Genomic DNA, 56317 nt, shown 5'->3' with positions numbered 1-56317 from the left:
GAGCGTTTTGACAGTGACCTCTTAAAAAGAATTCCAGCCTATGCTTATTTCCCGTTTGGTGGCGGGCCGCGTGTTTGTATCGGGAATAACTTTGCTTTGATGGAGGCAGCTTTGCTACTGGCGACGATTGCACAGCGATATCGACTAAGACTGGCTGAACCGAACCAGGTAGTGGAGCCCGAGCCGTTGGTCACCTTGCGTCCCAAGAACGGACTGCCGATGCGTTTGGAAAAGAGATAGAAAAAAATGGAAGTTAAGGGGCAAAAAAAGAGGCATCTTATCACTACGGTTTCGCCGATTGTGTCAGATACCGAACTGGGGGTTATTTATCACTGAAAGCAACATGCTTACAAAAATTATTTTACTAGTAAAATATAAAGAAATAATTAACTGAGAATAAATCTATATAAAATAAGGGTAGCTTGTGAAAGCTACCCGTGGAAGAAGGGGATGGTGAAGGAGAAACTGCTTCCCATTCCCAATTCACTGTTTACCATCAGATCTCCGCCGTGAAGCCGGACGATGCTCTTGCAAATCGTCAAGCCTAAGCCTGTACCGCCACTGTTGCGATTTCGTGATTTTTCCGCCCGATAAAACTTGGTGAAAATTTTCGGCAAGTCTTCAGCGGCGATTCCTTCTCCTTTGTCGATCACAGTAAAAAGGACATGCCCTTCTCGCTGATCACACGTAAGGTAAATGGAGCCATCCGGTTTGTTGTAGTGGATAGCGTTGTTTAACAAATTTTCCATGACACGCCGCAGCTTGGTCTCATCTGCTTCGATGTGTAGTTCATTGGAGATGCGCAGCTTCCATTGAAAGGTGAGACCTGCCTCTTTGATTCTTGGCAAATAGTCCTCAATGATTCCTCTCAAGAAGCTTTTGACATGAATGCGGTTAATACTGAGTCGAACTTCGGAGCTTTGAGTGGTGAAGTCCTGGAGCTCATCCAGCAGCTTTTCCAAGTCCGTCGTTTTTAGCTCGATTTTGCCCATCTGTTTCTGTATTTTGGTCATATCCGTCACACGACCAGAGCCGATATATGACGCATACCCTTTGATCGTGGTGAGAGGTGTGCGGAAGTCGTGGGCGATCGAAGCGATCATTTCTGCCTGTCTTTCTTCCGCTAAGCGAAGCTCATCCACCATTTCCCCGAAATATCGAAAGAGTTGCCCAAATTCATCATGCGATCGATACGTAAATGTGACCAGGCGCTTCCCTTCCTGGATTTCTTGGGTGACGCGCGATAATTCGTTAACCGGCCTTAGTATCCAGCGAACGAACAAAGCGAGCAGAACCAATCCCACCAGACTAATGCTTCCGTAAATAAACCAGAGCATCATGGAAACCCCAGTTGTAGCCATCATGTCGTAATCATCTGTGTAGAAATAAACAACGATCTCCCCTGTACGCGGTGGCTCCTGCTGAAAATGGTACTCAGCGACCACTTTGAGGTCACTTTGTTTGGCAGAATCACCACGACTTGATGAGGAGGGGGAAGGCATTTTCAAATTATAGGCGCGTGATGTTTTGCTGTAGATGGTGTTTCCATTGGCATCCTTTACGAGCATGCGGTACATCACGTCGTCTGGCAACTGCTTTTCAAGCTCCAAACGTTCGATTGGGTCCTTGAAATTACTGACGAGAAGCAGTTGATTGAGCATGACCTTCTCTGCGGCTTCTTTCTCAGCCTGGTACTGATTATGCCGATCATTTTTGAGTTGAGCGACAATAATGTCTTGAAAAACAAATTTAAACAACAAGATGTTGAGTGTGATCAAGGCAATGAAGGAGAGCAAAACTTTATTGCGTAAGCTCATTTAAAGCTTCTCCCCGATAAATACGTAGCCTGTCCCCCATTGTGTTTTAATGAACTGACGTTCTGTTTCCAGCTTTTCACGGAGGTTTTTAATATGGACGGTCACTGTATTGAGCGAGCCATATCCATATCCCCAGACACGGTCATAAATTTGCTCTCTTGTAAAGACGATGCCCGCATTTTCTGCGAGGAAGGTGAGTAGTTGGAATTCTTTGGTAGATAGCTCAATCTTTTGATTGCATACATAAACGGAATACGTTTCTTTATGAATTTCCAGGTCCTTGAATTTCAAAACCGTAATCGGAGAGGAGGCCGTTTCCTTCTCAGGCTGCTCTTCGGTATGCTTGCGAATGCGCTCATAGCGACGAAGGTGGGCACGAATGCGAGCGAGCAGCTCTTCTGTATCAAAAGGCTTCGTGATGTAATCATCTGCGCCGATTTCGAAGCCGACTACTTTATCTACCGCTTTTCCTTTTGCACTGAGAAACAGTATAGGCAAATCCCACTCACGGCGAATTTGAGAGCAGAGCTCGTAGCCACTCATGTTGGGCATCATAATATCCAAAAGGATCAGGTTGGGACGCTCTCCTTGGCTGAGCAGCGAGAGTGCATCCTCTCCGCTCTCTGCGGAGGAAACGGTGAAGCCCTCGTTCTCCAAAATGTCTTCTAGCAGTTCAATAATCTCCAGATTGTCATCGACAATTAAAATGTGATCTTTCACCGGAACAACCCCCAGTTACTTCTATTAATAAGGAATACCATTCAAAGAATGGGTCTTGTCTATCATAACATGCTTTGACCTGATCAGGGGAAGAAACCCCGTAAGTTATTAAGTTGTTCTAATATGTGAGGGTACCTCTTTAGACCAGGTACTAAATTTCGTCAGAAAAAGCCAGAGACGTAGTGTCCCTGGCTTTTATTATTTTGCCGAATGACTATTTTTTAGCTGGTTTTTCCGGCAACGATGCAGCTTGCACCGCTTTTTCCTTATTCGGAATTTCTGCTTTCGCTAGAACAGGAACGCTGAGACGCTTGGCGCCTACATAACGCTTGCTCCAGTAGTATGGATCGCTCAACTTGGTGTTGACGACTCCACGACCAGATTCCGAGTGCACGAATGTGCCGTCTCCGATGTAGATACCCACGTGAGAAATGCTGCGACCGTTCGTGTTGAAGAATACGAGATCGCCTGGCTGCAAATCTTTTCTGGCTACCTCAGTACCTAATTCGTACTGGGAAGCAGAATTGTGAGGCAGGTCTACACCTAACGCATCAAATACGTAGCGCGTGAAACCGGAGCAGTCAAAGCCCTTTTTGGACGAGCCGGAAGATTTGTAAGGGGTACCGTACAAGTCGCTGACTACTTCATTGAGAGTATTCTCCTCAGCAGCCTGTACAGCGCTTGCCCCCATAGCAAGCAATCCAGCCATAAATAAAGATAAAACCATCTTGCGCAAAAGAAACTGCTCCCTTCGTGAGCCTACGAGGTTAGCTGAAGGGTTCGGTCGAAAGGACGCCCTAGGCTGCTAGGAGTAGCAACCATTCACCCCAAAAACGTGGTTCCCCCGTTTCCGCCAAGCGGAATTCGGCTATTTTTCGATGTTTTTTTACACGCACTCTTACGAAGATTCTACGCCAGTCCTTTTTTTCCTTCTTTTTATCTGTTCGTTCACACATTCGTCACAAAGATACCGTCAAATGCTGTAACGTTTTCGTTCGACAGTGCAAGCCGCCTTTCGACGCGTGCATATTCTGTCTTGCGGGACAGCTCGTCCGATTAGGGCAGGAAATTGTCTCCGTCCAAGGACGGAGGGAAAAACCAACCGCACGCCCGTTATGGGAAGCCTATACCGAGGGCTACAATAAGGGCATAACGTTCCACAAGCACCACATGCAAAACGAATGGAGGTAAGCGAGTAATGAGCGAACGGTCTGGCAAAGTTCTACTCGGGCTGGTTCTGCTGCTAGTCGGTGGGTTGGTTCTTCTGGATCTGGTGGGTATCGATATCGGAGACTTGCTCGGGTTTATCATTCCCGGCGTGATCATGATATACGGTGCCAAAAAGATCATGGGACAAACCGGTTCACGTTTTTGGGGAATCCTGGTCTTCCTGTTCGGATTCCTGATGTTGATTGGCAAGCTTGACCTACTGTTTCACGCGCTTCTGGCCATTGGGGTGATTTATCTGGGATATCGCTTACTGCGTCCCAGCCAAGAGCCAAAACAAGCGCCTCCTTCTTGGGAGCGTGAATGGGCCCAAAAAGTATTAAAGGAAGATACGCTGGACACTTGGGAGAGAAACGTAAGAAGACGCCCGCAGTAACGCCTATGTCGCAAGAGTCTTTTGGATGAACAATATGATGTGATATGATGAGGAGGAAAAAATAATGAGTATCTTTAAACGTTTGCGTGATCTGACAGTAGCTTCGGTAAATGATGCATTGGATTCCATGGAAGATCCGGTAGTAATGCTGAATCAATATATGCGTGACATGGAAGTAGAAATCGGACAAGTTGAAGTCGCGGTTGCCCGTCAGGTTGCACTGGAAAAGAAATTCCGTCAGCAATTGGATGAAGCCAATGCCCTGATCGAAAAACGCGATCGTCAAGTCAAGCTCGCCTTGACTGAGGGAGAAGACGAGTTGGCACGTCGAGCACTCGCTGACAAGAAGCAGTACGAAGGCCGGGCAGCGGAATATGAAACTCTCTACCTGTCAGCATCCGAGGCGGCTACACAAATGCGCGAGAAGCTGGCTGAGCTGAAGGAAGAGTTCTATAAAATGCGTGCGAAAAAGTTCACACTGATGGCACGTGCACAAGTAGCTCGTACACAAAAGCAAGTCAATCAAGCAGTTGTTGGTATCGGCAATCAGTCCGCAGGCCGTGGCTTCGCCCGCATGGAGGAAAAAGTCATGCGCATGGAAGCAGAAGCACAAATGAGTGGGCAATGGCGCCAAACGAACCGCGCTTGGGAGAACGCTTTGTCTGACCTGGAAAAGGATGATCTCGATGCAGAACTTGCTAGCATCAAAGCATCCATTAATGAAGCAAAAACACCGGTAGCCAAACCAGTGCAATCCTAATTCAACAGGAACTGGGGGACAAGGTGTAGAATAGATTGGGTCAATTCGGCAGCCTGTGTACATCAGGCTGCTTTTCCCCTAGGAGGTACGATTCTTGCAGGACTTCTTGGTCTTTTTGCGGCGGTTTATCGCTGAGCCTGGACGCGTCGGTAGTATAATCCCCAGCTCTCGTTTTTTATGTGAGCAAATGTTGAAAAGCGTCGATTGGGCTTCAACCGATGTGATCCTGGAGCTGGGACCTGGTACAGGGGCATTTACCCAAACGATCTATCAGCGCTTGCGTCCCGGCACACAGTACGTGCTTGTGGAACGAGATTCCCAATTTCGCTCTATGCTTCAATCACGTTTTCCCGATCTTCCTATCAGGGAGGAAGCGACTAAACTTAGGTCTTACTTGGAGGAGCAGGACCTTGTAGGTGCAGATGTCATTATCTCAGGTCTGCCATTCGCCAATTTTCCACAAGAGCTGCGGGCAGCAATTCTGGACGAAGTTCAATCTGTACTGAAGCCAGGGGGCCTATTTATTACATTCCAATATTCGCTACAACTCCAGGCTGAGTTGCAGGATCGTTTTCCCCGGGTTGAGATCGACTTTACCCTGTTGAACATTCCGCCTGCATTCATCTATACATGTCGTAATGGTCAAAGTGAAAACGATCAGCATGGGGCGTGAGAGAGGAGACTTTTGTGAAACTGTCCCGTTTGCACAAAATGTTGGCTGGTGTCCTGATTATTTTTACGGGAATCGGTCTTTTGTTAGACAGTTTGGGTATCATTTCGTTCGGTCTGTTTGATTTGTGGCCGATGGTGCTTATTTATTTCGGCCTTCGTTTGTGGGGGAATAAAAATCGGATTGGCGGAGGAATTTTATTCTCGCTGGGGACCATCATCGCGATGGATATGTGGTTTAGTGTCGGGATTGATGATTTGTTCCAGATTGCAGTGCCAATCGTGTTTATTTATTTCGGGTTTCAGTTGATTCGGGGCAAGAACAGCAGACGAGATCACCGTGTGAATCAGCCATTAGGCGAGAGTGGGAACCCATCTGCTGCGGAGACGATTTTGACTAGTGATGCGAGTATCCCGAATGACGTGAACGTTTCAACAGCGGAGCGCCCTTGGCTAGACAGCTGGAACAAATGGAAGCATGTTGGTGGAAAAATTCCTCATCACGAAAGCATGTCTTCATCCCCTGACGACATGCTGCCAAAAGATTCCCGCAGTTCTCTGATTGGGGATTATCACCTGACTTCCGGGCGTTTTGAACTGAATCACTTGCATGTCTGGCATGGAATCGGGGATGTTGTGATTGATCTTTCCCGGGCAGTGTTGATGCGGGATGAAGCGGTTCTTGTCGTAGAGGGCTGGGTAGGCGATGTGACGATTTATGTACCGGTCGATCTTCCTGTATCGGTAACGGCAGGGTTGAGTATTGGTGACCTGGAGGTGCTAAGCCACCGTCAGGGGGGGATCAACCGCAGTGTTAAGATTCGTTCTGATCAGTATGATGAAGCATTGCAAAAAGTAAACTTGCATATCTCGCTGCTTGTCGGCGATATAAAAGTCAAGTACATCTAGGAGGTACTGGCGGATGCGTCGACAGCGATTGGCAAGTATTCAGTGGCAATACGTGCGCTATGGCATGTTACTGGCCGTCAGTGCAGTTACTGCCGCGTTTATTTGTTTCTTTTGGCTATACTTTTTATGGAAAGATCACCCGGGGATTCATCGGTGGTACAACGAAGTAATCAGCGACCGCAACTTCGTGTGGTGGCTTGAAGAATATATAGGAATCAATCTCCCTGCCGATCCAGAGGGTTTGATTCAGCTTGCTGCTTTTGTTGTTTCTTTGCCTGCAGGTGTCTTAGTGGCATTGATCATTTCCTATATCGTCGGCAATTTGTTGAAAAAGAGACTCAGTGTACTGTGGGAAGCTGCCATGAAGCTTGGGCGCGGAATGCTGTCGTATCGGGTTCCCGAATTGGGCGTCGATGAAGTAGGCGAATTGGGATGGCAGATCAATCGCCTGGCTTCGCAATGGGAAGAGCAAGTAGCATCTTTGCAGCGGCTGTCGAACCACAATGCGGCTCTCGCAGAACAATTGAAGCATGCAGCGGTAACAGAGGAGCGACAGAGATTGGCGAGAGAACTGCATGACGCAGTCAGCCAGCAACTGTTCGCTATCGCCATGACGACTGCGGCGATGAAACGGCTTGTCGAAAAAAATCCTCAACGTGCAGCCCAACAGATTGAATTGGTCGAAGAGATGGCAGCAGCTGCACAAGCGGAGATGAGGGCGTTGCTCTTGCATCTTCGCCCGGCTACGTTACAAAACAAGTCATTGAAGGAAGCCATTCTGGAACTTTTAGATGAGCTGACGCGTAAAAATACCATGCAGCTGACGTGGGAGATCGAAGACGTCGAAGGCTTGCCGAGTGGAATTGAGGATCATTTGTTCCGCATTTTGCAGGAGTCCTTATCCAACACATTGCGGCATGCCAGAGCTACCCAGATTACAGTGAAGCTATTTACATTGCAAGAGCAGGTTCGCCTGCGAGTAACGGATGATGGTGTTGGTTTTGATCCAGATGGGGAGAAAATGACGTCCTACGGTCTGCGCAGCATGCAGGAGCGCGTAGCAGAGGTCGGAGGCTCCATGGAGATTTACTCGGCGATTGGGAAAGGGACGCAAATTGAGGTGCGTATTCCTCTAATGTCACAGACGGAACGGGAAGGGTGAAGGCTCAGTGATTCGGGTACTTCTGGTAGATGATCACGAAATGGTTCGGATGGGTTTGGCTGCTTATTTGTCTACGGAGGACGATATTGAAGTCGTAGCAGAGGCAGGCAGTGGGGAAGAAGGGGTGCGAATGACGCAAGAGCTACGCCCAGATGTAGTTCTGATGGATTTAGTCATGGAAGGCATCGGCGGTGTGGAAGCGACTCGGCGTATTCGTGAAAGCTGTCCATCCAGTAAGGTTATTGTCTTGACTAGCTTTATTGATGACGAAAAGGTATACCCGGTCATTGAAGCCGGGGCATTCAGCTACTTGCTGAAGACTTCGCGTGCAGCCGAGATTGCAAAGGCAATTCGCTCTGCTGCGGCGGGTGAGCCAGTTTTGGAATCGAGGGTAGCAGGAAAAATCATGGCCCGTTTCCGTCACGGTCAAGAGTCCCATCCCCATGAGCAGCTAACGCCGCGCGAGTTGGAGGTTTTGAAGCTAATCGGTCAGGGCAAGTCCAACCAGGAGATTGCTGATGAACTCATTATCGGGATCAAAACGGTCAAGACTCATGTCAGCAACATTCTTGCCAAGCTGAACGTGGAGGATCGCACGCAAGCGGCCATTTACGTGCATACGCATAGCTTAGGTTAATCACATCGCATCATGTATAGGTAAACGCGCCAAATAGCTCCTCAGTAAACAGGGGCTCTTTCGCGCGTTTACTTGTTTAAACAGTTTTCTTGTACGCAAACCGTGAGTTTTTTTCGTAGATGTGGTAAAGATAGTAAGTAACGAATGAGAGATAACGGAAAGGAGGGCCGGGCTATGAGGCACAAACCTCAAACACGCTCCAAGGTGCTTTCGGCTGACAATGGTGTGGATATCGTTGGCGATGTTCACGGCTGTTACGACGAATTTATAGAATTGCTCAAACGCTTGGGATATGAACAAACCCCAGACGGTACATATCGCCATCCCCATGGCCGAAAGCTCCTTTCCCTCGGTGATATCACGAGTCGTGGACCTTACTCAATCAAAATGCTGCAATTTTTTCACCAACATGTCACGGCAGGCCTGGCTGAGATGGTAGATAGTAACCACGGGTGGAAAGTAGCTCGTTGGCTGGATGGTAGACCGGTAACATTGGCTCACGGAGATGAAAAAGTAGAAGAGGAAATTCGGCTGTATCAGCTAGAATACGGACCGAAGAAGGCCTCCTTGCTGCGTGAACAGAGCCGTAGATTGCTATTTTCTTCTCCTTCGCACATGATCATCAAACAAAATGAAAAAATAGTGGCGGTCGCCGTTCATGCGGGGATTCGCGACGATTACATAGGGATGGATTCGCCTGCGGTCTACACATTTTGCCGATATGGCGATGTGGCAGATACGGGACCGGATGGGCGCCCGATCCGCAGAGAATGGGCAAAAGAACGAAAGGTGACTTCGCCCATAATCGTATGGGGACATGATCCGCATCCAGAGCCAAAACGAAAAAATGGCACCATCAACATCGACCAAGGATGTGTGTTCGGCGGAATGCTAACCGCCTACCGTTACCCAGAGGACGAATTGGTGAGTGTGCCAGCAAAAAGAAATTATTCGGGCTTAACGGATACGCCGCTGACCCGTTTTAAGGCAGACGATTAAACAGAGACGTTCTGTTACGTTTTGAGCTTTTCGAATAGTCGCTTCAGGATGACAGCCTGTGCCCAGAGTGGCAGAGGTTGGTCAGGCTTCTGACGCCATTGTTCATCAGTTAATAATCCTTGATCGTACAGCCAGTTGACGGCTTCCTGCTTCCAATCAGCTCCGTTCCCAGGAGAAGTGGTGGGAGCAAGGGTTGGTGCTACAGTCGGTTTCGGTGTAGAAGTAGGAGTCGCAGGGGGCTGGTAGGGAAGTTTAGCGTACGTACAAAATGCCCGAACTACGCCTTCCGCGAGATCTCGCCAATCCTGCTGTAGCTTATTTGCGTCCAATGCATTGTCGGCAAAGCCATACTCGACAATTACCGTCTCCACGCTGCCAGTCTCTCGGTGCATGAAGTAGTAATCAAGCCGCGGATTATCTGGCAGTGTCCGCGTAAAAATGCGTCGATTCGGCATCCCTTCCGCTGCCAGGGCATCCTGGATCAATTGGGGAAAGGTTGGGGAGCCGTAAATCGAGTAAAGGACCTCGGAGCCTCGGCCGCCACCTGAGTTAATATGGTTGGATATACAGTAGCGAGCACCGCTGTTTCGAACCAGAGCAGTCCGAGCCTCACTTGTTAGAGTCACATCGGTTGTCCGTGTGATCGCAGCAGGAATATTTAGAGCCAAAAAGCGATTATATTGGTAGAGCGTTATTTGCAAATTCATATCTTTCTCGGTAAATTGCGTGTTGTTGCCACCGCCTGGGTCACTTCCACCGTGTCCAGCGTCCAGAATCACAATTGGAGCCATGTTGTTTCACCTCTTGCTATTAGAATATGCTTGAGACAACAATATTGTTGAAGGCAGTGTTCTCATTTTCCAAGTTTTCTAATCACAATTTACAGAAGATAGCCCAACTATGGTACAATAAAAGAGTTCATAATTACGTATAGAGGATGGTAATGTATTGATGGCTTGGTACAACTGGGTAATTCCAATTGTTACATTGTTAATCGGTCTCGCTGGTGGATTTTATGGAGGGACTTATTTATTGAAAAAACAAATGTCCAATATGCAAATGGACGAAAAGCAGCTTCAAGCCATGGCTCGTTCAATGGGGATGAATCTTAATCAAAAGCAGCTCAAGCAAATGAGCCGTACGATGAAAAACATGAAAATGCCAAATAAATTCGGGAAGTAGCGTGAAAGGGAGTGTCGTTTGATGGGGGCGACCCGGCTGCGCTACACGATGATCGGTTTTATTGTCGGTGTGTTTATCGTGTATTTGAAAGACCTGCCGCTTGCTGAAGGAACTCGGTTTGCGGCCCCTTTTTACGGAGCGGGGATTGGACTGCTCATTGACGGCATTATTTTACGTTTGAAAAAAAGAAAACAAGAATAGAGGAGGAGCCTGGCGAATGATGCCAGGCTTTTTCTGTTGGAAAGGGGCTTATTTTTCAAGAGACTCTGCAAAATACTGGACGATAAAATCACAGAACTTGCGTGCAGCCAGGGAGAGATATCTTTTTTCGTGCCGAATCATTTGAAAATGTCGCTGGCAGATCGGGTGTTTGATCGGAAGCATGACAAGGTGTGGGTCTTCCTCTCGACTGATACAGCCGTAGAGGGCGATGCCAAGGCCTGCGCGGACGAGCTTTTGGATAGAGCCGGGATCATCTACCCGACAAGCGAATTTAGGGGTAATCCCTGCTTTTTGAAAGAACTGATCGTACAGCATTTGGATGGGAAAGTCCTCCTTGTAGCCGATAAAGGACTCCTCAGCCAAATCGCTTAGGCGAACACTGGTATGTTTGGCTAAGTGATGTGTGCGCGGGACAGCTACGTGAATATCTTCTTTCAATACGGGTGTAGTCAAAATATCCGGCAGCTTGATCGGCAAATGGGTGAAGCAAATATCCACTTCGCCTGACTCCAAAAGGAGTGCCATTTCTTCAATGGTGGCTTGCGTGATTTGGAAATGCACATCGGGATGGAGGGCGAGAAATTTGCCCAACGGTTCTGATAACAAATCCAAGGTCGACGTTGCCAGATGTATACGACCATGCTCCATTCCGGCCAGATCCGATACGACTTTTTGACCTTCCTCCAACAAGTTCAATGCTTTATCTACACGTTCCAAATATGCCTTTCCAAATGTATTCAGCCGAATACGTCCTCGCTCGCGGTCAAATAACGGAACCCCGACATCCTCTTCCAACCGAGCAATGGTCTTGCTGAGAGCAGGCTGAGCAATCCGCAGCTCTTGGGCGGCTTTCGTCATATGCTGCCACTTGGCCACTGTTCGGAAATAGTGCAATTGCAACAATTCCATTCGATTCAACTCCATATACTCAGGTATATCAACTGCATGTCAAAAGATATATTTTCGTTTATTTTAAAATCATTATAAACTACAACAAGCAAGGCAAACAATCACCTTCCCGGGAAGAAATCGGTGATAACGAGAGGTGTCTTTCCAATATGCAAACCGAACCACAACAACAATCTGCTGAAAAAGTTCTTCGCGTACTCGTGTTTACGCTCATGATGACAGTGATGAGTGCTACGATGTTCAATATCGTGTTACCGCAAATCAGGACAGAATTTCATTTATCTTTTAGCCAGGTTAGCTGGGTGACGTCTGCCTTTTTGTTAATCTATGCGGTTGGAACCGTGATGTACGGCAAGCTAGCCGATTCCTATAAGCTCAAACATTTGCTTACATTCGGACTGATTCTGTTTGCCATCGGCTCTCTTGTCGGATTTTTCGCCCATAATTATGGCATGGTGCTTTTTGGGAGAATTGTGCAGGCAGCAGGGGCTGCAGTTGTTCCGGCGACGTCTTCGATTATTCCGGTGCGTTATTTTCCCCCAGAGAGTAGGGGGCGAGCTTTAGGGATCTCTATGACCGGGATGGCAATCGGTAGCGCATTAGGTCCCGTTCTTTCGTCTTTGCTGGTCAGTCTGCTCGATTGGAGATGGCTGTTCTGTATGCCGTTGTTCACGCTCTTTGCCGTGCCTTTTTTCCGTAAGTATTTGGAGGAGGAGGAGCGGGAAGCTGTCAAAATGGACTGGATCGGCGGAGGGCTTCTCGCCATAACGATTGCATTGCTTCTACTGGCTATTACGAATCAGAGCTTGCTGCTCGCACTCGGGTGCATCCTCTCATTCCTTCTGTTCTTGGTAAGGATTCGGACGACCGCAGAACCCTTTATTCGCCCTGGCTTATTCCGGAGCAAACGCTACTCGCTCGGGCTGGTCATTGCCTTTTTGATGATAGGGAGTGGCTATTCGTTCGCTTTTCTTAGTCCGCAGTTGTTGGCCGATGTGAATCATCTGGCACCGGGGCTCATTGGCTTTGTCATGGTACCTGGGGCGATTGTGACCGCGTTCTTGGGGAAAAAGGCCGGGATTCTTGCAGATAAGAAAGGGAATTCGTATTTATTTTACACAGCGTCTGCGCTACTTTTGAGCAGCTTTGTCCTCTTCTCTTCCTTTGCGGGAGTGTCCCCGTTCCTCATTGCTGTTTTTCTGATTTTTGGCAATGTCGGACTATCGTTTATGATGATTTCGATGTCAAACGCAATCTCGCAGTCGCTACCAAAGGAACAGATCGGCGTCGGTATGGGACTGATGGCAATGCTGAACTTTATTGCAGGTGCTCTTGCAGCTACTTTGTACGGCAAGTCGATTGATGGAGGAGCTGCTGCGAGCTGGAATCTGCTCAATAGCTATCCAGGAGCGTCGGTCTATAGCAATATTTACTCCGCTTTAGTGCTCGTGATACTGGGTCTCGCTTGCCTTTATTACAGACAGTTCGGCCGCAGCTCGGTGAGAGGGCTCAATTAATTGGATTAGTAAAATTAATTTTATTGCTAGCTTCCATTGACAACCAGATATAAACCGAATAAAATTTCAAACAATAATAACAATAACGCGAAGAACGGGAACAGTAAGTGGTCTGATCTGTTTAGAGAGCTGCGGGACGGTGCAACGCAGTCAGAGAAACCATTGAAGCTCGCCCGGGAGCGGCAGGACTGAACAAGATGTAGCGCTGCATCGAGCAGTAAGTTCTGACGGTTAACCTCCGTGATCGGGTTGTGCTGGTCGACCAGGATCAGTACATGAGGTGGACTTCTGGCGAGCAGCTGGGGTCAACGAGAGTGGTACCGCGATAGACAAGGTCTGTCGTCTCTTCGATAGAGACGGCAGGCCTTTTTGATTTTCTGATTTTCACAACGACATAGAACAAACGCGAAGAACGGGAGCTAGTAAAGCGAATTTCTTGTCCAGAGAGCTGCGGGTAGGTGCGACGCAGTCAGGAAATGCTCGAATCTCACCCGGGAGCGGCTAGGTTGAAAACGTTCAGTAGACCTTGACGGATCGTCCCACGTCATCGGGACAGCGAGGTGGATTCTCTTTTGACAAAAGAGGGGATCAACGAGAGTGGTACCGCGGCAGCCAAAAGCCTGTCGTCTCTTGTATATGGAGACGCCGGGCTTTTTTTATTACGGTTAAAACGACTAAAAATTGAGGAGGCATTACCCATGACAAAACGAATCCATATTTTTGATACGACACTGCGTGACGGAGAGCAAGCGCCAGGAGCGTCTCTTTCGCCTGAGCAAAAAATCGTGATAGCAAAGAATTTGGCAGACCTCGGCGTGGATGTCATTGAACCGGGCTTCCCCATCTCCAGCCCCGGTGACTTCATGGCGGTGCAACGTATTTCGCAAGAGGTGCACGGCGTAGAAATCTGTGGCTTTGCTCGTGCGGTGAAGGAGGACATCGATGCTGCTGTCCGGGCTACACAGGCGGCAGAGCGACGCAGACTCCACATGTTCCTGTCATCCTCTAGTATTCATCTGGACTTCCAACTCCGCAAGTCGAGAGAGCAGGTGATAAAGATCGCCCGCGAAATGATTGCGTACGGCAAACAGTTTGTAGACCGGATCGAATTTTCGCCGATGGATGCGACTCGCACAGGCGATGAATTCCTGTTTGAGATGATCGAGGCAGCGATTGAAGAAGGGGCAACCATTATCAACATCCCAGATACGGTAGGGTACGCACTTCCAGAAGAGTATGGGGCTATGTTCACTCGTGTTATGAAAAACGTCCGTGGCAGCGACAAGGTAGAGTTCAGTGCACACTGCCACAATGACTTGGGACTCGCAGTTGCAAACAGTTTGGCTGCGATTCGCGCTGGGGTCACCCAAGTCGAGGTAACGGTCAACGGGGTCGGTGAACGAGCAGGGAACTGCTCCTTGGAAGAGCTGGTAATGGCAATTGAGACGCGCAAAGAAGCACTGGATGCCGAAACTGGCATCAGACCGGAGCACATTTATACCACTTCCCAAAAGGTGAGCCGTGCCATGAGCTTCCCGATAGCTTTCAACAAACCAATTGTCGGTCGCAATGCTTTTCAGCACGAAGCGGGAATTCATCAGGACGGTCTCTTAAAAGAGCGCAGCACGTACGAAATCATGGACCCGGAGAGCTTGGGCGTTCCTCGCAACATGATCATTCTCGGAAAGCACTCCGGCCGTCATGCCATCAAGCACCGCGTAAACGAATTCGGGATACAGTTGACTGACGAACAGATGGAGGCCCTGTACGTCCAATTTAAAGAGCTGGCTGACAAGCAAAAAGTTGTCCAGGATCATCAATTGCTTGAACTCGTGGGACATACCGTGAACGCCGTACTGGAGCCATTCACACTCGTAAATGCGCAAGTGCTCACCGGCACATCCGGACATCGCATGGCTTCCTGCACGATTACGAACAATGTAACGGGAGAAGAACAAGCATACTCTGGCACCGGAGAAGGTCCTGTTGAGGCATTGGTGGCAGGCATCAAGCAGGCACTGCCGTTCGACGTGGAGTTTACGGACATGGAGCTGTATTCATTGTCGTCGGGAGAGCATGCGACAGGTGAAGCGATCGTGACGGTCAGCGCCAACGGAAGTCATTTTAAAGGAGTTTCCGAGCATCGAGATGTACTGATGGCGGTCGCGCAGGCGTTTATGGCGGCGAGCAATCAGGCGGTGCGTGATCATCAAGCAAAAATGGTAACAGCCGGAGCTAATTAAGAGCCGAACATAAAAAGTCAGCCTGTGGATGTTTGCAGGCTGACTCTTCATGTGCTTATGGCTGTAGTGGGGAGAAGAATATTTCCAGTCTAGGCTCCAGGCTCCGTCCTGCTGAGGGCTAAGACTGTCCGCTTCGAAGGGATTCGCGGGGAAACGCAAAAGTGGTAGCCGCTTCGTAGCGCGAGCACGTTGCGTTTCTTTTGCCCGCGAATCCCTTCTCCGCTCGGTAGGACTCCACAAGTCGCTACGTCTGGAAATATTCTTCTCTGTCGTAACTGATGATATTTCTTCATTCATATAAATCTTTAAAAGCTCGTTTAAACATGGAAAGCGCGTAGAGGAAACAGGAGAAATAAGCGAAGATCTTAGGGACACCGACAGAGACGGAATGCAAAAAGCGAAACACGGTCTTAAGCGTCCACCTCTGAAAAACTTCCTGAATGGACTACTTTGGACGCGGTTTCGCTTTTTGCATGGAGTCGTGCAGTCAATCCCCCAGGGGGTGGCCCTAGAAGCTGAGCGTTTTCTCCTGCTTCCTCCCCACCACTTCAGCAGCGTACAAGTAGGGCTTTTTAATTCAAGCAGTAAAAATCAACTCATACACCATCTTCACGATCAAGGTAATGGATACAACCAAGAACAACGGACGGACATAACGGACTCCCGTCTTAATAGCCATTTTGGCTCCAAGGTTCGCACCCAACAGCATCGCGATCCCCATGATGAGACCAGTCATGAAGACGACCTTGCCCTCCATTGTGAAGACAAAAAGCGCAGAAATGTTACTGGCCAGATTCAGAATTCGGCCATTGCCGGCTGCAATCACAAAATCGTAACCAAACAAAAGCACCATCAGAAAAACAAAGAATGAACCAGTTCCCGGCCCGAAAAATCCATCGTAAAATCCGATTAAAAAGGTAAAAGGAATCCCGATACCGAGCGTGAATTTGGTCAGCCCTTTGTAGTTGGAATCTTGACCGAAACGTTTGTTAAAAAGGGTGTAGACGAAAATGAGTGCCATCATAATAACCACGAGGATCTTCAAAAACTCCTGAGGAACGAACAGAACTGTTTTCGCCCCGAAATAAGCACCGATCAGCGAGACGGGAAACAAGATCAGCATGAGCTTCTTGTCAAATTTACCGCTCTTGATAAAGGTGTAGGAGCTGGTGGCAGATGAAATGGTGCCAGCCAATTTGTTCGTGCCAAGAGCAAGGTACGGGGGCATTCCTAGACCGAGCAGGGCGGGGAGGGAGATGAGTCCGCCTCCACCAACAGTACTGTCGATGAATGCTGCAACGAATCCAAAGACGGCGAGAAGTACGATCGTTGATAAGTCCATTTCCACTAGTAATCACCTGATTCTCTTTGTTTGTAATAATCCAAGTCTAGCATGCTCCTTTTCGTTTGCAAGATAGAAATCTTTGAAATAATAAATAGATTAATATACTTTGCATACCGATTTGTTGAAAAACTTTTTACCTTGCAGTATAATGAACTCGTAAGCTTGACCTACATAATTTGAGGAGGAATGTTACAATGGCACATCAACTTCCTGCATTGCCTTATGCACACAACGCTTTGGAACCACATATCGACGCGCAAACCATGGAAATCCACCACGGACGCCACCATGCTACTTATGTTAACAACCTGAACGCAGCTCTGGAAGCACACGCAGACCTGCAAGGTAAAACTGTAGAAGAGCTCATCAGCAATCTGGATGCTCTGCCTGAGTCCATCCGCACTGCTGTTCGCAACAACGGTGGAGGCCATGCTAACCACACACTGTTCTGGGAAATCATGAGCCCGAATGGCGGCGGCGCACCAACTGGTGAACTGGCTGACGCAATCAACGCGGCTTTCGGAAGCTTTGACAACTTCAAAGCAGAATTCGCAAAAGCAGCTACTACTCGTTTCGGTTCCGGATGGGCTTGGTTGACTGCAGAAGGCGGAAAAGTAGCAATCAGCTCTACTCCTAACCAAGACAGCCCAATCATGGAAGGTAAAACACCTATCCTTGGTCTGGACGTTTGGGAGCATGCTTACTACCTGAACTACCAAAACAAACGCCCTGACTACATCGGTGCGTTCTGGAATGTTGTAAACTGGGATGAAGTTAGCAAGCGTTTCGCAGCAGCGAAGTAATTGTAACTTTACCAGCCAAAAGGCTTGTCGTTCTTTAGGAGCGGCAAGCTTTTTTTGTTCAGAGCAAAGAAACGGCATCGATTCTGGATACACTTGTAACCGAGATGATTATGCGATATAATACTTACAAAAAGTAACTAAGTTTAAAAAGTATAGAGGAGAGTGTACGCATATGATGCCGTCTTTTTTCATTGCACATGGTGCCCCGTTACTTGCCATAGAAAACAATGCCTATACAGAAGCACTGAACCAATTGCCCCGTCTGCTCCCGCGCAAGCCGCGTGCTATCGTCATATTTTCCGCTCACTGGGAAGCACATGATCAAATGGTGGGAACGATGGACACCTTCCCGACTATTCACGATTTTGGCGGTTTCCCGCAAGCGTTATACGAAATCGAGTACCCGGCAAAAGGAGAGCGTGAAGTAGCGGATGAGACCATCCGACTTCTTCAGGAAGCTGGTATTCCTGTCGCTTTGAACACGACAAGAGGCTTGGACCATGGACACTGGGTTGTTTTGCGCCATATTTATCCGGATGCAGACATTCCTGTTGTTGCTTTATCAGTTAATCCGAACTTGACTGTAAAGGAGCAATACCAGATCGGCAAAGCACTCAGTCCCCTCCGCGAAAAAGACGTTCTGATTCTCGGCAGTGGCGGAACTGTCCATAATTTTTCCTATATGAACCTGAGAGAGTCCGATGGTGCTACTTTTGAGTGGGCGGAGCAATTCGAAGACTGGCTGCAAACAACCTTGACAGACTGGAATGTCGAGGATCTCGCCAACTATCGCGAGCTTGCTCCACATGCCGAAAAAGCTGTTCCCGCCTATGGAACCGAGCATTTTGTTCCGCTTGTGTACGTCATGGGAGCTGCTGACGATGAACGTACAGCGAAGCGCCTGCATATGAGCATCCGCTATGGAAGTCTCAGTCACACCCTTTGGCAATTTGGTGATTCGAAATAATGACCGTGCACATGGAGGATGTTTATCGGGAGTATAAATCATTACTGTTTTCCCTTGCTTACCGGATGACGGGCTCAGTAACGGAAGCGGAGGACATTGTTCAGGATACATTTCTTGCATTGGCAGGTACCGACATCCAAGACATTCACCATGTGAAAAGCTATCTGTGCAAAGCTGTGACCAATCGCTGTCTGGACTTATTAAAATCTGCCCGTTGGAAGCGGGAGCAATATGTAGGGGAATGGCTGCCAGAGCCGATGCTGGACGCTTCAGAAACCAATGATCCCTTGCATACGGTGATTGCCGAAGAAGCAGTCTCATATGGCTTGCTTGTTCTCTTGGAGAATTTACCGTCGACACTACGGGCTGTTTTTGTGCTCCGAACAGCACTCGGCTACGAATACAGTGAAATTGCCACGATGCTCGAAATGACCGAAGTAAATTGCCGGAAGAAGTTTAGCCTCGCGGGAAAAAAGCTGGCTGAAGCAGGACATCAGGCGATCATCCCTCAGTCGAATCGGATTTCGAGCCTGGTAGCGCAGCTAATGCAGGCCATCTCCAAGTCAGATGCGAAGGCATTGGTCGGCCTTTTGACAAAAGATGCTGTGTTTGTCAGCGATGGTGGCGGGAAAGTCCGTGCGGCTATTCATCCCGTCTTCTCAGACGAGCGGATCACGGCCTTCTGGATGGGGGTATGGCCAAGGTGGGCTTCTCATGCTACCATGCAAATTCGCTCGATCAATGGTCAGGATGGAATCGCTGTCTACTCCGAAGGTCAGCTGAAAGCGATCATGCAGATCACAATGAATGAAGAAGAAGATCACATTGAACGTTTGTACATGATAGTCAATCCAGATAAGCTTGCCCATTTGCAAAAATAAAATGGATGATTCGTCACAAGAACGATACTTCACTCGTCTTTGAGGTTGAAAGCAAATTCGAGTGGAGAGGAAAGATGAATCATGCAAGCTAGAATCAATCATCGTACAGTGAATCCCGAAGCGTATCAAACCATGCTCAAGCTGGAAAAATTCGTGAATGAAAGCGGCTTGGACAAAAAATTGATTGAGATGATCAAAATTCGTGCTTCCCAAATCAATGGCTGCGCCTTTTGCATGGATATGCATACGCAAGATGCGCGCAAGCTCGGTGAGACAGAGCAACGAATTTATTTGCTCAGTGTATGGAGAGAATCAGCGGTTTACACAGAGGCAGAGCGGGCCGTCCTTGCTTTGACAGAAGCTGTCACGGTCATTACAGCTAACGGTGTTTCAGAAGAGCTCTACCAGCAGGTTCGCGAGCATTTTGACGAGAACCAGTACGTTGCCTTGATTATGGCGATCAATACGATCAACAGCTGGAACCGAATCGCGATTTCGACAGGAATGAGTGCTCCATATAATAAGTAAAGATCAGTCAAGCAAAAGACACGCCTCTTATAAAAGGAGCGTGTCTTTTTTCGGGCTATACATCCATTCCGACTTTTCTGCCCGGATAGAACTGTTTCTCTTCGGAAAGGGGATTACCTTTGGCGGTTAGCGCGGTAGGCGTAATCCGGAAGATGGCGGTTGTACTGCCCATCGAAGAACGATACTTGATGACATGCTGCAAAGGCAACGGTTCTGAATAATAGCCGGGTACGTACTTGTCGATCATGGATTGCATCGCATCGCGCATCTCTTCAGGTTCGGAAACACGCTCAATGGTCCCAGCGATAAACACACTCATGTAAGCCGTATCGATATGGGCAGGCACAGGCGAGGCGATTGTGCCGTACTCCTCGCAAACACTGAAACATACGCGGTTGTTGCCATTGATCATTTCGATCTTTCTGCCAGAATCCGCGCCGTGAAAATAAATACAGCCATTCCACCAAGCAAAATTCAAAGGCAGGATGTACGGCTCGATTTCATTGGACAAGCCGAGATGGCCGACCTTTGCCACTTGCAAAAACTGGTCAATTTGCTCCTGATCAGTGATGGTACGCTTGGAATAACGAATTGGTATCATGTCGAGTCCCCCAGTCTGTCGTTGTTATTTTGATCCTAATGGGTATTTGACTAGGAGAACAGGTGCAATTTTGGTGAAAATGAGCGGGTCAGATGACAAAAAAATAACCGCCCTCTACTGACAGGGGCGGCAGTCTCGTCGATTACGAGCGTTTTGAATCCAATTTTTTGGTAAGCTGTTCTTCTCCGCGGTGGATCCAACCGACGAAGGAATCACGAATGGTCAGGTCAAAGTTGAGGTAGACCACGGCGACGAACATGTAGTGACTTTTCCCTTGAAAACGCGAGCGGTAGCGCAGATCAATCCATTTGACCTCGTAGCCAAAGGAGCGCTCCTTTGTTTCTACGTGCACATGATGGGTAAAAGCAAGAAAGGACTGGACTTTGTAACTTTTCTTGGCTGCCGCAATCCGCTCATTTTCCGGTTTGATGGAGAAGGTGTCCAAGATGACGACGTCTCCCGAAATGACTTCACCTACATACCAATGCTGGTCTGTCTTGGCGACGAAGGTCCAATACGTCCAGGAAAGAGTAGGGATGATGGTGAAAGTACCAGCTTTGCCGATTCGCTGACGAACCAGCTCGGTCGTTCGTCTTTGCACCTGACAACGCCAGTAGTAGTACCCGGCAATGATCACGTATATCCATAAAAAGACGTGTCCAGGATGCGCACCTGCTGCCCATAGCATAAAGCCGACGAGATGAGCAGCGAAAATGAACGGATCGAAAATGAAAATGGCGTTGAGCGCCACCCATTTGTCGCGAAACGGGTACAGGCCCTTTGTGCCATAGGAATTGAACAAATCAACGAATACGTGCAAACAGACGGCCAGGAATATCCAGCCGAGCAAATGCAGCCAATGGGGCTGTGGCATTATGGCCTGGATGAGAACGAAAATGGCTCCAGTCCAGAGAAATAAAGCGGGAACCGAGTGAGAAACGCCTCGGTGGTTGCGAATGTAGGCAGCGGTACCACGAAGGCGGACTAAGCCATCCAAATCAGGTGCCTGCGAGCCAATGACCGTTCCAATCATGACGGCCATTGCAAGTGACGGAGTAGAAGCTACGACAGGATCAAGATAGGCGAGCCCGGCCAATCCAAAGCCCATGGCAAAATGTGTGGCTGTATCCATGGAATCGTTGTCTTCCTCCCTTCCTTCCACTTTTATTGTTTATTATAGCGTTTGCCTAAGGTTAATTCCCGCCCGTTCTGAAAATATTTGTGTGCTTGTTCGCACGGGGTGGGAAGGGTATGATGAAAGCGTTGAATCGGTAAAGGAGGAACATGTCGCATGCTAACGGTTTTCATTGAATATAAGCTGGATACTGAAAAACGAAGTCACGCTCTGAGATTGCTCACCTCGATGGCTGAGCGAATGGAAGCGATGGGTGCACGTCAGTATCGCTCAATGGAGGGCTTGGATCAGCCCGGTCTGTTTGTCGAAACGTTTGAGGTCGAGACTGTTCACGTATACGAAGAAATCAAGGCAAACCGATTGGCAGATCAAGACTTTTGCGACTGTATTTCCGGTGGAGCTGCGAAACTGCATGTGTGGGCGTTTCGTCCCATGGAACTGGGTTGAAAAGGAGTAGAAGAAAAGGAAATGGCAAGAAAAAAAGAAAGCTTGAAATATACACTTCCTGAACAATTTCATGTGTTTGGCTTTGCCCAGGATTTGCTGGCCTGGTACGACTCACAAAAGCGGGATTTGCCTTGGCGGATCAACAAAGACCCCTATCGCATCTGGGTATCGGAGATCATGCTTCAGCAAACACGCGTAGAGACCGTTAAACCTTATTATGCGAATTTCATGGAGAAATTTCCGACGGTGAGTGATTTAGCGAAAGCGCCCGAGGATGATGTCTTAAAAGCGTGGGAAGGACTCGGTTATTACTCCCGCGCGCGCAATCTTCAAGCCGCAGCCCGCGAGGTAACGGTTCGCTATGGAGGAGTTGTGCCGGATACACCAGAAGAGATCGCTACACTAAAAGGTGTCGGGCCGTATACAGCAGGTGCCATTCTTAGCATTGCCTATGAAAAGGCGGAGCCGGCTGTGGATGGAAATGTTATGCGTGTTTTTTCACGCCTGCTATATTTAACCGATGACATTGCCAAGCCTGCCACAAGAATCAAAATCGAGCATCTCGTACGCCAGGTCATTCCAGAGGGAAGAGCGGGAGATTTTAATCAGGCTTTAATGGAGCTGGGAGCGATGGTTTGTGTGCCGCGCACTCCGCAATGCTTGACCTGTCCGGTGTTTGACTACTGCATGGCGCGTCAGGAGGGAGTGGCAGAAGAGCTCCCGGTCAAAGGCAAAGCCAAACCTCCACGTCCTGTTGATCTGCAAGTAGGCATTATCATTCGCGACGGCAAAGTCTTGATGAACAAGCGTCCCGATCAGGGGCTTCTCGCTGGCATGTGGGAATTCCCTACTGTTGAAACTGAACAGGAAAGTGATGCTGCCAAGCAGGAGGCACTTGCAGTTGGTTTGCGTGAACGATTCGGAATCGATGTAGAAGTCATGCAGCCGCTGGGCACGGTTCAGCACATCTTCTCCCATTTGCAGTGGAACATGCAAGTATGGTCCTGTGACTGGATCGAAGGGGAAGAGCTCCCCGCTCATGCAAGATACGTAGCTTGGGAGGAATTAGATGCTTACACCATCCCGATGGCGCATCAAAAAATTCGCGAACTGTTGGGACAAAAATAACAAGTAGGCAAAGCTGTCGGGCATTTCTCGGCAGCCTTTTTTATTTCATCAGACCGATATAACGCAAGCCGTGAGATATCCCGCCATCATCGACGTGTCGCGTTACGTAATTGGCATACGGCAACAAAGCTTTATGCGCATTGCCCATCGCGATCCCCATCCCGACATAAGAGAGCATTTCTTTGTCATTCAGACCGTCTCCAAAAGCAACTGCCTTGCTTGGCGCAAGCCCGATATGCGAGAGGAGCGCTTCAATACCAAGCGCTTTGGAACCGCCTTTCGCAAAAACATCCATACAATACTCATGCCAGCGTATAAACGAGAGAGCGGGAATCTCTTCTCTGTACCGCTGTTCATGCGCATCTGGCGTAAACAACAGCGCCTGATAAATATTTTCAGAATAGGCGAAGTCCGCATTGTGATCGGGGGAATCAAGCTTCAATTGCTGAAAGGTCCAATCCAAATAAGGATGCTGCTGATGGGTAGAAAAGCCCGCCGTACTGCCTTGAAACACGATGGGATGGTCGTGCTGGGCCGCGATCTGTTGCAATTGATCGAGTGTTTTTGTCGGGATGGGGCGATCATAAATGGTTTTTCCTTGATAGACGACATATGCGCCATTGCAACTGACATACGAGTCGATGCCGCACTGCTGGGCAAGCTCATCAAAATAATAATGAGCTCTGCCTGTTGCTAAGACGACCTCGATCTTGTTTCTTTGCAGCTCTTGAATGGCCTCGAGTGTATCCGGTGTTATGATTTTCTCTTCGTTGACGAGTGTTCCATCAATGTCTAAAAAGACGATTTGATACGCCATGCGTTCACTCCCCACTTTTCCCTTTTGAATCCATTATAAAGCTTCGAGAGAGGGGGAGAGGAGTGGAAAATAAAAAGATCATGCCCCCGCAGACATGATCTTGGTAAAACCGTTTTTTATCGAATCAAAAACTCTGGAAATTGTGTCACGATCTGATGCTTTTGTTCTTCCATGCGTTTCAGCGCTTGCTGTTGCATGTATTTTGCTTCAATTTGCTTCGGTGTCAATTTTCGTTTCTCAATAATGATCGTGAAGAAAATCATTGGAATGTACATGAGTGTATCCCTCCCATCCCGTTAGTTTGGTGCAGTCAGCTACCATCTATCGCTTTGACTCCTGTAAACCTCATCATCTGACGCCGTTGTTTATTTTTCATACCAAAATCCCTCCTGTGGTCAAGTAGTGGTGTCCATTAAATGCGGCTTACAAATTGTGCAGCTTCAAAAGCATGTTCTTCGGCGCGTTCTTCGAGATAGCGACAGCGAGCAGATTCCGCGAAAAGTTTCTCTGCTTGTTCCTTGTTGCGTTCAATCTTGACTGTGAAAAGCAAAAAGTTCAGTACCATTACCAATCACCCCCTTTCAAGGTGGAAAATGTTAATTGTCGAGAAAGAAAAAGACCACGGGCGAAAGCCTGCGGTCTTCTGGCAACAAAAACGGACATGCCGTTTTGAAGGACATAGAAAGACCACAAGCAACAACGCCTGTGGTCGGTAATAGACGAAATGGAAACGTTGAAGAGTACGAATACTACTGGAATTCGTCGACCCAGGAGGCGCTGCTATATTTAGTTGGAACATCCACAAGACGATCAAAAAGAGCTGAATTTAGATTCATTGCTATCATCATCATGGTGCTGCCTCCTTTCTTTCCGTAGTAGTAGTGTGTGGAACTTACTCTTAGAATATGGCATTTTTTTCTTGTTGTAAAGCGATTTTTCACCTATTTATAGAAGAAAGTATATTCTGAATATAATAAAAAATAATAAATAATAAACAAATGTGTAGTCCGGTGAGCAAAGGAAGGTTTACAATGAGACATATAACGGGTAACAATATAGGACAATCAACACGCAGAAAGGTGATGCTAGCGAATGAAAACACCCGGACTCACTGTAAGATCCAAGCTAATCGCTACATTTTCCACAATATTAGTAATCCCCATGCTTTTGCTCGGGTTGCTTTCATATCAGAGTGCCAAGGCAGAGTTGTCAGATGAATTGCTTACGACTGCCTCTGAAAATGTTCGATTGATAGATGCGCTTTTGAATCACACATTGCTGGAGCAATCGAGAAATGTAGAATGGATTGCCTCTGATATTGTACGCCAAGACATCTTAGAAGAGAACAAAATGAAAACGAAAAAACAATTGCAACGTTTTCTCGCGATGAACCCAGAAGTGAGTGAAGCGTATATCGGGGACGAAAATGGTGGCATGTTGACCGCGAGTGATTCGAAGCTTCCAGAGGGATTCGACCCGCGAAAAAGGGATTGGTACATAGCAGCCATGAAGCAACCCGGCAAGAGCATCATTGTGGACCCATACGTTGATGCCATAACGGGGAAAGTCGTGTTGGGAATGGCGATGTCCTTGCCAGATAAATCCGGTGTTCTGGGAATTGATATTCAACTGACAGCGCTGGACGCGACGGTCAAGCAAGCGAAAATCGGTACCCAAGGTTTTATGGCGATTTTGGATAAAAACCGAAAAATGCTAGTCAATCCAAATGGAGAGTCTGGCGTTGAGGTTACAGAGTCTTGGGCGGATACTGTATATGCAAAAGAGTCAGGTCGCTTACAATTTCAGCATGAAGGAAACCCCGTCCAAGCCGTGTTTACTACGAATGAAAATACGGGCTGGAAGCTGGTAGGCGTGATGTATGAAAGTGAAGCAGTAGAAGCAGCAAATCCGATTTTTTACACGATGCTCGTGATTATAATTGCTGCGCTGGTGGTAGCTGGCGGAGTCATTTACCTGATTTTGCGCTCCTTACTCCGTCCTCTGCGCATGTTGACAGAAGCGGCGGAAAAAATGAGCCAAGGCGATGTGACACAACAAGTAGATATTCGAAATGACGATGAGTTGGGTACGTTGGGCAAAGCCTTCAATCATATGGCGGAATCTCTTCGGTCCTTGCTTCATTCTGTGAATGATTCTGTTCAGCAGCTAGCTTCTTCGGCGGAGCAGCTCGCAGCAAGTGCGGATCAGACGAGCAAAGCGACAGAACAGATTGCAGAAACCATGCAAGAAATGGCGGAGGGAACCGAGCAGCAAGTCTCTCATTCGCAGGAGGGTAACGCAGCAGTCGAACAAATGTCGGCAAGAATCGGTCAGATCGCAGAGTATACACAAAATGTATTCACTGCAGCCAAGGAATCGTCACACTTGGCAGTGACCGGAAACAAATCCATTCAATCGGCTGTGCTTCAAATGAACGCATCCAGCGAATCGATTCACAGTCTGGCAGAAGTCGTGGATAATCTGGGGACGCGTTCCCAAGAAATCGGAAACATCGTGGATGTGATCACTGCCATCGCAAACCAAACCAATCTGCTCGCATTAAATGCGGCAATCGAAGCGGCTCGAGCTGGGGAGTCTGGACGAGGCTTTGCTGTAGTGGCTGATGAGGTACGCAAGCTGGCAGAGCAATCTGCAAGCTCGGCAAAACAAATTAGCCAGCTGATCACCGCGATTCAAGCGGAGACAAACCATGCAGTGATTGTTATGGATCAGAGCAAGCGTGAAGTAACGGAAGGTATTGAAAAGGTGAACGAAGCTGGCCAATCCTTCGAACAAATTCAGTCAGCCGTCAATGAAGTGGCAGAGAAAATCGGTCAGGTATCTGAAGCGACACGTGATTTCTCCACGAGGACACAGCAAGTGGTTGAGATTATTGGTCATATTTCCGAAGTGACACTGCAAGCGTCAGATGGAACACGGAGTGTATCTGCAGCTGCGGAAGAGCAGCTAGCCTCTATGGAAGAAATCGCTTCCTCAGCCGTTTCTCTCGAACATCTCGCGGAGGAATTGCAAAACCAGATCGGCCAATTTCGTATCTAAAAATAAGCCCGGCGCCGTGTTTGCATTCACGAGCAGCCGGGTTTTTTACTTAATCGTAAATAGGTGACGAGGAATGATCCCATCCCCCGCTGTCTCCATTCACTGGCCCACGGGATTCAAGCTCATGGATGACTTTGACGTGAAGAGAGGCTCCTTCTGCACTGAGGTAAGCTGCCAATTGTGAAAAATTGTGATGGTAATAAAGCAGCTCATTCATTTCCCAATCAGCTAGTGGTACCATGGTTAATTCGGACAATTCCCGACCTATGTACACCCTGCCATTCCTCCTTTTGTGGTAGTGGTTTGCCTGATACTGCGAGCTTAGTATGGCTATAGTTGAGAGGATCAAGTCATGCCGAGATTTTTTCCGTAGGTAGAAAAAGCGCAGGTGGAGTTGTATAATGAATAAGTGATTTTTACATATTAGTACCTGCTATTAATAGTTGGTCAGGTTGGGAGGTAATCTTTTTATGAATACAACGAAAAAAGTTGCACTGGTTACTGGCGGGACGCGAGGAATCGGGAAAGCGATTGCTCTTCAATTGGCGGAACAGGGCTATGACCTGGTGCTGAACTATTTGCGTAACCGCACTGCGGCAAGAGAAGCGGCAGCAGAGCTGGAAGCAAAGGGCGCTCGTGTCCATCTGATCAAAGCCAATGTAGGGGATGTAGCAAAAATCAAAGAATTGTTCGCAGAAATTGACCAGGAATTCGGTCGCCTGGATGTCTTTGTGAACAATGCGGCGTCGGGTGTATTGCGTCCGCTGATGGAACTGGAAGAAAGCCATTGGGACTGGACCATGGAAATTAACAGCAAGGCGCTGTTGTTCTGTGCCCAAGAAGCGGCAAAACTAATGATCAAGGGCGGCAACGGCGGAAAAATCGTGAGCTTGTCCAGCCTTGGGTCCATTCGCGTTCTCGACAACTATACAGCAGTTGGCGTATCGAAGGCAGCTGTAGAAGCGATTACTCGTTATTTGGCAGTCGAGCTCGCACCGCATAATATTGTAGTAAACGCTGTATCTGGCGGAGCGGTGGATACGGATGCACTCAAACATTTCCCGAATCGTGAAGAATTGCTCGGCAGCTCAGCAGAGCGTACGCCAGCAGGACGCATTGTAGAGCCGGAAGATTTGGCTAATGCTGTGATGTTCTTGCTCTCCGACAAAGCGTGGATGGTTCGCGGACAAACATTGATTGTAGACGGCGGTATTTCTCTTTTGACATAATTATTTATTGTAGATGGAGTAGGGAGTTGGAGACTTTGTGGTGTGGCGACACAAGACAAAGTTGTCCATGTGTTGTACAATAGAGGAAGAAGGTTACGAAGGAGGCAACACATGCTGATTCGTCCGTTTCGACTCGGTGACTATTCGGCTATCACACGTATTTGGCAGGAGACGGGGTTGGACCAATCGGACAAAGAGTCATTGAACGATTTGGCCCAGCATTTGGCTTGGGACAGCGATCTGGTAATGGTTGCAGAAATTGAAGGCAGAGTGGTAGGGGTCGTGGTTGGCACGATCGACGGAGCACGCGCCTATTTCTACCGATTGGCTGTACTTCCAGAGATGCAAGGCTCAGGTATTGGTCGCGAACTCGTTGAAGCAATTGAAAAGCGTTTCAAGCAACGAGGTGTCAATAACGTCTTGATCATGGTCAATCAATCAAATCCGGAAGTCCTTCCGTTTTACCTTTCACTTGGCTATGAAGTACAAAAATATGTTACACTTTCCAAAAAGCTCTCTTCTTAAAGGAGGCTTGTCCCCATTCAAATAGAGAAGAGAAGAAAGGGGAGAGTCATGTCACCAACTCCGGGCTCCAATATCCGCATAGAAAGTTATAAACATGACCATTCGTTGCACCGCATATGGGACAAATCTACGTTGATTCATACCAGTGATGCGGTGGTGATTGGGGGAAATGATCGGGTCAAGGTGACAGAAGCAGACGGGCGGGAATGGCGTACGCGTGAACCGGCCATTTGTACATTTGGTAGAGGTCAGTGGTTCAATACCATTGCCATGATTCGTGATGACGGTATTTATTATTATTGCAACATTGGTTCGCCCTTCAGCATGAAGGGACAATTGCTAAGCTACATAGACTATGATCTCGACGTAAAAGTGTTTCCCGATATGACGTACTCAATTCTCGACGAAGAGGAGTTTCTTTTGCATAGCAAACAGATGAACTATCCTCCATTTGTTGTGGAAAGAGTGCAGACAGCATTGCGAGAGGTGCTGGATTGGGTAAGCGCACGACGCGGCCCTTTTCAAAACGGCTTCGTCCAACGTTGGTACGAGCGTTATCTTTTAGTGCGAGATGATGAGGAATAATCCCTTTCCCGTATGACCGGGGGAGGGATTTCCTTGTTTGCAAAGGAGGTATGACGGTTGAGCATACGCCGCTACTTGGCTTATGTCCTGCCCTATTGGAAACAAATATTGGGCACTATATGTATTGGGATTATTAAGTTTGCGATCCCACTTGCTCTGCCGCTTCTTATCAAATACGTCATTGATGACCTGCTGCCGAGCCCGCTTCCTCAAGAGGAAAAGCTGAAACAGTTATTTTGGCTGATGCTCGGGGCCTTTTTGTTATTTACCGTTGTTCGCACCCCTGTTGAGTACATCCGACAATACTATGCACAGTGGGTATCCAGTCGTATCCTGTTTGACATCCGCAATCAATTGTTTTCTCATTTACAACGACTGTCGATGCGTTACTACAACAATACAAAAACGGGTGAGGTCATCTCTCGGGTCATTAACGACGTGGAATCCACCAAAAGCTTCGTGGAAACGGGCTTGATGAATCTCTGGTTAGACCTGATTACGATTACGCTGACGATGGGGATCATGCTCTATATGGACGTAGAGCTGACGATTGTCGCCATTATTGTTTTCCCTTTGTACAGTATCTCTGTCAAGTTTTTCTACAAGCGCTTGCGTCAATTGACGAAGGATCGTTCTGCTGCACTGGCGCGTTTACAAGGGTATTTGTACGAACGCGTGAACGGCATGTCGCTCATCCGCAGCTTTGCATTAGAAAAGCAGGAGAGCAAGGAATTTGCCAAGGAGAACAATCAGTTTTTGGATAAAGCGCTGGCACATACGCGGTGGAACGCCCGAACCTTCGCTGTGGTCAATACGGTGACAGATATCGCACCGCTCCTGGTTATTGCCTATGCTGGCTACCAAGTCATCGGCGGGAGTATGAGCGTAGGGACACTCGTGGCATTTTATGCTTATTTGGAGCGCTTGTACACGCCGCTGCGACGTCTGGTCAATTCCAGTACAGTGCTGACTCAGGCAATTGCCTCGATGGACCGGATGTTCGAGTTTATCGATGAATCGTACGATATCGTCGACAAGCCAAATGCAAGGGAGTTGCCAGTAGACCCTGCAACGAAACGCATTCGTGGAGAAATCCGCTTTGAGAATGTGTCCTTCCGCTATCGGGAGGAAGGCCCTCTCGTCTTGAACAATGTAAATCTGAGCATCTCTTCTGGTGAAACAGTTGCGATTGTCGGGATGTCAGGCGGCGGAAAATCTTCTCTGATCAGCTTGCTGCCGCGTTTTTGGGACGTGACCGAAGGGAAAATCACGATTGATGGCATCGATATCCGCGATGTGAAGCAGCAAAATTTGCGACATCACATCGGGATGGTGCAGCAAGATAATATTTTGTTTAGTGAATCAGCAAAAGTGAATATTTTAATGGGCAATCCGGATGCAGATGACAGTGCTGTGCAAGAAGCTGCGAAGGCGGCAAATGCCCATGACTTTATTAGCGAATTACCGAATGGCTACCATACAGAGCTGGGAGAGCGCGGCGTGAAGCTCTCTGGCGGGCAAAAACAGCGAATCGCGATTGCGCGAGTTTTTCTGCGCGACCCGGGTATTCTGATCCTGGATGAGGCGACGTCTGCACTCGACTTGGAATCAGAGCACACGATTCAGGAATCTTTGTCCAGATTGGCAAAAGGAAGAACCACGCTCATCGTGGCCCATCGACTTTCGACGATTACCCATGCGGACAAAATCATCGTCATGAAAGAGGGACAAATCGTTGAGGAGGGCACCCACGAGCAATTGCTGGAGAGAAAGGGAGTATACTATGGCCTGTGGAGTGTGCAAGATTTAGGAAGTACATCCGACCTGCAACAGGGATAAGCAGATGGGATTGGAGGAAATCCGATGGAGATATGGCGCCGTAATTTATATGTGCTCTGTGGATCGTTGTTTTTCGTCATGGTGGCGATGAGCATGATCATGCCTTTTTTACCGCTTTACATTCAGCAGGATTTCGGAATTGAAGACCCTCACCAAGTCACGGCTTGGGCGGGGATTATTTTTGGAGCCAACTTTTTGACGGCGGGCCTCGTCTCGCCTATCTGGGGAAATTTGGCCGATAAGCACGGGCGCAAGATCATGATTTTGCGCTCGGGATTTTTCATGTCTATTACCATGGCAATGACCGGTTTTGCGGGAAGCCTGTGGCAGCTTCTGGCTCTTCGTCTGCTCAATGGACTCGTAGGCGGAATCATCCCAGCCAGTACCGCATTGGTAGCATCCTCTGTCCCAAAAGAACGAATTGGCTATGCAACGGGATTGCTTCAGTCTTTTATTACGGCCGGAACGATTATGGGACCGCTGTTTGGCGGGGTTCTCGCGGAGAAGATCGGCTTTCGGATGATTTTTGTGATTACCGGTTGCGTATTATTATTGGCCACCTTGGTCATTACGTTTACGGTGAAAGAGAACTTTGTTCCACCTGAAAAAAAGGAACGGTCGAGTCTACGGGAAGATTTTCAGATGATCTTTTCTTCCAAAGAACTCCCGGCGCTCTTTTTTGTAACCGTAATGATCCAGTTTGCGTTATTTAGCATTATCCCTGTGTTGCCGATCTATATTTCGCAGTTGCTCGGTTCGGAAGGGGCAAAGGTAGCGCTGTGGGCCGGAATTGTCCAGGCATGCATGGGGGTAGCAAACGTCTTTGCCTCCCCACAGCTGGGGCGTTTAGGAGATCGGTTCGGTTCGCAAAAGGTGCTCTTGTTCTCGCTTTTGGCTGCCGCAATCATCTTCATTCCACAAGGTCTCGTACATACGGTATGGCAATTGGTCGCGCTCCGGTTTTTGTTAGGCTTGTCGCTGGGAGGACTGCTTCCATCCGTCAATGCTTTGCTGCGAAGAGCAACACCTGTACATATGGTCAGTCGTGTTTATGGCTATAACAACAGCTTCGTCAGTATCGGCAGCATGCTTGGACCGATGATTGGCGGTTTTTTGGCAGGCTATGTGAGCATTAGCGGAGTCTTTTACATGACGAGTGCTTTCTTGTTTATTAATGCAGGCTGGGTGTACTACAGCTTTTTTCGAAACAAATCTGTACAGCATCCTGATTCTGGAATAGAATAAAAGGTAATTTTCGCGAAAAGAGGTGCACCTCCATTGTGATGGCGAGTCGGTGTGAATAACTTCATATTCCATCAGGACGTATAGGCTGGTCCTGAACCGACAGGAGGGTGCGCTTCATGTGGCATCGACGCTTTATTTGCCTCTGGGTGGGTCAGACATTGGCCAACCTTGGGGATGTATTTTATATTGTTGCGTTTATTTCGGTCATTTACGCTGCAACTGGCTCTGTCATGTACACGGCGTTTATACCGGTTGTCATTGTAGCATCGCAGTCTGTGAGCAGCTTGTTGGCTCCGCTGGTGTTTCAGCGATTGTCGTTGACGGGCATGCTCGTGCTGTCGCAAGGCTTGAAGACGATACTTTTGGCTGGAGCCTCCTTAGCCGTCAGCAGCGGTGTAGGAGAGCAGGGAGAGTGGATCTGGCTGTTTTTCGGATTGGGGTCAGCCATCGCCTTTATGGATGGCTGGGCAAACCCTGCACGCAATGCCATGGTGCCGCAGTTGGTCGGACGAGAAGATCTTATGCGAGCGAATGGGTTGCTTGCCACCTCGGATCAAACCGTTCATTTTGCTGGCTGGGCCGCAGGAGGATTACTCGTTTCTTGGCTGGGAGCAAGTATCGTTCTGTGGGGAACGGTTGGTGCCTATGTAGTGGCAACGATCGCGATGACAGGCATTGCACCGGCGAAGGAAAAGCTGCGCGAAGAACAGGGGGCCAGGGCGGCAACAGACTGGCTCACTGGATGGAAAACCATTCGCGATGTGCCTGTACTGCGACTGCTGGTCGCAATGGATGTTGTGATCGGCTTGTCCGGGGGTGTGTGGATCGCTGCGATTATGCTGCCATTTGTCCTCGATGTACTTGGACAAGGAGAAGCATGGTGGGGCTATATCAATGCCGGTTACATGCTTGGAGCCATTGCGGGTGGGACGCTGCTATTGATGTATGCGGAGCGGATGCGTCGCCATTTATTTCGCTGGATCGTTTGCGGTACGATTGGAGTCGGTTTTTTTACCTTTTGTTTTGGTAACAGTACGAATGCTCTGGCAGCACTGTTGTTTTCCTTTGCGCTGGGCCCGTTTTTGGAAATGGTGCATGTAAGCAAGCAGACTCTTTTGCAGCAAGAGACGGAGGAATCGGCACTGCCCTATGTCCTGTCAGCAAAAGGGACGATTGATTTACTCGTTTTTGGGGCTTCTGCCTTGGTGATGGGTGCTATCGCTGAATGGCAGGGAGTCCGGGCTGTTTATTATGTCTCTGCTGGATTGTTACTCATCGCATTCCTTTTTGCGTTGCGCTTGCAAAAAAAGCAGACGGAGCATTCCAGTGGGGTTTCCGTAGATTAAAACACGAGCAGGCTGTCTTATCCGTAGACTTTTCTACTGGTAAGGCAGCCTTTTTTGATGATATGCTTCTTGATCATAAGAAGGTATATGTATTTTTTATCTATTTCCATAAAAAAATTTATCGCAGTACTTACATCAGCTTCCTCTCTTTAATAAAATCAACAAATGCTTTTAACAAAGAGATTTGCATCGATTCCTTCCGATAGATCATCCACGATTTGCGCAAGATCGGCTCGCCGTGCTTCGTCCGCAATTGAATCCGGTAAAAGTCTTCACTGCCCGTCAGGACGCTGATAGGAGACCTGAAAATGTTCAGATGTCTTTTGGTAATTATGTTCATGTGCCAGACAATACTGCACAATCTCAATCCGTTCTTGCTAAGTCGTAGAGCGACCCTTTGTCATAGCTTTTGCTTCCCCTTTATAGGCTTTTAAGCTGCTATGACCATTATACTTGTTGATCCAATTAAAAAGCTGTCTCGTGCTAGCAATCTTGTATTTATCGATGATTTGGTACTGAGACAATCCCCCCTCAAGGTAATCCATTACCGCTCGGAGCTTAAGCTCAGCACTATAGCGTTGAAGATGCGTACGACGCTCTAACCCTTCATATCCATACATCTTGTACCGACGTTGCCATTTCATTAAAGTTGTCTTGTTAATCTCATATTTCTTCGCAGCTGCCAGGAAACCAATTTCCCCATTTGATACTTCTTCGAGAATGGCTAGTTTCTCGAAAGCATTATATTTACCTCTAGACATGAAAAAGCTCCCCTCACAATAGCAAGCTTTTTATTATTTCGCCTGTCTACTGTATGGGGAGCATATCAGACTTTCTTTTTCAGGTCTTAGGTAGCCGCTGTTTCACTTATATTGGGTCAGTCAAGGCACTATGCTTATTTTCCGCCAAGGTGACGCAGGATCGCCATCAAATCGAGCTCTCCCAGTCCTGATTCCAGTGCATGGCGATAGGTGGCATTGACGGATTCCGCCAAAGGTGTAGAAACGCCTGCTTCATGCGCTAATCGAAGGTCCTTGGCCATATGCTTCAGGGCAAAGGCAGCCGGATAGTCGTCAGCGAGGATCGAGGCTGCTTTTCCGCGAATTAACGGGGTTCCCACGGCACTTTCGGAAATGATGTCCAGCATCTGTTCTGTGCCAATGCCGAGAGAGCGTGCGAACAGCAATGTCTCAGAGACACCTTGTACCGTAATGCCAAGTAACAGATTGATCGCCAGCTTGGCAGACGTGCCAGCACCGTTTGGGCCCAAATAAAAGGCTGCTTTGCCTAGCTTGTCCAGCATCGGCTTGACTACCTCATAATCCGCCTTCTCGCCGCCTACCATGATGACGAGCTTCCCTTCTTTTGCAGGTCCTACACTGCCAGAGACAGGCGCATCGAGAAAGCGCAGCCCAGCTTGTTTGGCTTGCTCAGATAGAAAACGAGAAGTATCCGGGGAAATAGTGCTCATGTCCACCGCCAGCTTTCCTTGCACAGGAAGACGCAAGAGGCCATCTGAGCCTGTATAGATTGCTTTTACAGCATCATCATCACTAACCATGGTAAAAAGTACATCGCTTTGTGCCACGAGCTCAGACAAAGTCGCAGTCTCTTTCGCACCCAATGCCACCAATGGTGCAGCTTTTCCCGGCGTACGATTCCAGACACGTACGTCGTAGCCTGCAGCCAGCAGATTGCTAGCCATTGGTATACCCATGTTACCCAAACCAATCCAACCGATGATCATCGTGTTGTTCTCCTATCCGCGATTTATGCTTTTATTTGTTGTTGAACAAGTATCTTCAAAGCAGCGTGCTTGGATTCTGTCATGGCAAACAACTCGTCAAACCCTGAAGGAAGCGTCTTGTCAAGCACACGCAAGCCTTCCTCGGTAATGCCACCTTTGGTAGCAACACGCTCGATCAGCTGGTCAAAGCTAAGCTGTTCGTTTTTGAGCAAAAGAGCGGTTCCCAGCATCGTTTCCACCAGCATGCTTCTTGCAGTATCCAAGTCAAGCTCCGGTGTTTTGCGAACGGCTGCCTGCGCGAAGGAATCAAGAATCCCTGCGATCAGTCCTGGTGCGCTGCTGGTGAGAATCGTCGCTGTTTCGATCTCGACCTCGGATACTTCCTGTGATTGACTAATGGAAGACAGGAGAGCGAGAAGCTCATTGCGATCCTCTGCACTTGTTCGACTGCTGCATGTAAACAGAGACACACCATGCAGCTCTTGCGAAGTGACTGTAGGAATTACCTTGCTTACGGCACCTGTATGGACGGATTCCAAATCATCGATGCTAACACCTGCTGCTACTGAAACGATATGTACACTTTTGGGGATAGACAACTCACGGAGTACAGGCAGGATATCCAGTGGTTTTGTGCAGAGAAAGACCAGCTTTGCCTGATCGCACACCTCTTGCGCACTTTCGGCTATGAGAATGCCATGTGATGCTTGCAGAGTTTCAGCCTTTTCTCTTGTTCGATTGAAGACGGTTATTTGCTCGGGCTGGATCACACCGCTTTTACAGAGTGATTTCACCAGCATTTGTCCCATACTGCCTAATCCAATGATTCCAATTCGCATGTGCAAAACCCCCCGCCTTATTGTAACGTAGCCTCATGAAAAAAGGTACAGCCTCCCATATGAGAGAGCTGTACCTTTGCCGTTTCGTTTAACGGATTAGTCGTCAGAGCTTCGGAAAATCATGATGTATTTCGCCAACTCCAGAACAGAGATCAGAGCGGCAGCTACGTACGTCAGAGCGGCTGCGCCCAGTACTTTGCTTGCGCCACGTTCTTCTTCATTCCGGATGAAGCCCATTTTGAGCATCAGTTCTTTCGCGCGGCTGCTTGCGTTAAACTCGACAGGTAGTGTGACAAGCTGGAAGGCAACTGCTCCGGAGAAGAAGATAATCCCGATGAGCAGGAGTCCAGCCATTTTGAAGAAGAAACCAGCCAACAGCAGCAATGGCGCCACACCGGACACCAGGTTGACTACCGGGAAAATGCGATGGCGTGCTACCAGCATCGGGTACGAGACCTTGTGCTGAATCGCATGGCCTACCTCGTGACAAGCAACGGACAGAGAGGCAATCGAGTTGCCGAAGTATACGGGATCAGACAGGCGTACGACACGGTCAGTCGGGTCGTAGTGGTCAGTCAATGTACCTGGGATATGTTGAACAGGAACGTTCGTCAAGCCGTTCGCATCGAGCATGCGACGGGCTGCCTCTGCACCGGTAAGACCGGAGGAGGTAGGAACTTCGGCGAATTTGTTAAAAGTTCCTTTCACACGGAACTGTGCCCAGAGCGACAGTCCGAATGCAATCAGAATCAGGAAATCCATAGGATGGAAAAACATTCCACACTCACTCCTCATTGTAATCTATGAAAACGAAATGTTGCTAAGCCATACATGTAACCTTACTACTTCATTCTGTCCCATATTCATGTATACGAATAAGTCCTATGACAGTTTCACTATTTTATTGTACAATCTCTGACCATTATTGACAATGTTGCCGCATGCGAAAAAACAGACACATTCCTCGTCAGTATGATTGGGAATGTGTCTGTTTTGATGCTCATCTGTCGTGATTTTGAGTTTTATGATGCTCGGTTTTTCGCGGGTTTTGAAAGCCCTTCACTTCGAGCATCTTACTGCTCATTTTGGAATCCAACGTCTTTTCAGGAGCCTGCGGATATGATTTTTCACCTTTGGACACCGGGATATCCTCCTCGAAAACATAATCGCGAACAGGCTTATTATTTCCTCGGACGGATACGAAAGGACGTGGGAATGGTTTACAGCTGAGAAAAGGCGCGGTCTACAGCCGCGATGGTGTATTGAATGTCTTCTTCTGTATGAGCTGTCGTCACGAACCAAGCTTCATATTTGGATGGAGCCAGGCATACACCTTCATTCAGCATCAGCTGGAAGAAGCGGGCAAAAATTTCTCCATTCGCTTTCTGAGCTGCATCGTAATCATGAACAGGCTCGTCCGTAAAGTAAACAGCCAATGCCCCTTTTACACGATTGAGCTGAATGGTCACGCCGTGTTTGTTTGCCGCTTCGATGATTCCGTTCGCCAGCATAGCGCCAAGTCGTTCGAATTTATCGTACACGCCCGGCTGCTTCAATACTTCCAGGCAGGCAATACCCGCACGGATAGAAGCAGGATTACCAGCCATTGTTCCTGCTTGATACGCAGGGCCGAGTGGGGCGACTTGCTCCATGATTTCCCGACGACCACCATAAGCGCCGATTGGCAGACCGCCACCGATAATTTTGCCCAATGCAGTCAGATCAGGCTCGACTCCGAGGAGGTTTTGTGCGCCGCCATAGCAGAAGCGGAAGGCCGTGATCACTTCATCGTAGACGACAAGGGCGCCAGCTTCGTGCGTAATGCGGTTAACCTCTTCCAGGAAGCCAGGCTCAGGTGCCACGATACCGAAGTTGCCGACAATCGGTTCAACGAGGACGCAAGCCGTTTCGCTTCCCCATTTGCTCATAGCTTCTGCGAATGCTTCGATATTATTAAAAGGTACGGTAATGACTTCGCTGGCAATGCTTTGCGGAATACCTGCACTGTCTGGAATCCCCAGAGTAGATGGCCCCGAGCCGGCAGCAACGAGCACCAAATCAGAGTGGCCGTGGTAACAGCCTGCAAATTTGATGATTTTGACACGTCCGGTATAGGCACGTGCTACACGAATGCAGGTCATGACTGCTTCTGTACCGGAATTGTTGAAGCGAATGCGCTCCATCGAAGGGATTGCTTCGCGGATCATGTTTGCAAAGGTAATTTCCCATGGAGTAGGCGTACCGTACAGGGTTCCATTGGCAGCCGCTTCGCAAATCGCTTTGGTCACATGTGGATGTGCATGGCCAGTAATGATGGGGCCATATGCTGCTAAATAGTCAATATATCGATTGCCGTCCACGTCCCAGAAATACGCGCCCTGGGCACGTTCCATCGTTACGGGTGCTCCCCCGCCTACGGCCTTGAAAGAGCGGGAAGGGCTGTTTACCCCGCCTAGAATGACGTCGAGTGCTTGCTCGTGCAGTTGCGCGGATCGTTCACGTTTCATGCATATTCCCTCTTTTCTTTTGGAACTACCTCTTTTGGAAAAAGTCCTTCATTATCTTACCACAGCTGTTCAACAAGTGGATATGAACGGAGAGCTATAGATGAAGGAAAGGAAAAATGATACAATTTTCAAGCAAATCACTCCAAGGGTAAAGGCGGGGTCATCATGAAACTTGAGTGCATCTCCATGAAAGGAAGCAGCAAAAGCAATGAGGACGCCTATGTGATTCAGCAGGTCAAGCATGTGTATGCGGTCATCGATGGCACTACGTCGCTGATCCCGTATGAGAACGAAGCAGGGCAGACAGGAGGAGCTATCGCGGCTGACCTTGTAAAAAAGCAGTTGGAAGCAATGCCGGAGGATGCAGCTTTGCACAATTATTTGGGGACGATAAACGAAACCCTTCAGGAGCAGATGCGGCAAAGTGGCATCAATCTTGAGAAAAAGGAAGCATTGTGGGGAGCGGCCTGTGCAGTCGTTCGTGTAGGAGATGCCCATATCGAGTATGCGCAGTTGGGTGATTGCATGATATTTGCCGTTTATGATGATGAGATGGTAAGACCCCTGACGCACACGCAAGTCAGCCATTTGGAACAGGCCGCCTTGGCGAAGTGGGAAGAAGGAATCAACGAAGGATCGTGTACCCGAACAGAGCTGTACGAACGATGTATGGACATCCTGATCCATAACCGCTATCAGGCGAATGGACCAGGAGGCTACGGCGTGTTGAATGGCGATGTTGCCTGTCGGGATTTTATCGAGTATGGACGCATGAATCGAGTTGGCGTGAAGGCATTGGTGCTGGTAACGGATGGTCTTTTCATGCCGAGAGCTATAGGTGGAGCACAGCCAAAGTGGGAAGAAACGGTGCTGCCGATTGTACATAAAGGGCTGCAACGTTATACAGACGAGCTGATCGCTCTGGAAAACAATGATCCCGAATGCATCCACTATATCCGCTTTAAAAAGTCAGACGACAAAACGGGCATGATTCTTTATCTTCAATAACAGTTTGGTGCAGTTTGCCTTTTGCACAATTCGATTGGCTCATATACACTACAAATGGTATTTAAGCGAAGAAAAAAGGACGGTTTTCCATGATTCAGGTAAATCATTTACAAAAGGATTTCCGCATTCATCAGTCCAGACCGGGCCTTGGTGGTGCTTTTCGTGATTTGTTCAGTCGAGAGTACAAGACAGTAAAAGCGGTGGATGACCTTTCCTTTACAGTAGGGGAAGGGGAAATGTTCGCGCTGATTGGGGAAAATGGTGCCGGAAAATCAACCACGATCAAGATGCTGACGGGTATCTTGACCCCGAGCGATGGCGAAATCGTCATCAACGGCTATGTGCCTTTCAAGCAGCGGGAAGAGTACGTTCGATCCATCGGAGTTGTTTTCGGGCAGCGCTCTCAGCTTTGGTGGGACTTATCTCCGCTAGAGTCCTTCCGCCTGTTGAAAAGCGTTTATAAGGTTGACGAAGTAGAAGGAGAAAAATGGCTGGAGCGTTTGATTGAGGAGCTGGAAATTTCACCGTTCGTCAGTCAGCCAGTGCGCAAGCTGAGTCTCGGACAGCGGATGCGCTGTGAAGTGGCTGCTTCGTTGATTCATAAGCCACGCCTGCTGTTTCTCGATGAACCGACAGTTGGTCTCGATGTACTCGTTAAGCAAAAAATCCGTGAGTTTCTCCGCAATTTGAACGAGACGGAAAATATGACAATCTTGTTGACGACTCACGATGTGTCAGACATCGAAGCACTCTGTAAACGGGTGCTTGTCATGGACAAAGGAAAGCTGATCTTCGACGGTTTACTGAATGACCTCAAGGAAAAATGGGGCAATGGCACAGAAGTGTCCTTCCAAATGAAAAAGCGCACTTCAGCAGCAGCTCTTCGTCAGACATTGGGCGAGATGCCTTGTGAGATCGAGCAAATCAATGACTTTACCCTCAGTGTAAAAGTAGCGCGAAGTCAAGAAATGTTGCCCTTTGTGTTGTCGACGGTCATGTCCTCCTTTGAAGTCAGCGATGTGAAAATCGAGGAGACGAGCACAGAGGATATCGTTCGCAACATTTATTCCTCAGACCAAGAGGTAAGAAGCCATGCGTAAGCTTTATATGGAACTCATCCGCATGAGGTTTTTGACGATGCTTGCCTATCGTGTCAACTATTACAGCGGGATCATTATCTACGCGATCAACATCGGTGCGTACTACTTTTTATGGGGAGCGATCTACGGAGGTCAGCAGCAGCTGGGCGGGCTTACGGTGGAACAGATGACTTCCTACGTTGCGATTGCTTGGATGTCGCGGGCGTTTTATTTTAACAACATCGATACGGAAATAGCCCAGGACGTCCGAGAAGGGAAGGTCGCAATTGAAATGATACGCCCTTATAATTACTTGTCCGTGAAAACGGCGCAGGCTTTTGGGGAAGGGATCTTTCGTTTTCTTTTTTTCGCGGGTCCAGGTATTTTCCTTATCAGTCTGATCATTCCGTTCAGCTTCCCTGCGACAGCAACTGGGTGGGGACTGTATTTGATCAGCTTGATGTGTGCGTTTTTGATCAATACACAAATCAATCTGGTGACAGGCTTGCTTACTTTCTTCCTGTTCCGAAACGATGGCATGATGCGAGCCAAGCGGGTCGTGGTGGATCTGTTGTCTGGTCTCGTGCTGCCGATCAGCTTTTTCCCCGGTTGGGCGCAAACGGTAATGGGGTATCTTCCATTTCAGGCGGTCAACTACTATCCGAGCTTGATCTTCACAGGTGCGATTTCAACGGAACGCTCTTGGGAATTGATCGGTTTTCAGGTGATTTGGATGTTTGTCATACTGGTTCCCATCTTGGTGATGTGGCGTCTTGCCCGCAACAAGCTGGTTGTGCAAGGAGGGTAGAGCATGCAAGACATGAGACATATTTTTAGTATTTTTGCCGACTACCTGAGCCAGTACTTCAAGACGAGACTTGCCTACCGAACAGATTTTCTCGGGGATTTTGTGTCCAATCTGGTTTCTGAGTTGATCAATCTTGTCTTTATTGTTGTTGTGTTCACCCATGTTCCGCTGATGGGGGATTGGACGCGTGACGAGATTATCTTTATCTATGGGTTCTTTTTGGTACCATACGCATTATTCTCGATGTTCTTCGGTTTTTGGGACTTCAACGAACGGTACATCATCCGGGGCGAGATGGATCGCATCCTGACGAGACCGATCCACAATCTGGCGCAGGTGTGCCTCGAGTCGATTGCGCCAGACCGCATTTTTGGCGTCATAACCGGGATCATCATCATGGGGTATGCTGCCATTCAACTCGATTTGTCGTTTTACTGGTACGACGTGTTCATCTTTATCGGGCTCTCGATCAGCGGGGCACTGATTTACGGTGGCGTGTATACCGCGATTGCTGCTGTTAGCTTCTTTTCCGACTCGCGGACAGGGATTGCCCCGATGATATACAACATCCAGCAGTACGGGCGCTATCCGGTAGACGTGTACAACAAGGCTATTCGCTTTGTGCTCACCTACGTGCTGCCGTTTGCTTTCGTAGGTGTTTATCCGGCGGCTTACTTTTTGCGCAAGGAAGTTTGGTACACATATGCGGCAATGACGCCGGTAGTGGCTGTTATTTTCTTCGGGATTGGGCTGTTGGTCTGGAACTGGGGAGTCACGAAGTATCGGGGAGCGGGTTCTTGATGATTTATAATCCGAAGTCGTTGTGAGGTAAAAAAAGACCATCCCGGCTGCAACCGGAACGGTCGGTACAATAGGCGCTTCCCGCAAAGGGGTGCGGCTCAATACTATGTTGCGAAATAGACCGCAGAGCTGTCAACTCAAGGGCGGTCTATTTCTTTTTGGTCAAGGTAACAACCAAGCCGATCTCCCCCCTTTCTATGGGGATGAGCCGCGCGACCACCCTTGAGGAGCCGATTCTATTGTGCAAGCGAATGATAGCATAATGTGCTCTCTAGTTAGCAAGTGTCTTTTTTATTCGCTATTCGCACTAAACACATCGGAAAAATAAATAAGAAGTGTCGCTTTGGCAGTTTCCTCTATTGTCAAATCAAAAAACAGCAGTATAATATGCTGTATACAACTACACATTCCTTCGGGGCAGGGTGAAATTCCCGACCGGCGGTGATCATGCTTTACGCATGTTAAGCCCGCGAGCCTCCCGAGCGTAAAGTTGCGACGGAGTGCAGGATCTGGTGTGATTCCAGAGCCGACAGTACAGTCTGGATGGGAGAAGGATGACGACAGTACGTTTATCACACGTGCTTGTTTACCTGTGCAAACGGGATGAGAACGTAGAGGCAGCCCTCTTGTTTCTTGTACCTTTTATTTGCGCATGGTTTTGTCATACGCTTGCAAATGCCCTGTGGAACATAGCCACAGGGTTTATTCTGTTTGTGTAACAAGACGTGTGAGCATACAACGACTGTTGCCATTCCTCAAGAAGGAGTAGAAAAATGAGGAGATGGTAAACATGAAAGAAACAGCGCTGCATTCTTCGCGCACACGTGCAACCCAAAAGCTGGTGACGATTCCCATGCTGGCGGCCGTTGCATTTATTCTGCAGTATCTCGAGGTTCCCGTACCACTGATGCCAAGCTTTTTGAAGCTCGACTTCAGCACACTCCCGGCATTGATCGGGGGACTCATGTACGGACCTGTAGCTGGCATTATTATCGAGGTACTGAAGAATACACTGCACATGCTCTTCAAAAATACAGATGGCCTTTTGATCGGTGAACTCGCAAACGTCGTAGCAGGATCAAGCTTTATTTTTGCGGCTGTCTACATGCAGCGTCTGGGCCAAGGCAAAAAAGGCTTCCTGACTGGTCTCGCTCTGGGGACGGTTTTGATGACGATCGTCATGGCTGTGGCAAATGCATATGTGCTGTTGCCTGCGTACGCTGTGCTTTATCAAATGCCGATTGAACAGCTCTTGACTATGTTCAACGCGACAAGCATCTGGTCATTGGTTCTGTACGGAATCGTGCCGTTCAATCTCTTCAAAGGTGTTATGATTTCAGTGGTCGCATATCCGATCTACGTGAAGCTCGGCTCCAGAATCGCTGCACGTACCAACAATTGACAACCACGACATGACTCGCTAATATGTTAACTTAATAGAAAGTTTCAAAAGGCTATGAAAGGACCCGCAGCTATACCCTCGTAACAGAGAGTCGGCCCTAGTCTGGAAGGCTGATACGTAATGGATAACTGCATCCCATCCTGAAGCCGCTGGTGAAGAGCTTAGCCGGATGCCCACCGTTATCGGGTTATCGAGAGGACTATGGCGTATTGCTATGGTCAATCAGGGTGGTACCGCGGAAGTTAATCCTCCGTCCCTTTTTGGGATGGGGGATTTTTTGCATTTTACGTAAGAACAAAAAGGAGCGTAGACGGATGAAAGAGGACAAAGCGTTTGTAAAAGAAATTACACCGCAATCGGAGGATTTTTCGCGTTGGTACATCGATGCCATCAAAAAGGCTGATTTGATGGACTACACACCGGTGCGCGGCTGCATCGTTTTCAAGCCGGATGGCTTTGAGCTATGGGAGCGAATTCAAGAGGCGATGAATAAGCGCTTCAAGGAGACAGGGCATCGCAATGCCTATTTCCCGATGCTGATCCCCGAGTCCTTCTTTCAAAAAGAAAAAGAGCATATCGACGGCTTCAATCCAGAGCTGCCTTGGGTAACAGAGGCTGGGGGCGAGCGGCTAGAGGAAAAGCTCGCACTACGTCCAACCTCCGAGACGATCATCGGGCATATGTACAGCCAATGGATTCAGAGCTATCGGGACCTGCCTGTATTAATCAATCAGTGGGCAAACGTGTTTCGCTGGGAGAAGCGGACAATGCCGTTCTTGCGGACATCGGAATTTCTCTGGCAAGAAGGCCACACGGCACATGCGACAGAGGAGGAAGCTCGTCAGGAAACGATGCAAATGCTGGAGATTTACCGAGAGGTCGTTGAGCAGGAGCTGGCCATTCCGGTTTGGAAGGGACAAAAAACACCAAGTGAACGCTTTGCGGGTGCTGTTGACACGTATTCCATTGAAGCGATGATGAAGGATGGCAAAGCAGTGCAGGCGGGCACCTCGCACTATTTGGGTGATAAATTTGCGCGCGGCTTTGAAATCAAGTTTTTGGATCGCGACAATCAGTTCAAGTACGTTCACACCACATCATGGGGCACCTCTACGAGACTGATTGGTTCAATGATCATGGTGCATGGCGATGACCGCGGTCTCGTGTTGCCGCCTCGCATGGCTCCGACACAGGTGATTATGATCCCGGTCGGTCCGATGAAGCTGCGCGAGAAAGTCATGGAGGCGTTTGATCCGCTCTTTGACGAAATCAAGGCCGCAGGAGTGCGTGTCCGTGCTGATCTTCGCGAAGAAACACCAGGCTGGAAGTTCAATGAGTGGGAAATGCGCGGGGTTCCTCTGCGTCTGGAGCTCGGCCCACGTGACGTGGAAAATGGTCAAGTGATTTTGGCTCGACGCGATACAGGGGAGAAGGTGACGGTCTCACTTGAAGGTATCGCGCAGACCGTTGTTCAACTGTTGGAAGAGATTCAGCAAAATATGTTCCAAAAAGCACTAGCATTCCGTGATGAAAACTCACATCTGGGGATCGACACACTGGAGCAGCTATCCGCTCATATTGCTAAAAACGAGAGCGAAAACAAAACGAGCGGATGGGTGTTAGCTGGCTGGTGTGGGGATGATGCTTGTGAATCGAAGATCAAGGAAGAAACCAAGTTCACCTCTCGCAACATCCCGTTTGAGCCTCCTGTACAAAAGAAAGTCTGCCTTTGCTGCGGCAAAGAGTCACAGCATAGTGTCTGGTTCGGACGGGCGTATTAATCAAAAAAGGGTGTGTCCACGCTTTTGCGGCAGGGGCACACCCTTTTTTCAACTAGCGTCCGAGAATCCAATCGGTAAAAGCTGGCACATCCGTAAAGTGGTAGTCAGGCTCGGGATCGAATTTTCCCGACTTTTGTGTAACCAAAAGCCAATCCACACCGACTGTCCGCAAACCAGCGGCACGACCAGCCAACACATCAGCATCACTGTCACCTACGAAAATGGTTTCCGCAGGAGTTGCGCCTAGCTGTTTCATAGCAGTAAAAATACCTTCTGGATGAGGCTTTGGATGTGTGACCTCATCACCTGTAATCACGACGGAAAAATACGAATCTAATCCCCATTCTCGAAGGGAGATGTCAGCGCTTTTTCGTCCTTTTCCTGTTACGATTCCCATTTGGATATCGGCTGCGTGAAGTTCGTCGAGCATAATTCGGATATTTTCCGGATTTTGTACGCGGGAGTGTTCATCTGTGTATACACGATAAAAATGTGCGAAGGCGTTGTCATGCGCATGTGGGGGAAGCTTGCTTTGCAAAATGCCTGTCTCTGTGGGGCCAAAGAGAGCTACAATCTGCTCGTCCGTATAATGCTCTTGTAAAAACTGCTGAAAGGTGGAGCGAAAAGCGGTGAAGATCAAGGGGAGGGTGTCGGCAACTGTGCCGTCGAAATCAAACAAGATCGTCCGCATTGGAGTCCTCCTTTGATTAGAAAATGAAAGAAAACCATCGTATCTGATGGTTTTCTTGGTGACTTACTCATCCGAATCATCAAAAGGATCATCTGAATCATCTGTTGGATCAGCCGGAGTCAATGGGAACAAGATGTCGAAAAACTTGAATTTTCGACGGCCAGATTCCTTTTTGAACCCTTTGTACTTTTGCAACAGCTCAGAGATGTCTTCCACAAATTGATTACGTTCTTCTTGACTCAAATAAAATTCAGTCAAATTAAAAGCGAACGTATTTTTGTATTCCTTCCGAACATCCTGGTCGCTTGCGACGAAGCGATTGAGCGTTCGCATGAGGTCCTTTTCCGTAGTACGAAACGGAGTAAACATGACATCACTTAATTGTTGAGCGTTTTCTTCAATCATCAATTGAAGCTTGACCTGAATGACCTTGGCAACAGGCTCATAATATTTCTCCACAATGGAGCCTTTTACCCGGGTATCCACTTGCTCGAGCAGTCCAACACGCACGAGCTCTTTCACATGGTAATGTAGCCGTGCTGCATTTTCGCCTAGTTCTGTAGCGATTTGTTTGGCCGTTCTGGGCTCCAAATCTTCAAAGAGTTCCAAAATTTTAACCCGTTCCGCTATAGCAAGCGATTTTAGCGCTTCTGGATCTGTTACTTCAAAAAACTCTTTCATGCGAATTCACCATCCAACTGACTAGGCAAAATTTTATTTTTTTTAATTCTATCCTTTTCTGAATCAAAGCGCAACTTGTATGCGGATGAAGTGACTACTAGATTGTGGTAAAATGGGACCAGCGAAAACAGGATATTATCGAGAGGAGGGAAAAGTTTGACGGCAGTAGGACAAGCTGCACCTGCATTTACTTTGCAGGCGAGCAATAATCAGACCCTCTCACTTTCCCAATTTCATGGTCAAAATGTAGTGCTTTATTTTTATCCGAAGGACCAAACGCCAACATGTACCACAGAAGCATGCGACTTCCGTGACTTCCATTCAGGTTTTGCCGAGCTGAATACAGTTGTTCTCGGAATCAGTCCGGATTCTGTGAAATCGCATGATAAATTTATCGCGAAGCACGAATTGCCTTTTCCGCTTCTGGCAGATCCAGATCACCAAGTGGCAGAGGCTTATGGCGTGTGGGTGTTGAAAAAAATGTACGGACGAGAGTACATGGGCATTGAACGCACGACGTTCGTCATCGACAAAGAAGGCAACATCGCAAAAGTATGGCCAAAAGTAAAAGTCAAAGGACATGTGCAGGAAGTGCTTCAATTTATTAAGGAAGAGCTTCAATCCTAACGTTTATTTCGCAATGGGCGAATGGAGGAAAACAGATGAGTGTATCCACGGAATATGTTGTACAAAGCTTTTGCCAATTGGCGAACATCCCAAGTCCATCCGGCAATACGGAAAAAGTAATGGCCTGGGTTGCACAAGAATTAGAAAAGCTTGGCGTTTCCTATAAACGGACTAACAAAGGGGCAATCGTTGCAACAGTAGCGGGGGCCCATAACGAAAAGGCAAGACTCTTGACCGCTCACGTCGATACACTGGGCGCGATGGTAAAAGAAATAAAGAGCAACGGGCGCTTGAAGCTGACTTTGATCGGCGGCTTTGCATTCAATGCGATTGAAGGAGAGCACTGCGTTGTAGAGACTAGTAGCGGTCGTCTTGTAACCGGTACCATTTTGTCCACCAAAGCTTCCGTGCATGTATACAGCTCAGAAGCGGGGAAAGCTGAGCGCAATGAGGCGAACATGGAAGTCCGACTGGATGAAAAAGTCACAAACAAGGAGCAAGTCCTTGCGCTTGGGATTTCCGTCGGAGATTTCGTCTCCTTTGATCCGCGGGTGACGGTAACGGATAGCGGCTTTATCAAGTCCCGCCACATTGATGATAAAGCAAGCGTAGCTGTGCTCTTGGGGGTTCTGAAGGAGCTGAGTGAATCCGGCGTGAAGCTGCCTTACACCACGCACTTTTTTATCAGCAATAATGAAGAGATCGGCTATGGCGGCAATTCCAGCATCCCTGATAACGTGGTGGAGTACCTGGCTGTCGATATGGGCGCGATTGGGGACGGACAGACGACAGATGAGTATTGCGTGTCCATTTGTGCGAAGGATTCCACTGGACCTTACCACTACGGATTGCGCAGCCATCTGACCAAGCTCGCACAAGCGAACGGTCTGAACTACCAAGTGGACATTTATCCCTACTATGGTTCCGACGCAAGTGCTGCGCTGAGAGCAGGATATGACGTTGTCCATGGTTTGATCGGACCGGGAGTAGATGCATCCCACTCTCATGAACGTACACATAAAGAAGCGCTCGACAACACAGCGAAGCTCGTGATGGCCTACCTTCAATCAGAAGAAATGCAAGCATAGGAGGGCCGTATGAGCAATATGTATCAATGGGCTGACTACTATGATCTCACGCAGCGCGGTGTCGCGGGTGATGTTGACTTCTATCTGGAGCAAGCCAAGCAAGCAGGCGGAAAAGTGCTGGATCTTGCTTGCGGCACCGGAAGAATCAGCATTCCGATGGCGCAGGCTGGCATCGACGTTACCGGAATTGACCTTTCCCAGGATATGCTGGCGAGGGCTCAGGCAAAAGCAGAGGAACAAGGTGTGACATCCGGCTTGAGGCTATTGCAAGGGGATATGCGCGCCTTTGATCTGCAAGAGTCATTTTCGCTGATTATGATTCCTTTTCGGTCGTTTTTGCATCTGTTGCATGTTCAAGAGCAAATGAAGGCATTGACCTGCATTCGCAAGCATCTGGCTCCAGGCGGGAAGTTCATCATGAACGTGTTTGTGCCCAAGATTCATCATTTTTACGAGGAAAATGAAAAAATGTCCTTGCGTGGCACTTACCCACTCCCGTCAGGAGAAGAGGTTGCGATGTGGGATTACACCCGTTATGACCATTTTCAGCAACTATCCGAAGTGACACGCATATACGAGCGTACGGATGCACAGGGAGTTGTGACGGAACGGGTGAAAGGTCGATTTACTCTCCGCTACATATTCCCTGCGGAGCTCCATCACCTGCTTCGTTTAAACGGCTTGAAGGTCACACAACGATACGGTTCTTTTGCAAAGACACCTTTTGACGCAAATAGCTCAGAATTGATTCTGGTCGCAGAAGCTTTGTAAACGGAACCTGTGGAGGGGATACGGAATGAAGATTTATACAAAGTCGGGGGATAAAGGTGAGACGTCACTGGTTGCAGGTGTCCGCGTGCCTAAGTTTGCCGATCGTGTTGAGGCGTACGGTACGTGCGATGAAGCCAACTCGCAGATCGGATTGGCACTGGCTCTGTTGCCTGCAACAGAAGAATGGAAGGAATTGCAGGATGTTTTCCATGTCATTCAGACAAAGCTGTTCCATGTAGGAGCTGAGCTGGCGACGCCAGAAGGCAAGAAGGTAGGTTGGCCAATTGCAGAAGAGGATGTTACTTTTCTGGAAGAGCAAATTGATATGCTAGATGCAAAGTTGCCTCCGCTCACCAATTTTATTTTGCCTGGCGGACATCCAGCAGCGGCTGCCTTCCATGTTTCGCGTACGGTCGTCAGACGTGCAGAGCGCAAAGCAGTTCATGTGGCACAGCAGGAGCAGGTAAACCCTTCCGTGGTCAAATACCTCAACCGACTGTCTGATTACCTGTTCGTAGTGGCTCGTCATATTAATAAAGAGACAGGTGCAGAAGAGAAAACGTTGCATGAATAGGCAAAAGCCCCCTGGGATTAAGCAGGGGGCTTCCGCTTTTTATTAGGCACGCAGGTAAGTGGAGATTCCCGGAAGAAAGTCGATTTTCTCTGTGTGAAAAGTATCGTAGAGAAGCTTTCCGTCCTTACATGCGTTTCCTTCTAGCAGCATAGTGAGCTGCGTGTTGGTGATCGGGAAGAATGGAAATCTCTCCATCATATTTACCATAGGCTTCATGAAAGCAAGGGGGATGTGAATTTTATTGACCTTGCGCTTTCCAATAGCCTCGCCAATCGTATCCAGAATTTGTCCGTAGGAGAGTGGTTCGGGCCCACCTGTTTCGTAAATTTGATTGGTTGATTCGGGTCTGTTTAAGGCTTGGACGAATACATCGGCCACTGTCTTGCGAGCGACTGGCTGTAAAGGGTAGGAGCCATCGCCAATGACCGGTGTGACAGGTAACCGGACCAGATCGGCGAGCATGTTCACGAATTCATCCCCAGGACCAAAAATGACAGATGGACGGAAAATGACGTACGGAATACCGCTTGTTTGCACAAGCTGCTCCGCTTCATATTTGGTTCGGTGATAGGCGCTCGTGGCGTTTTCGCGTGCGCCAAGAGCACTCATATGGACAAAGCGCTTGATTCCAGCTTGCTTGGCGGCCTCCAGTACATTTTTTGTACCCTCTACATGAATACGAGAAAAGCGAATGCCTTTCCCCGGTTGTTCGCGAATAATTCCGACGAGGTGGATGACAGCATCGCAGCCTTGCATCCCTCTCATCAATGATTCTTTATCAAATAGATCGCCAGTCGCTTCCGTTATATGTGGAGTGGCGGTTTCGTTGTAGGGAAGCTTACCTGTTGAACCAGCTCTGGTGAGGCAAACCGTCTCATATCCTTCTGCCTGCAAGCGCTCGAGTATACCCCGTCCAACAAAACCTGTGGCACCAGTCAGGAATACTTTCATGGAAAACCTCCTCCCGTTAAATACTTCCAGACTCATTGTACAACAGTTGTAGTCTGTGGTGCTATCGATCACTGTGTTGACCAAGGCGGTATAATGTAGGGAAAAGGGGGATATATTTATGGCACAACGCAAAGTACCTGTTGCCGACATTTTGGATAATTTGCAGCAGCTTTATCCGGATGCGCACTGTGAATTGAATTATACAACCCCGTTTGAACTTCTCATTGCGACCATTCTTTCGGCCCAATGTACAGATAAACGGGTGAATGAGATTACCGCACCCATGTTCCAGCAGCTAAACCAGCCGGAGCATTACCTTCATTTGACACAGGAAGAAATGGAAGAGCATATAAAAGGGCTCGGGTTGTATAAGAATAAGAGTAAAAACATTTTAGAGACCTGTAGAATCTTGTACGAAAAATACAATAGCGAAGTTCCACAAACGCACGCCGAGCTCGAAGCATTGCCAGGAGTAGGGAGAAAGACTGCAAATGTCGTTTTGTCCAATGCATTCGGGATTCCTGCGATCGCGGTGGATACGCATGTATTCCGCGTAGGAAACCGGTTAGGTCTTGCGAATAGCGACAATGTGGATGAAGTGGAGCGTCAGCTCATGAAGCGCATTCCAAAAGAGAAGTGGACGGATGCGCATCATTGGCTAATCTGGCACGGCAGACGTGTGTGTTCATCGCGCAATCCGCAATGCGGCAGCTGTACCCTTCAATCCATGTGTAAGTTTGCACAGGCGGAAGCCAAAAAGGCCAAAAAACCTGCAACTAAAAAGCCAGCAAAAGCAAAGGGATAAACTTGATTTTCCACTTCTTTCTGTTCAAATCGGCTGAATGGATATTGACAGTTTTCGCCGACTAGACGTACACTTATTTATAGTAATTCTAATCAATGACATTAGAGAAGCTTGTTCTTTTGTCTTGCGAAAGACTGTGGGGTGTAACAAGATGGTACAACGTGTGGAAAAAGCTGTTGAAATCCTGAAGAATACCGGGGTTCGCATGACACCTCAGCGCCATGCAATTTTGACCTATTTGCTGGAAACGATGACTCACCCGACGGCTGACGAAATATATAAAGCCCTTGAAGGCAAATTCCCGAATATGAGCGTTGCAACGATTTATAACAATCTACGAGTCTTTAAAGATGCTGGATTGGTTACAGAGCTCACTTACGGGGATGCGTCCAGCCGATTTGATGCCAATGTGGAAGAAGATCATTATCACGCGATCTGTTCTTCCTGTGGTGCAATCAGGGACTTCCACTTTCCGTATTTGCGGGATGCAGAAGTAGCTGCTTCCAAAGACATCGGCTTCAAAGTAACCGGACATCGTATGGAAGTTTATGGCGTTTGTGATTCCTGTCAAAAGAATCCCCACTAAGAATGTATTGGATGGATGAGCACCTCCTGCTTGAATCGGATAATCCCGGTGATGCAGGAGGTGTTTGTGTTTGGGGGACATACCCCTTTTTGTCGATATCTGTAACCTTTTGGCTTCTCGTACGTCTTCTTCTTGGTAGGAAGCTTGTCCGTGAATTACTAGAATACAAAAGGTTGTGAATGGATTGAACCAACGCTATGATCGGAATAATGAGTCAAATCATACAGCCCAAGTCAGAAGACAGGCTTATGTACCGGGAAGCAGGTGGAGATTATGAGCAGGGAGTCAGGTAGAGCTCTGCGACCAAGACGAAGAAAACGAAGGGCTTTTGGCAGGCTGATTTTGTTGAGCTTTTTCTTGTTGGCCATCTTCGGCAGCATTTACTGGTTTTTTGTACTCCGTGCCTCGACTGAGCATGTGCAGCCGTATGACGGTGATAAAAATGTAATTGTATCCGAAGGCTCGCGAAAAGAGTCGACGTATTTATTGGAGTCAGAGCAAATATTGCTGCCCTTTGATTTTATTAAAGAAAACATTGATCCTGCGATTTTTTGGGATGAGCCAACACGTTCCGTTATTGTCACCACGAAGGATAAGGTGCTTCGGATGGAGAGCGGAGAAGTTGTCGCCTATCTGAACAAAAAACCTGTGGATTTACTCGTTCCGGTGAAAGAGGTAGACGGCACACGCTATGTCCCGTTGGATCCATTGGAAAAGCTATACCCTTATTCTTTTGAGCGAAAAACAGATACGGGTGTCCTGGTTGTCGAAAAAGAGGGCTACGAAATCCAGCAAGCGAAAGTGATCGCTGCCGAGGAAAAACAAGCGGTCCGTACCGGGGCTTCTCACCGAACCCCGATTGTAGCAGAGCTGTCTGCGGGTGAGGTTGTCGACGTTCTTGGCAAAAAGGAAAACTGGTATCGCATTTTAACCGCCTCTGGTGTAGGAGGATTTATTTCAGAGAAAAGTATTGAAATGACGAATGTGCGCAAAGTCCAGCTGGAGCACACGACTGCTACTGGACAACAACACGCTGCTTGGAATCCTGATGGAAAGATCAACCTCGTATGGGAGCACGTCGTCAGCAAAAATCCGGATGTTTCAAAAATTGGTGCATTACCAGGGGTAAATGTAGTAACTCCTACTTGGTTTGAAATGAAGGATGCAGAAGGAAATCTGTTGAACAGGGCTGATCCTGCGTATGTCAAATGGGCTCATAAGAGAGGTTACAAGGTTTGGGGGCTAGTTACAAATGGCTTTAATCCAGATTGGACTAAGTCCGTTCTCAGTAGCTATGACAAGCGAGACCAATTAATTGCCCAACTCCTGTACTACGCTCATCTTTATGATCTCGATGGCATCAACATCGATTTTGAAAACGTATATTTAGAAGAAAAAGAGGAGCTTGTTCAGTTTGTTCGCGAGCTGACACCGTATCTCCATCAGCAAGGACTGACCGTTTCCATAGATGTGACGATCAAGTCAAATGCTAAACAATGGTCCATGTTCCTGGATCGGAAAGCTTTGGCCGAGGTCGTCGATTATGTTGCGGTGATGACATATGATGAGCATTGGGCAGCGAGTCCAAAAGCTGGTTCTGTCGCATCGTTGCCATGGGTGGAGCGGGGCTTGCAAGGAGTGTTGGAAGAAGTCCCTAACGAAAAGTTGCTGCTGGGTGTGCCTTTTTACACGCGCTTGTGGACAGAAGCCAAGCAGGCTGATGGCACTGTGAAGGTGAGTTCTAAAGCTTATTCCATGACAAAAGCACAGGAATGGATTAACGAACGCAAGCTGACTCCCGTTATGGATGAAGCTTCAGGTCAACATTACGTGGAGTATAAAGACCCGAAGGATGGCAACGTCTATAAAATGTGGATAGAAGACGTAGCTTCTATGAAGAAGCGTGTGGAGATTGTCAATAAATACGACTTGGCCGGTATAGCTTCTTGGCGCCGTGGTTTTGAGGTGCCGGAGATCTGGCAAGCAATTGACGAGACTTTGAAATAAAAGACAGACAGCTTTCACGAAAGAAAGCCACCTGCCCCCCGAATGCTCGGGAAGTAGCAGGTGGCTTTTTACGTATAAGATGAAAGGAATCATATTATGTCTGGTTTTGCTGAGGATGTCCGTCTTCTAGGCGCAAGGGTTGTCCACAAAACATACAGGCGTCTTCTTTTCCCAACATCTTCGTGACTTTTTGGCATGAAGGGCATTGCACCTGTGGAGCTGAAGTGGAGACCATCCCGGAAATCATAAACAAGACTGTACTGCCCATTGTCAGAATGAACCCGATGATCAAAAGCAGCGTCATAAAAATGTAAGAGCCTTTTAAGAGGTTTCCAAGTAAAGGAATAAAGTCCAAATAACCCGCAAAAAATGCGTACCCTGTATACATCAGCAAAATGCCGATTACCATGCTCCAGTTGCCCCATGTGCGCATGCGTTTGATCTTGCTCAGGCGTTCTGTATTTTTCATGATCATTCCTCCTACCCTATAGTATAGCATACAAAGGATTTGTCTGTTGACAAGCAGGAAACCGACAAGACTTGTAGAATCCATAAGTTCAACCCAGGGGGCAGGGAGGAACAAGGCATGACTTTAAGGCAGACGTATCTGAAAAATCTCCAGCAGCGTTTGGATGTGCAAGCGGTGCTTGTCTTGAATGATTCGGATATGCTAGTCCCCTTTCGCGAGGGAATCTTTTATTTCGTCGTAGTAAATGAGCCCCAGGCTGATGGTAAAATCCGTCGCATGTTATTTCAGGAACAAGTGATCATCGAGCAGCAAATCAGCACGTGGCAACTGGAGAAGGGAGTCATTTGCGGTTTGGATGAGCGGCTTGCCGAGATGCTTCGAAGGGCAGAAATTGTTTGGGACAAAGAACAGTATATGAAACAAATGAAACTGCGCTTGGCTAGTTTGTCATCTTCTCTCCAGAAAAAACATATCTGTAAGGAGTATTCCCAAATCCTTCGTTTTTTTCACGAGACAAAAGAGTTTTTGCAACAAGGCATGATGCTGGATGCACATCACTCTGCCATTCAAACGATTCACTATTTGGCTCGTCTCATTGTATATGAAGCGGGAGATCATCCCCAACCAGCTTTGTGGACGCAGGTCAAACAGATAGATCCTTCTATATATAAGTTGTATGAGGAGCTATCTTTTAATGCAGAGGCATTGGAGAAGCGAATTGAACTACTTGTACTGGCAATTGAATTTTGGATCGCATCCAGAACGAAGGAATCTGTTCGATACCTGGTTGAGCTCATGGAGACGAAATCAGGGCCTTGGCGTTTGGAAGAGCTGATGAATCATCCGATGATTCAAGAGGCAGAGATCGAGATTCCTCTCGTGATAGATAAGATGCTTCAGCGTTTATTGATTCAGGAGATCGTATGCAAAGATGGAGAAAATGGTGACAGAGAAACAGGTTTTATTTTAATGGGACAAAAAATTTTCAATTAGTGTTGACTTCTGTTTGTGATCCATGCTATATTAACAAACGTCGCTGCTGCGCTAACGCAGAGCGGACGAAAAAAAGTTTTGAAAAACACTTGATTTCACAAGTGGTTATGTGGTAAATTAAGAAAGTCGCCTCTGGGCGATGAACCAAAAAATGCTCTTTGAAAACTGAACAGCGAAAGCGTTAATGAGTCTATCATTAAATGATTTGCCAGCTTTGAACCAGTAACAAACTTTATTGGAGAGTTTGATCCTGGCTCAGGACGAACGCTGGC

At 48.0% G+C, this 56317-nt stretch carries 62 protein-coding genes, 2 riboswitches and 2 other annotated features (1 of these 66 cut by a window edge); of the genes, 40 read left to right on the top strand and 22 right to left on the bottom strand.

All coding sequences use genetic code 11. The annotated features are described in order from the left end of the window. A protein-coding gene (locus M3630_RS27985; protein WP_251254377.1) for a cytochrome P450 crosses the window boundary here: on the top strand, nucleotides 1–240 show its final stretch. The gene continues 1101 nt to the left of window position 1, outside the view; only the last 240 of its 1341 coding nucleotides appear in the window; its start codon lies off the left edge, out of view; it ends in the stop codon at nucleotides 238–240. Between the two features lie 191 nt (nucleotides 241–431). On the opposite strand, the gene M3630_RS27980 is transcribed toward M3630_RS27985, so the two are convergent. From M3630_RS27980 to M3630_RS27970, 3 genes are all read right to left on the bottom strand, one after another. Next, nucleotides 432–1817, bottom strand: a complete 1386-nt coding sequence (locus M3630_RS27980; protein ID WP_251254376.1) for a sensor histidine kinase — start codon at nucleotides 1815–1817, stop codon at nucleotides 432–434. Continuing rightward, a complete protein-coding gene (locus tag M3630_RS27975; RefSeq protein ID WP_007721564.1) occupies nucleotides 1818–2537 on the bottom strand; it encodes a response regulator transcription factor in 720 nt (239 codons plus the stop codon). Nucleotides 2538–2751: 214 nt separating this feature from the next. Then, a complete protein-coding gene (locus tag M3630_RS27970) occupies nucleotides 2752–3273 on the bottom strand; it encodes a C40 family peptidase (RefSeq protein ID WP_251254374.1) in 522 nt (173 codons plus the stop codon). Between the two features lie 4 nt (nucleotides 3274–3277). Continuing rightward, nucleotides 3278–3417, bottom strand: a riboswitch (cyclic di-AMP (ydaO/yuaA leader). A 318-nt stretch (nucleotides 3418–3735) separates the two neighbouring features. Here M3630_RS27970 and M3630_RS27965 point away from each other — a divergent pair. The 7 genes from M3630_RS27965 to prpE all read left to right on the top strand — a co-directional run bounded on the left by M3630_RS27965 (nucleotide 3736) and on the right by prpE (nucleotide 9276). Further along, nucleotides 3736–4140 (top strand): LiaF transmembrane domain-containing protein, encoded by a 405-nt coding sequence (locus tag M3630_RS27965; RefSeq protein ID WP_173611382.1) that lies wholly within the window; start codon nucleotides 3736–3738, stop codon nucleotides 4138–4140. A 64-nt stretch (nucleotides 4141–4204) separates the two neighbouring features. Next, a complete protein-coding gene (locus M3630_RS27960; RefSeq protein WP_173611383.1) occupies nucleotides 4205–4900 on the top strand; it encodes a PspA/IM30 family protein in 696 nt (231 codons plus the stop codon). 94 nt (nucleotides 4901–4994) lie between these two features. Continuing rightward, nucleotides 4995–5573: a class I SAM-dependent methyltransferase gene (locus M3630_RS27955; RefSeq protein WP_173611384.1), complete on the top strand. Its 579-nt coding sequence runs from the start codon at nucleotides 4995–4997 to the stop codon at nucleotides 5571–5573. Between the two features lie 14 nt (nucleotides 5574–5587). After that, complete coding sequence (gene liaF, locus M3630_RS27950) at nucleotides 5588–6478, top strand: cell wall-active antibiotics response protein LiaF (RefSeq protein WP_251254372.1); 891 nt, start codon at nucleotides 5588–5590, stop codon at nucleotides 6476–6478. Nucleotides 6479–6491: 13 nt separating this feature from the next. Further along, a complete protein-coding gene (locus tag M3630_RS27945) occupies nucleotides 6492–7640 on the top strand; it encodes a HAMP domain-containing sensor histidine kinase (protein WP_251254370.1) in 1149 nt (382 codons plus the stop codon). Nucleotides 7641–7647: 7 nt separating this feature from the next. Further along, entirely contained in the window at nucleotides 7648–8277 is a 630-nt protein-coding gene (locus M3630_RS27940; protein WP_007721557.1) for a response regulator, read from the top strand. 174 nt (nucleotides 8278–8451) lie between these two features. Continuing rightward, nucleotides 8452–9276 carry a bis(5'-nucleosyl)-tetraphosphatase PrpE gene (gene prpE, locus M3630_RS27935; protein ID WP_251254367.1) on the top strand — a complete coding sequence of 275 codons (825 nt, stop codon included), beginning with the start codon at nucleotides 8452–8454 and terminating at the stop codon, nucleotides 9274–9276. 14 nt (nucleotides 9277–9290) lie between these two features. Here the strand turns inward: prpE and M3630_RS27930 are convergent, their stop codons facing one another. Further along, nucleotides 9291–10067, bottom strand: coding sequence for an N-acetylmuramoyl-L-alanine amidase family protein (locus M3630_RS27930; RefSeq protein ID WP_251254359.1), 777 nt, complete (start codon nucleotides 10065–10067; stop codon nucleotides 9291–9293). Between the two features lie 160 nt (nucleotides 10068–10227). Here M3630_RS27930 and M3630_RS27925 point away from each other — a divergent pair, with 160 nt between their 5' ends. Then, nucleotides 10228–10458 (top strand): YneF family protein, encoded by a 231-nt coding sequence (locus M3630_RS27925; protein ID WP_047073685.1) that lies wholly within the window; start codon nucleotides 10228–10230, stop codon nucleotides 10456–10458. Nucleotides 10459–10479: 21 nt separating this feature from the next. Beyond that, nucleotides 10480–10659 carry a hypothetical protein gene (locus tag M3630_RS27920; RefSeq protein WP_232774581.1) on the top strand — a complete coding sequence of 60 codons (180 nt, stop codon included), beginning with the start codon at nucleotides 10480–10482 and terminating at the stop codon, nucleotides 10657–10659. 48 nt (nucleotides 10660–10707) lie between these two features. Here the strand turns inward: M3630_RS27920 and M3630_RS27915 are convergent, their stop codons facing one another. Next, complete coding sequence (locus M3630_RS27915) at nucleotides 10708–11589, bottom strand: LysR family transcriptional regulator (protein ID WP_251254357.1); 882 nt, start codon at nucleotides 11587–11589, stop codon at nucleotides 10708–10710. A gap of 149 nt (nucleotides 11590–11738) precedes the next feature. On the opposite strand from M3630_RS27915, the gene M3630_RS27910 reads away from it, so the two are divergent. Both M3630_RS27910 and M3630_RS27905 read left to right on the top strand, forming a co-directional pair. Further along, entirely contained in the window at nucleotides 11739–13106 is a 1368-nt protein-coding gene (locus tag M3630_RS27910) for an MFS transporter (RefSeq protein ID WP_251254348.1), read from the top strand. A gap of 81 nt (nucleotides 13107–13187) precedes the next feature. Beyond that, nucleotides 13188–13456, top strand: a binding site (T-box leader). Between the two features lie 49 nt (nucleotides 13457–13505). Next, nucleotides 13506–13740 (top strand) — a binding site (T-box leader). Nucleotides 13741–13804: 64 nt separating this feature from the next. Further along, the gene (locus tag M3630_RS27905) at nucleotides 13805–15349 is read left to right on the top strand and encodes a 2-isopropylmalate synthase (RefSeq protein ID WP_251254339.1); all 1545 of its coding nucleotides are present in this window, start codon (nucleotides 13805–13807) and stop codon (nucleotides 15347–15349) included. Between the two features lie 577 nt (nucleotides 15350–15926). Here the strand turns inward: M3630_RS27905 and M3630_RS27900 are convergent. Continuing rightward, nucleotides 15927–16697 carry a sulfite exporter TauE/SafE family protein gene (locus M3630_RS27900; RefSeq protein WP_047073690.1) on the bottom strand — a complete coding sequence of 257 codons (771 nt, stop codon included), beginning with the start codon at nucleotides 16695–16697 and terminating at the stop codon, nucleotides 15927–15929. A gap of 191 nt (nucleotides 16698–16888) precedes the next feature. Here M3630_RS27900 and M3630_RS27895 point away from each other — a divergent pair, with 191 nt between their 5' ends. From M3630_RS27895 to M3630_RS27880, 4 genes are all read left to right on the top strand, one after another. After that, on the top strand, nucleotides 16889–17497 hold the full coding sequence (locus M3630_RS27895; protein ID WP_047073692.1) for a superoxide dismutase: 609 nt from the start codon (nucleotides 16889–16891) through the stop codon (nucleotides 17495–17497). Nucleotides 17498–17669: 172 nt separating this feature from the next. Further along, nucleotides 17670–18464 (top strand): dioxygenase family protein, encoded by a 795-nt coding sequence (locus M3630_RS27890; protein ID WP_251254326.1) that lies wholly within the window; start codon nucleotides 17670–17672, stop codon nucleotides 18462–18464. Further along, entirely contained in the window at nucleotides 18464–19345 is an 882-nt protein-coding gene (sigJ, locus tag M3630_RS27885) for an RNA polymerase sigma factor SigJ (RefSeq protein WP_251254324.1), read from the top strand. Before M3630_RS27890 ends, sigJ begins: the two co-directional genes overlap by 1 nt. 81 nt (nucleotides 19346–19426) lie before the next feature. After that, complete coding sequence (locus tag M3630_RS27880; RefSeq protein WP_221869246.1) at nucleotides 19427–19873, top strand: carboxymuconolactone decarboxylase family protein; 447 nt, start codon at nucleotides 19427–19429, stop codon at nucleotides 19871–19873. Between the two features lie 55 nt (nucleotides 19874–19928). Here M3630_RS27880 and M3630_RS27875 read toward each other — a convergent pair whose 3' ends face one another. Then, entirely contained in the window at nucleotides 19929–20474 is a 546-nt protein-coding gene (locus M3630_RS27875; RefSeq protein WP_173611398.1) for a pyridoxamine 5'-phosphate oxidase family protein, read from the bottom strand. A gap of 142 nt (nucleotides 20475–20616) precedes the next feature. Then, nucleotides 20617–21606 carry a metal-dependent hydrolase gene (locus M3630_RS27870; protein ID WP_251254322.1) on the bottom strand — a complete coding sequence of 330 codons (990 nt, stop codon included), beginning with the start codon at nucleotides 21604–21606 and terminating at the stop codon, nucleotides 20617–20619. 159 nt (nucleotides 21607–21765) lie between these two features. On the opposite strand from M3630_RS27870, the gene M3630_RS27865 reads away from it, so the two are divergent. Together M3630_RS27865 and mutY are read left to right on the top strand one after the other, a co-directional pair. Further along, a complete protein-coding gene (locus M3630_RS27865; RefSeq protein WP_251254320.1) occupies nucleotides 21766–22056 on the top strand; it encodes an MFS transporter in 291 nt (96 codons plus the stop codon). A gap of 21 nt (nucleotides 22057–22077) precedes the next feature. Further along, complete coding sequence (mutY, locus tag M3630_RS27860) at nucleotides 22078–23184, top strand: A/G-specific adenine glycosylase (RefSeq protein WP_251254318.1); 1107 nt, start codon at nucleotides 22078–22080, stop codon at nucleotides 23182–23184. Nucleotides 23185–23224: 40 nt separating this feature from the next. Here the strand turns inward: mutY and M3630_RS27855 are convergent, their stop codons facing one another. The 3 genes from M3630_RS27855 to M3630_RS27845 form a co-directional block, all read right to left on the bottom strand. Next, complete coding sequence (locus M3630_RS27855; RefSeq protein ID WP_251254316.1) at nucleotides 23225–24001, bottom strand: Cof-type HAD-IIB family hydrolase; 777 nt, start codon at nucleotides 23999–24001, stop codon at nucleotides 23225–23227. Between the two features lie 116 nt (nucleotides 24002–24117). Then, nucleotides 24118–24276, bottom strand: a complete 159-nt coding sequence (locus M3630_RS27850; RefSeq protein ID WP_106654267.1) for a YrzI family protein — start codon at nucleotides 24274–24276, stop codon at nucleotides 24118–24120. 137 nt (nucleotides 24277–24413) lie between these two features. Further along, complete coding sequence (locus M3630_RS27845) at nucleotides 24414–24566, bottom strand: hypothetical protein (protein ID WP_012684760.1); 153 nt, start codon at nucleotides 24564–24566, stop codon at nucleotides 24414–24416. Between the two features lie 35 nt (nucleotides 24567–24601). Between M3630_RS27845 and M3630_RS27840 the strand changes: the two genes are divergently transcribed. Continuing rightward, complete coding sequence (locus tag M3630_RS27840; RefSeq protein ID WP_251254314.1) at nucleotides 24602–24877, top strand: hypothetical protein; 276 nt, start codon at nucleotides 24602–24604, stop codon at nucleotides 24875–24877. 216 nt (nucleotides 24878–25093) lie between these two features. Then, a complete protein-coding gene (locus M3630_RS27835) occupies nucleotides 25094–27061 on the top strand; it encodes a methyl-accepting chemotaxis protein (RefSeq protein WP_251254312.1) in 1968 nt (655 codons plus the stop codon). A gap of 49 nt (nucleotides 27062–27110) precedes the next feature. Here M3630_RS27835 and M3630_RS27830 read toward each other — a convergent pair whose 3' ends face one another. Then, on the bottom strand, nucleotides 27111–27335 hold the full coding sequence (locus M3630_RS27830; RefSeq protein ID WP_012684762.1) for a hypothetical protein: 225 nt from the start codon (nucleotides 27333–27335) through the stop codon (nucleotides 27111–27113). Between the two features lie 196 nt (nucleotides 27336–27531). Here M3630_RS27830 and fabL point away from each other — a divergent pair, with 196 nt between their 5' ends. From fabL to M3630_RS27800, 6 genes are all read left to right on the top strand, one after another. Continuing rightward, nucleotides 27532–28290 carry an enoyl-[acyl-carrier-protein] reductase FabL gene (fabL, locus tag M3630_RS27825; protein WP_012684763.1) on the top strand — a complete coding sequence of 253 codons (759 nt, stop codon included), beginning with the start codon at nucleotides 27532–27534 and terminating at the stop codon, nucleotides 28288–28290. 111 nt (nucleotides 28291–28401) lie between these two features. Further along, the gene (locus M3630_RS27820) at nucleotides 28402–28815 is read left to right on the top strand and encodes a GNAT family N-acetyltransferase (RefSeq protein ID WP_016742780.1); all 414 of its coding nucleotides are present in this window, start codon (nucleotides 28402–28404) and stop codon (nucleotides 28813–28815) included. Nucleotides 28816–28863: 48 nt separating this feature from the next. After that, nucleotides 28864–29400 (top strand): DUF402 domain-containing protein, encoded by a 537-nt coding sequence (locus tag M3630_RS27815; RefSeq protein WP_007729805.1) that lies wholly within the window; start codon nucleotides 28864–28866, stop codon nucleotides 29398–29400. Between the two features lie 57 nt (nucleotides 29401–29457). Continuing rightward, the gene (locus tag M3630_RS27810) at nucleotides 29458–31239 is read left to right on the top strand and encodes an ABC transporter ATP-binding protein (protein WP_232774592.1); all 1782 of its coding nucleotides are present in this window, start codon (nucleotides 29458–29460) and stop codon (nucleotides 31237–31239) included. A gap of 24 nt (nucleotides 31240–31263) precedes the next feature. After that, a complete protein-coding gene (locus M3630_RS27805; RefSeq protein WP_173611407.1) occupies nucleotides 31264–32484 on the top strand; it encodes an MFS transporter in 1221 nt (406 codons plus the stop codon). 116 nt (nucleotides 32485–32600) lie between these two features. Then, nucleotides 32601–33830 (top strand): MFS transporter, encoded by a 1230-nt coding sequence (locus M3630_RS27800; protein WP_251254309.1) that lies wholly within the window; start codon nucleotides 32601–32603, stop codon nucleotides 33828–33830. 130 nt (nucleotides 33831–33960) lie between these two features. Here the strand turns inward: M3630_RS27800 and M3630_RS27795 are convergent, their stop codons facing one another. The 6 genes from M3630_RS27795 to M3630_RS27770 all read right to left on the bottom strand — a co-directional run bounded on the left by M3630_RS27795 (nucleotide 33961) and on the right by M3630_RS27770 (nucleotide 38923). Next, complete coding sequence (locus tag M3630_RS27795; RefSeq protein ID WP_251254307.1) at nucleotides 33961–34170, bottom strand: hypothetical protein; 210 nt, start codon at nucleotides 34168–34170, stop codon at nucleotides 33961–33963. Nucleotides 34171–34207: 37 nt separating this feature from the next. Beyond that, nucleotides 34208–34591, bottom strand: coding sequence for a helix-turn-helix domain-containing protein (locus M3630_RS27790; protein ID WP_251254305.1), 384 nt, complete (start codon nucleotides 34589–34591; stop codon nucleotides 34208–34210). Between the two features lie 134 nt (nucleotides 34592–34725). Further along, nucleotides 34726–35577, bottom strand: coding sequence for an NAD(P)-dependent oxidoreductase (locus tag M3630_RS27785; RefSeq protein WP_251254297.1), 852 nt, complete (start codon nucleotides 35575–35577; stop codon nucleotides 34726–34728). Nucleotides 35578–35600: 23 nt separating this feature from the next. Next, nucleotides 35601–36416, bottom strand: a complete 816-nt coding sequence (locus M3630_RS27780; RefSeq protein WP_251254294.1) for a pyrroline-5-carboxylate reductase family protein — start codon at nucleotides 36414–36416, stop codon at nucleotides 35601–35603. Between the two features lie 96 nt (nucleotides 36417–36512). Beyond that, entirely contained in the window at nucleotides 36513–37193 is a 681-nt protein-coding gene (locus M3630_RS27775) for a zinc metallopeptidase (protein WP_048031441.1), read from the bottom strand. Between the two features lie 443 nt (nucleotides 37194–37636). Continuing rightward, complete coding sequence (locus M3630_RS27770; protein WP_251254286.1) at nucleotides 37637–38923, bottom strand: glutamate-1-semialdehyde 2,1-aminomutase; 1287 nt, start codon at nucleotides 38921–38923, stop codon at nucleotides 37637–37639. 165 nt (nucleotides 38924–39088) lie between these two features. Between M3630_RS27770 and M3630_RS27765 the strand changes: the two genes are divergently transcribed. From M3630_RS27765 to proS, 6 genes are all read left to right on the top strand, one after another. Then, complete coding sequence (locus M3630_RS27765) at nucleotides 39089–39931, top strand: protein phosphatase 2C domain-containing protein (RefSeq protein WP_251254284.1); 843 nt, start codon at nucleotides 39089–39091, stop codon at nucleotides 39929–39931. Nucleotides 39932–40020: 89 nt separating this feature from the next. Beyond that, a complete protein-coding gene (locus tag M3630_RS27760; protein ID WP_251254282.1) occupies nucleotides 40021–41031 on the top strand; it encodes an ABC transporter ATP-binding protein in 1011 nt (336 codons plus the stop codon). Next, nucleotides 41024–41818: an ABC transporter permease gene (locus M3630_RS27755; RefSeq protein ID WP_251254272.1), complete on the top strand. Its 795-nt coding sequence runs from the start codon at nucleotides 41024–41026 to the stop codon at nucleotides 41816–41818. The genes M3630_RS27760 and M3630_RS27755 overlap by 8 nt, the downstream gene beginning before the upstream one ends. 3 nt (nucleotides 41819–41821) lie before the next feature. Beyond that, the gene (locus M3630_RS27750; protein ID WP_370646715.1) at nucleotides 41822–42619 is read left to right on the top strand and encodes an ABC transporter permease; all 798 of its coding nucleotides are present in this window, start codon (nucleotides 41822–41824) and stop codon (nucleotides 42617–42619) included. 404 nt (nucleotides 42620–43023) lie between these two features. Continuing rightward, a riboswitch (FMN riboswitch) is annotated at nucleotides 43024–43178 on the top strand. A 231-nt stretch (nucleotides 43179–43409) separates the two neighbouring features. Beyond that, nucleotides 43410–44021, top strand: coding sequence for an ECF transporter S component (locus tag M3630_RS27745; RefSeq protein WP_173611419.1), 612 nt, complete (start codon nucleotides 43410–43412; stop codon nucleotides 44019–44021). Between the two features lie 314 nt (nucleotides 44022–44335). Then, nucleotides 44336–45802, top strand: a complete 1467-nt coding sequence (proS, locus tag M3630_RS27740; protein WP_251254260.1) for a proline--tRNA ligase — start codon at nucleotides 44336–44338, stop codon at nucleotides 45800–45802. A 52-nt stretch (nucleotides 45803–45854) separates the two neighbouring features. Here the strand turns inward: proS and M3630_RS27735 are convergent, their stop codons facing one another. Both M3630_RS27735 and M3630_RS27730 read right to left on the bottom strand, forming a co-directional pair. Further along, a complete protein-coding gene (locus tag M3630_RS27735) occupies nucleotides 45855–46493 on the bottom strand; it encodes an HAD family hydrolase (RefSeq protein WP_251254258.1) in 639 nt (212 codons plus the stop codon). Between the two features lie 63 nt (nucleotides 46494–46556). Further along, nucleotides 46557–47174: a winged helix-turn-helix domain-containing protein gene (locus tag M3630_RS27730; protein ID WP_173611422.1), complete on the bottom strand. Its 618-nt coding sequence runs from the start codon at nucleotides 47172–47174 to the stop codon at nucleotides 46557–46559. A gap of 156 nt (nucleotides 47175–47330) precedes the next feature. Here M3630_RS27730 and bcp point away from each other — a divergent pair, with 156 nt between their 5' ends. The 4 genes from bcp to M3630_RS27710 are packed head-to-tail and all read left to right on the top strand — an operon-like array spanning nucleotide 47331 to nucleotide 50234. Then, nucleotides 47331–47801, top strand: a complete 471-nt coding sequence (bcp, locus tag M3630_RS27725) for a thioredoxin-dependent thiol peroxidase (protein ID WP_221869233.1) — start codon at nucleotides 47331–47333, stop codon at nucleotides 47799–47801. A 35-nt stretch (nucleotides 47802–47836) separates the two neighbouring features. Continuing rightward, on the top strand, nucleotides 47837–48889 hold the full coding sequence (locus tag M3630_RS27720) for a M42 family metallopeptidase (protein ID WP_173611424.1): 1053 nt from the start codon (nucleotides 47837–47839) through the stop codon (nucleotides 48887–48889). Between the two features lie 9 nt (nucleotides 48890–48898). Further along, nucleotides 48899–49660 (top strand): class I SAM-dependent methyltransferase, encoded by a 762-nt coding sequence (locus M3630_RS27715; protein ID WP_251254256.1) that lies wholly within the window; start codon nucleotides 48899–48901, stop codon nucleotides 49658–49660. A gap of 25 nt (nucleotides 49661–49685) precedes the next feature. Next, nucleotides 49686–50234: a cob(I)yrinic acid a,c-diamide adenosyltransferase gene (locus M3630_RS27710; RefSeq protein ID WP_251254254.1), complete on the top strand. Its 549-nt coding sequence runs from the start codon at nucleotides 49686–49688 to the stop codon at nucleotides 50232–50234. 42 nt (nucleotides 50235–50276) lie between these two features. On the opposite strand, the gene M3630_RS27705 is transcribed toward M3630_RS27710, so the two are convergent. Then, nucleotides 50277–51185 carry a complex I NDUFA9 subunit family protein gene (locus M3630_RS27705; protein ID WP_251254243.1) on the bottom strand — a complete coding sequence of 303 codons (909 nt, stop codon included), beginning with the start codon at nucleotides 51183–51185 and terminating at the stop codon, nucleotides 50277–50279. A gap of 118 nt (nucleotides 51186–51303) precedes the next feature. Between M3630_RS27705 and nth the strand changes: the two genes are divergently transcribed. From nth to M3630_RS27690, 3 genes are all read left to right on the top strand, one after another. Further along, a complete protein-coding gene (gene nth, locus M3630_RS27700) occupies nucleotides 51304–51990 on the top strand; it encodes an endonuclease III (protein WP_047073743.1) in 687 nt (228 codons plus the stop codon). A gap of 151 nt (nucleotides 51991–52141) precedes the next feature. Further along, nucleotides 52142–52576 carry a peroxide-responsive transcriptional repressor PerR gene (gene perR, locus M3630_RS27695; protein WP_047073745.1) on the top strand — a complete coding sequence of 145 codons (435 nt, stop codon included), beginning with the start codon at nucleotides 52142–52144 and terminating at the stop codon, nucleotides 52574–52576. Nucleotides 52577–52849: 273 nt separating this feature from the next. Then, a complete protein-coding gene (locus tag M3630_RS27690; protein WP_251254241.1) occupies nucleotides 52850–54583 on the top strand; it encodes a glycosyl hydrolase family 18 protein in 1734 nt (577 codons plus the stop codon). Between the two features lie 94 nt (nucleotides 54584–54677). Here M3630_RS27690 and M3630_RS27685 read toward each other — a convergent pair whose 3' ends face one another. Beyond that, nucleotides 54678–55052 (bottom strand): YgzB family protein, encoded by a 375-nt coding sequence (locus M3630_RS27685; RefSeq protein WP_012684798.1) that lies wholly within the window; start codon nucleotides 55050–55052, stop codon nucleotides 54678–54680. Nucleotides 55053–55169: 117 nt separating this feature from the next. Between M3630_RS27685 and M3630_RS27680 the strand changes: the two genes are divergently transcribed. After that, entirely contained in the window at nucleotides 55170–56045 is an 876-nt protein-coding gene (locus M3630_RS27680) for a nucleotidyltransferase-like protein (RefSeq protein ID WP_251254239.1), read from the top strand. Nucleotides 56046–56317 lie beyond the last annotated feature (272 nt).

It is taken from the genome of Brevibacillus sp. MER 51 (assembly GCF_023714195.1).
Classification (GTDB): Bacteria; Bacillota; Bacilli; order Brevibacillales; family Brevibacillaceae; genus Brevibacillus.
This window is presented reverse-complemented; position numbering and strand designations above follow the sequence as displayed.

Coding starts and splice junctions, on each gene's coding strand:
- M3630_RS27980 (WP_251254376.1), bottom strand. CDS start 1,817: ATGAGCTTACGCAATAAAGTTTTGCTCTCCTTCATTGCCTTGATCACA.
- M3630_RS27965 (WP_173611382.1), top strand. CDS start 3,736: ATGAGCGAACGGTCTGGCAAAGTTCTACTCGGGCTGGTTCTGCTGCTA.
- M3630_RS27960 (WP_173611383.1), top strand. CDS start 4,205: ATGAGTATCTTTAAACGTTTGCGTGATCTGACAGTAGCTTCGGTAAAT.
- M3630_RS27945 (WP_251254370.1), top strand. CDS start 6,492: ATGCGTCGACAGCGATTGGCAAGTATTCAGTGGCAATACGTGCGCTAT.
- prpE (WP_251254367.1), top strand. CDS start 8,452: ATGAGGCACAAACCTCAAACACGCTCCAAGGTGCTTTCGGCTGACAAT.
- M3630_RS27930 (WP_251254359.1), bottom strand. CDS start 10,067: ATGGCTCCAATTGTGATTCTGGACGCTGGACACGGTGGAAGTGACCCA.
- M3630_RS27925 (WP_047073685.1), top strand. CDS start 10,228: ATGGCTTGGTACAACTGGGTAATTCCAATTGTTACATTGTTAATCGGT.
- M3630_RS27920 (WP_232774581.1), top strand. CDS start 10,480: ATGGGGGCGACCCGGCTGCGCTACACGATGATCGGTTTTATTGTCGGT.
- M3630_RS27915 (WP_251254357.1), bottom strand. CDS start 11,589: ATGGAATTGTTGCAATTGCACTATTTCCGAACAGTGGCCAAGTGGCAG.
- M3630_RS27910 (WP_251254348.1), top strand. CDS start 11,739: ATGCAAACCGAACCACAACAACAATCTGCTGAAAAAGTTCTTCGCGTA.
- M3630_RS27905 (WP_251254339.1), top strand. CDS start 13,805: ATGACAAAACGAATCCATATTTTTGATACGACACTGCGTGACGGAGAG.
- M3630_RS27895 (WP_047073692.1), top strand. CDS start 16,889: ATGGCACATCAACTTCCTGCATTGCCTTATGCACACAACGCTTTGGAA.
- M3630_RS27890 (WP_251254326.1), top strand. CDS start 17,670: ATGATGCCGTCTTTTTTCATTGCACATGGTGCCCCGTTACTTGCCATA.
- sigJ (WP_251254324.1), top strand. CDS start 18,464: ATGACCGTGCACATGGAGGATGTTTATCGGGAGTATAAATCATTACTG.
- M3630_RS27880 (WP_221869246.1), top strand. CDS start 19,427: ATGCAAGCTAGAATCAATCATCGTACAGTGAATCCCGAAGCGTATCAA.
- M3630_RS27875 (WP_173611398.1), bottom strand. CDS start 20,474: ATGATACCAATTCGTTATTCCAAGCGTACCATCACTGATCAGGAGCAA.
- M3630_RS27870 (WP_251254322.1), bottom strand. CDS start 21,606: ATGGATACAGCCACACATTTTGCCATGGGCTTTGGATTGGCCGGGCTC.
- M3630_RS27865 (WP_251254320.1), top strand. CDS start 21,766: ATGCTAACGGTTTTCATTGAATATAAGCTGGATACTGAAAAACGAAGT.
- mutY (WP_251254318.1), top strand. CDS start 22,078: ATGGCAAGAAAAAAAGAAAGCTTGAAATATACACTTCCTGAACAATTT.
- M3630_RS27855 (WP_251254316.1), bottom strand. CDS start 24,001: ATGGCGTATCAAATCGTCTTTTTAGACATTGATGGAACACTCGTCAAC.
- M3630_RS27850 (WP_106654267.1), bottom strand. CDS start 24,276: ATGTACATTCCAATGATTTTCTTCACGATCATTATTGAGAAACGAAAA.
- M3630_RS27845 (WP_012684760.1), bottom strand. CDS start 24,566: ATGGTACTGAACTTTTTGCTTTTCACAGTCAAGATTGAACGCAACAAG.
- M3630_RS27835 (WP_251254312.1), top strand. CDS start 25,094: ATGAAAACACCCGGACTCACTGTAAGATCCAAGCTAATCGCTACATTT.
- fabL (WP_012684763.1), top strand. CDS start 27,532: ATGAATACAACGAAAAAAGTTGCACTGGTTACTGGCGGGACGCGAGGA.
- M3630_RS27820 (WP_016742780.1), top strand. CDS start 28,402: ATGCTGATTCGTCCGTTTCGACTCGGTGACTATTCGGCTATCACACGT.
- M3630_RS27815 (WP_007729805.1), top strand. CDS start 28,864: ATGTCACCAACTCCGGGCTCCAATATCCGCATAGAAAGTTATAAACAT.
- M3630_RS27805 (WP_173611407.1), top strand. CDS start 31,264: ATGGAGATATGGCGCCGTAATTTATATGTGCTCTGTGGATCGTTGTTT.
- M3630_RS27800 (WP_251254309.1), top strand. CDS start 32,601: ATGTGGCATCGACGCTTTATTTGCCTCTGGGTGGGTCAGACATTGGCC.
- M3630_RS27795 (WP_251254307.1), bottom strand. CDS start 34,170: ATGAACATAATTACCAAAAGACATCTGAACATTTTCAGGTCTCCTATC.
- M3630_RS27790 (WP_251254305.1), bottom strand. CDS start 34,591: ATGTCTAGAGGTAAATATAATGCTTTCGAGAAACTAGCCATTCTCGAA.
- M3630_RS27785 (WP_251254297.1), bottom strand. CDS start 35,577: ATGATCATCGGTTGGATTGGTTTGGGTAACATGGGTATACCAATGGCT.
- M3630_RS27780 (WP_251254294.1), bottom strand. CDS start 36,416: ATGCGAATTGGAATCATTGGATTAGGCAGTATGGGACAAATGCTGGTG.
- M3630_RS27775 (WP_048031441.1), bottom strand. CDS start 37,193: ATGTTTTTCCATCCTATGGATTTCCTGATTCTGATTGCATTCGGACTG.
- M3630_RS27770 (WP_251254286.1), bottom strand. CDS start 38,923: ATGAAACGTGAACGATCCGCGCAACTGCACGAGCAAGCACTCGACGTC.
- M3630_RS27765 (WP_251254284.1), top strand. CDS start 39,089: ATGAAACTTGAGTGCATCTCCATGAAAGGAAGCAGCAAAAGCAATGAG.
- M3630_RS27760 (WP_251254282.1), top strand. CDS start 40,021: ATGATTCAGGTAAATCATTTACAAAAGGATTTCCGCATTCATCAGTCC.
- M3630_RS27755 (WP_251254272.1), top strand. CDS start 41,024: ATGCGTAAGCTTTATATGGAACTCATCCGCATGAGGTTTTTGACGATG.
- M3630_RS27750 (WP_370646715.1), top strand. CDS start 41,822: ATGCAAGACATGAGACATATTTTTAGTATTTTTGCCGACTACCTGAGC.
- M3630_RS27745 (WP_173611419.1), top strand. CDS start 43,410: ATGAAAGAAACAGCGCTGCATTCTTCGCGCACACGTGCAACCCAAAAG.
- proS (WP_251254260.1), top strand. CDS start 44,336: ATGAAAGAGGACAAAGCGTTTGTAAAAGAAATTACACCGCAATCGGAG.
- M3630_RS27735 (WP_251254258.1), bottom strand. CDS start 46,493: ATGCGGACGATCTTGTTTGATTTCGACGGCACAGTTGCCGACACCCTC.
- M3630_RS27730 (WP_173611422.1), bottom strand. CDS start 47,174: ATGAAAGAGTTTTTTGAAGTAACAGATCCAGAAGCGCTAAAATCGCTT.
- M3630_RS27720 (WP_173611424.1), top strand. CDS start 47,837: ATGAGTGTATCCACGGAATATGTTGTACAAAGCTTTTGCCAATTGGCG.
- M3630_RS27715 (WP_251254256.1), top strand. CDS start 48,899: ATGAGCAATATGTATCAATGGGCTGACTACTATGATCTCACGCAGCGC.
- M3630_RS27710 (WP_251254254.1), top strand. CDS start 49,686: ATGAAGATTTATACAAAGTCGGGGGATAAAGGTGAGACGTCACTGGTT.
- M3630_RS27705 (WP_251254243.1), bottom strand. CDS start 51,185: ATGAAAGTATTCCTGACTGGTGCCACAGGTTTTGTTGGACGGGGTATA.
- nth (WP_047073743.1), top strand. CDS start 51,304: ATGGCACAACGCAAAGTACCTGTTGCCGACATTTTGGATAATTTGCAG.
- perR (WP_047073745.1), top strand. CDS start 52,142: ATGGTACAACGTGTGGAAAAAGCTGTTGAAATCCTGAAGAATACCGGG.
- M3630_RS27690 (WP_251254241.1), top strand. CDS start 52,850: ATGAGCAGGGAGTCAGGTAGAGCTCTGCGACCAAGACGAAGAAAACGA.
- M3630_RS27685 (WP_012684798.1), bottom strand. CDS start 55,052: ATGAAAAATACAGAACGCCTGAGCAAGATCAAACGCATGCGCACATGG.
- M3630_RS27680 (WP_251254239.1), top strand. CDS start 55,170: ATGACTTTAAGGCAGACGTATCTGAAAAATCTCCAGCAGCGTTTGGAT.